The sequence below is a fragment of the Pseudomonas sp. genome (assembly GCF_051660785.1).
Classification (GTDB): domain Bacteria; phylum Pseudomonadota; class Gammaproteobacteria; order Pseudomonadales; family Pseudomonadaceae; genus Aquipseudomonas.
Map to the genome: position 1 here is coordinate 1 of NZ_JBOFQE010000057.1, position 42564 is coordinate 42564.

General features: G+C 59.4%; 39 protein-coding genes. 20 read left to right on the forward strand and 19 right to left on the reverse strand.

What is annotated here, in order from left to right:
* Positions 1-87: 87 nt before the first annotated feature.
* The 3 genes from ACRC4F_RS13840 to betC all read right to left on the reverse strand — a co-directional run bounded on the left by ACRC4F_RS13840 (position 88) and on the right by betC (position 4295).
* Positions 88-1656 carry a SulP family inorganic anion transporter gene (locus ACRC4F_RS13840; RefSeq protein ID WP_438659799.1) on the reverse strand — a complete coding sequence of 523 codons (1569 nt, stop codon included), beginning with the start codon at positions 1654-1656 and terminating at the stop codon, positions 88-90.
* Positions 1657-1843: 187 nt separating this feature from the next.
* Positions 1844-2764 (reverse strand): choline ABC transporter substrate-binding protein, encoded by a 921-nt coding sequence (gene choX / locus ACRC4F_RS13845; protein WP_438659800.1) that lies wholly within the window; start codon positions 2762-2764, stop codon positions 1844-1846.
* 16 nt (positions 2765-2780) lie between these two features.
* Positions 2781-4295 (reverse strand): choline-sulfatase, encoded by a 1515-nt coding sequence (betC, locus tag ACRC4F_RS13850; RefSeq protein WP_438659801.1) that lies wholly within the window; start codon positions 4293-4295, stop codon positions 2781-2783.
* A 114-nt stretch (positions 4296-4409) separates the two neighbouring features.
* Between betC and ACRC4F_RS13855 the strand changes: the two genes are divergently transcribed.
* The gene (locus ACRC4F_RS13855; RefSeq protein WP_438659802.1) at positions 4410-5360 is read left to right on the forward strand and encodes a choline sulfate utilization transcriptional regulator; all 951 of its coding nucleotides are present in this window, start codon (positions 4410-4412) and stop codon (positions 5358-5360) included.
* Here ACRC4F_RS13855 and ACRC4F_RS13860 read toward each other — a convergent pair.
* Entirely contained in the window at positions 5347-6024 is a 678-nt protein-coding gene (locus ACRC4F_RS13860; protein ID WP_438659803.1) for an NAD(P)-dependent oxidoreductase, read from the reverse strand. The genes ACRC4F_RS13855 and ACRC4F_RS13860 overlap by 14 nt on opposite strands.
* 78 nt (positions 6025-6102) lie before the next feature.
* Here ACRC4F_RS13860 and ACRC4F_RS13865 point away from each other — a divergent pair, with 78 nt between their 5' ends.
* Positions 6103-6429, forward strand: coding sequence for a DOPA 4,5-dioxygenase family protein (locus ACRC4F_RS13865; RefSeq protein ID WP_438659804.1), 327 nt, complete (start codon positions 6103-6105; stop codon positions 6427-6429).
* Here the strand turns inward: ACRC4F_RS13865 and ACRC4F_RS13870 are convergent, their stop codons facing one another.
* Positions 6430-6831, reverse strand: coding sequence for a GFA family protein (locus ACRC4F_RS13870; protein WP_438659805.1), 402 nt, complete (start codon positions 6829-6831; stop codon positions 6430-6432).
* A 417-nt stretch (positions 6832-7248) separates the two neighbouring features.
* On the opposite strand from ACRC4F_RS13870, the gene ACRC4F_RS13875 reads away from it, so the two are divergent.
* From ACRC4F_RS13875 to ACRC4F_RS13915, 9 genes are all read left to right on the forward strand, one after another.
* Positions 7249-8556 (forward strand): CitMHS family transporter, encoded by a 1308-nt coding sequence (locus tag ACRC4F_RS13875; protein ID WP_438659806.1) that lies wholly within the window; start codon positions 7249-7251, stop codon positions 8554-8556.
* A gap of 85 nt (positions 8557-8641) precedes the next feature.
* Positions 8642-9409, forward strand: coding sequence for a TerC family protein (locus ACRC4F_RS13880; protein WP_438659807.1), 768 nt, complete (start codon positions 8642-8644; stop codon positions 9407-9409).
* 310 nt (positions 9410-9719) lie between these two features.
* Positions 9720-11378 carry a Na/Pi cotransporter family protein gene (locus ACRC4F_RS13885; RefSeq protein ID WP_438659808.1) on the forward strand — a complete coding sequence of 553 codons (1659 nt, stop codon included), beginning with the start codon at positions 9720-9722 and terminating at the stop codon, positions 11376-11378.
* 166 nt (positions 11379-11544) lie between these two features.
* Positions 11545-12921, forward strand: coding sequence for a M16 family metallopeptidase (locus ACRC4F_RS13890; RefSeq protein ID WP_438659809.1), 1377 nt, complete (start codon positions 11545-11547; stop codon positions 12919-12921).
* 324 nt (positions 12922-13245) lie between these two features.
* Positions 13246-14274 (forward strand): DUF5924 family protein, encoded by a 1029-nt coding sequence (locus ACRC4F_RS13895; RefSeq protein WP_438659810.1) that lies wholly within the window; start codon positions 13246-13248, stop codon positions 14272-14274.
* A 54-nt stretch (positions 14275-14328) separates the two neighbouring features.
* A complete protein-coding gene (locus ACRC4F_RS13900; RefSeq protein WP_438659811.1) occupies positions 14329-15477 on the forward strand; it encodes an MlaE family lipid ABC transporter permease subunit in 1149 nt (382 codons plus the stop codon).
* On the forward strand, positions 15474-16277 hold the full coding sequence (locus ACRC4F_RS13905) for an ABC transporter ATP-binding protein (RefSeq protein ID WP_438659812.1): 804 nt from the start codon (positions 15474-15476) through the stop codon (positions 16275-16277). Before ACRC4F_RS13900 ends, ACRC4F_RS13905 begins: the two co-directional genes overlap by 4 nt.
* A gap of 1 nt (position 16278) precedes the next feature.
* Entirely contained in the window at positions 16279-17217 is a 939-nt protein-coding gene (locus ACRC4F_RS13910) for an MlaD family protein (protein ID WP_438659813.1), read from the forward strand.
* Positions 17214-17840, forward strand: a complete 627-nt coding sequence (locus ACRC4F_RS13915) for an ABC-type transport auxiliary lipoprotein family protein (protein WP_438659814.1) — start codon at positions 17214-17216, stop codon at positions 17838-17840. The genes ACRC4F_RS13910 and ACRC4F_RS13915 overlap by 4 nt, the downstream gene beginning before the upstream one ends.
* Positions 17841-17957: 117 nt before the next feature.
* On the opposite strand, the gene ACRC4F_RS13920 is transcribed toward ACRC4F_RS13915, so the two are convergent.
* The 5 genes from ACRC4F_RS13920 to ACRC4F_RS13940 all read right to left on the reverse strand — a co-directional run bounded on the left by ACRC4F_RS13920 (position 17958) and on the right by ACRC4F_RS13940 (position 22438).
* Positions 17958-19187 (reverse strand): nucleoside recognition domain-containing protein, encoded by a 1230-nt coding sequence (locus ACRC4F_RS13920; protein WP_438659815.1) that lies wholly within the window; start codon positions 19185-19187, stop codon positions 17958-17960.
* Positions 19188-19407: 220 nt separating this feature from the next.
* Positions 19408-20739, reverse strand: a complete 1332-nt coding sequence (gene gltP, locus ACRC4F_RS13925) for a glutamate/aspartate:proton symporter GltP (protein ID WP_438659816.1) — start codon at positions 20737-20739, stop codon at positions 19408-19410.
* Positions 20740-21436: 697 nt separating this feature from the next.
* Positions 21437-21901, reverse strand: a complete 465-nt coding sequence (locus ACRC4F_RS13930) for an inhibitor of vertebrate lysozyme family protein (RefSeq protein WP_438659817.1) — start codon at positions 21899-21901, stop codon at positions 21437-21439.
* 2 nt (positions 21902-21903) lie between these two features.
* Positions 21904-22068 carry a DUF1328 domain-containing protein gene (locus ACRC4F_RS13935; protein WP_003177151.1) on the reverse strand — a complete coding sequence of 55 codons (165 nt, stop codon included), beginning with the start codon at positions 22066-22068 and terminating at the stop codon, positions 21904-21906.
* An 82-nt stretch (positions 22069-22150) separates the two neighbouring features.
* Positions 22151-22438, reverse strand: a complete 288-nt coding sequence (locus ACRC4F_RS13940; protein WP_438659818.1) for a hypothetical protein — start codon at positions 22436-22438, stop codon at positions 22151-22153.
* Between the two features lie 440 nt (positions 22439-22878).
* Here ACRC4F_RS13940 and algB point away from each other — a divergent pair, with 440 nt between their 5' ends.
* Positions 22879-24225 carry a sigma-54-dependent response regulator transcription factor AlgB gene (gene algB, locus ACRC4F_RS13945; protein ID WP_438659819.1) on the forward strand — a complete coding sequence of 449 codons (1347 nt, stop codon included), beginning with the start codon at positions 22879-22881 and terminating at the stop codon, positions 24223-24225.
* Between the two features lie 7 nt (positions 24226-24232).
* On the forward strand, positions 24233-26023 hold the full coding sequence (locus tag ACRC4F_RS13950; RefSeq protein ID WP_438659820.1) for a KinB sensor domain-containing domain: 1791 nt from the start codon (positions 24233-24235) through the stop codon (positions 26021-26023).
* Positions 26024-26038: 15 nt separating this feature from the next.
* On the opposite strand, the gene ACRC4F_RS13955 is transcribed toward ACRC4F_RS13950, so the two are convergent.
* The 7 genes from ACRC4F_RS13955 to ACRC4F_RS13985 all read right to left on the reverse strand — a co-directional run bounded on the left by ACRC4F_RS13955 (position 26039) and on the right by ACRC4F_RS13985 (position 33304).
* Entirely contained in the window at positions 26039-27652 is a 1614-nt protein-coding gene (locus ACRC4F_RS13955) for an EAL domain-containing protein (protein ID WP_438659821.1), read from the reverse strand.
* A 75-nt stretch (positions 27653-27727) separates the two neighbouring features.
* A complete protein-coding gene (locus ACRC4F_RS13960; protein WP_438659822.1) occupies positions 27728-28507 on the reverse strand; it encodes an N-acetylmuramoyl-L-alanine amidase in 780 nt (259 codons plus the stop codon).
* A 103-nt stretch (positions 28508-28610) separates the two neighbouring features.
* The gene (locus tag ACRC4F_RS13965) at positions 28611-30623 is read right to left on the reverse strand and encodes a diguanylate cyclase (RefSeq protein WP_438659823.1); all 2013 of its coding nucleotides are present in this window, start codon (positions 30621-30623) and stop codon (positions 28611-28613) included.
* On the reverse strand, positions 30624-31499 hold the full coding sequence (locus ACRC4F_RS13970) for an endonuclease/exonuclease/phosphatase family protein (RefSeq protein WP_438659824.1): 876 nt from the start codon (positions 31497-31499) through the stop codon (positions 30624-30626).
* Between the two features lie 14 nt (positions 31500-31513).
* Positions 31514-32155: a thiol:disulfide interchange protein DsbA/DsbL gene (locus tag ACRC4F_RS13975; RefSeq protein ID WP_438659825.1), complete on the reverse strand. Its 642-nt coding sequence runs from the start codon at positions 32153-32155 to the stop codon at positions 31514-31516.
* A 200-nt stretch (positions 32156-32355) separates the two neighbouring features.
* Positions 32356-32967 (reverse strand): c-type cytochrome, encoded by a 612-nt coding sequence (locus ACRC4F_RS13980; RefSeq protein WP_438659826.1) that lies wholly within the window; start codon positions 32965-32967, stop codon positions 32356-32358.
* A 46-nt stretch (positions 32968-33013) separates the two neighbouring features.
* Positions 33014-33304: a c-type cytochrome gene (locus tag ACRC4F_RS13985; protein WP_034149449.1), complete on the reverse strand. Its 291-nt coding sequence runs from the start codon at positions 33302-33304 to the stop codon at positions 33014-33016.
* A 191-nt stretch (positions 33305-33495) separates the two neighbouring features.
* On the opposite strand from ACRC4F_RS13985, the gene yihA reads away from it, so the two are divergent.
* Positions 33496-34140, forward strand: a complete 645-nt coding sequence (gene yihA / locus ACRC4F_RS13990; RefSeq protein ID WP_438659827.1) for a ribosome biogenesis GTP-binding protein YihA/YsxC — start codon at positions 33496-33498, stop codon at positions 34138-34140.
* A 285-nt stretch (positions 34141-34425) separates the two neighbouring features.
* Here yihA and polA read toward each other — a convergent pair whose 3' ends face one another.
* Positions 34426-37197, reverse strand: coding sequence for a DNA polymerase I (gene polA / locus ACRC4F_RS13995; protein WP_438659828.1), 2772 nt, complete (start codon positions 37195-37197; stop codon positions 34426-34428).
* 74 nt (positions 37198-37271) lie between these two features.
* Here polA and ACRC4F_RS14000 point away from each other — a divergent pair, with 74 nt between their 5' ends.
* On the forward strand, positions 37272-37562 hold the full coding sequence (locus tag ACRC4F_RS14000; protein WP_438659829.1) for a DUF2782 domain-containing protein: 291 nt from the start codon (positions 37272-37274) through the stop codon (positions 37560-37562).
* Between the two features lie 58 nt (positions 37563-37620).
* Positions 37621-38571, forward strand: coding sequence for a homoserine kinase (locus ACRC4F_RS14005; protein ID WP_438659830.1), 951 nt, complete (start codon positions 37621-37623; stop codon positions 38569-38571).
* Between the two features lie 120 nt (positions 38572-38691).
* On the opposite strand, the gene ACRC4F_RS14010 is transcribed toward ACRC4F_RS14005, so the two are convergent.
* Positions 38692-39612, reverse strand: coding sequence for a zinc ABC transporter substrate-binding protein (locus tag ACRC4F_RS14010; protein ID WP_438659831.1), 921 nt, complete (start codon positions 39610-39612; stop codon positions 38692-38694).
* 66 nt (positions 39613-39678) lie between these two features.
* Here ACRC4F_RS14010 and zur point away from each other — a divergent pair, with 66 nt between their 5' ends.
* From zur to ACRC4F_RS14030, 4 genes are read left to right on the forward strand one after another with little or no spacing between them, the layout of a single operon-like run.
* Positions 39679-40161, forward strand: coding sequence for a zinc uptake transcriptional repressor Zur (gene zur, locus ACRC4F_RS14015; RefSeq protein WP_438659832.1), 483 nt, complete (start codon positions 39679-39681; stop codon positions 40159-40161).
* Entirely contained in the window at positions 40161-40946 is a 786-nt protein-coding gene (znuC, locus tag ACRC4F_RS14020) for a zinc ABC transporter ATP-binding protein ZnuC (protein WP_438659833.1), read from the forward strand. The genes zur and znuC overlap by 1 nt, the downstream gene beginning before the upstream one ends.
* Complete coding sequence (gene znuB / locus ACRC4F_RS14025; protein WP_438659834.1) at positions 40939-41727, forward strand: zinc ABC transporter permease subunit ZnuB; 789 nt, start codon at positions 40939-40941, stop codon at positions 41725-41727. The genes znuC and znuB overlap by 8 nt, the downstream gene beginning before the upstream one ends.
* A gap of 37 nt (positions 41728-41764) precedes the next feature.
* Positions 41765-42481 (forward strand): PA5502 family lipoprotein, encoded by a 717-nt coding sequence (locus ACRC4F_RS14030; RefSeq protein WP_438659835.1) that lies wholly within the window; start codon positions 41765-41767, stop codon positions 42479-42481.
* Positions 42482-42564 lie beyond the last annotated feature (83 nt).

The following is a 42564-nucleotide window of genomic DNA, read 5'->3' on the forward strand; positions in this document are numbered from 1 at the left end:
ACAATGATCGAGTGCGATAGCGGTGTATCAGTCGATAGTGATGGCGACTGACACTCCGCTATCGCGAGCAGGCTCGCTCCCACAGGTTTAGTCCTCGAAACGGATCGGACATTTCTCAGCGCCTTCAAGCTTGCGCAATTCCTCCACCACCTGCGGCCGTGCGCGGCGCAAGGTCAGGCTGCGATCCTGTTTGAGCAACCGCCGCGCCTCCTGATGCAGCATTTCCACCCCTGAATAGTCGATAAAGTTGATCTGCTGCGCCTCGATCACCACGCGGGCGCCGTGCATCCGTTGCAGGCGCACTTGCAGGTAATGGCTGGCGCCGAAAAAGATCGACCCGCCGACCCGCAGAATGTCTTCATCGCCTTCGCGCCAATGCTGCACCCGTGGTTGCGAAGTACGCTTGAGGTAGAAGAACAGCGAGGCCAGGACCCCGGCATAAATCGCGGTCTGCAACTCCAGCAACAACGTAGCAACGCAGGTCAGCGCCATGACCAGGAACTCGGCGCGGCTGACCCGCAACAACGCGCGGATGCCCCGATGGTCGACCAATCCCCACGCGATCAACAAAATGCTGCCGGCCATGGCCGGGATCGGAATGTGCGCAATCAACTTCGCGCCGAAAATCGCAAACAACGCCACCCACACGGCCGAAAAGACCCCGGCCAACGGTGAACAGGCGCCGGCTTCGTAGCTCAGGCCTGAGCGGGTGAAGGAACCGGCTGACAGCGAGCCGGAAAAAAACGCCCCGACCATGTTCGAAAAACCCTGGGCGCGGACTTCCTGATTGGCGTCGAGTAATTGCTGGGAGCGCGCTGACAGCGAACGGGCAATCGACAGACTCGTCACCAGTCCGAGCATTCCCACTGCCACGGCGCTGGGCAGCAGGCGCAGGATCAGATCCAGGTCCAGCGGCAGCGGGCTGAAGGGCGGCAGCCGCCCGACAAATGCGCTGACCAGCTTCACATGGCCGAACATCGACGGCCAGAACCAAACCAATAGCCCGCTCAGCGCCAAAGTGATCAAGAGCGTTGGCCAGCGTGGCAGCAGTGATTTCAGGATCACGCCCACCACAACGGTTGCCAGCCCCAGCACCAGCGAAGGTTTATCCACGAATCCGAGGTGTTTGAACACCATCAAAAAACTGTCCAGAGCTGTGGACTGATTGGGCAAGTCCAGCCCCAGCAGGTTCGGCAGTTGGCCGATGGCAATCACCACCGCCGCGCCGAGGGTGAAGCCGAGCACCACCGAGTGAGAAACAAAATTCACCAGGGCGCCAAAGCGCAGCAGACCGAGCAGCCACTGGAAAATGCCGGCGAGCAGCGTCAGCAGCAGGATCAGGGTGACGTAGTCCTCAGACGCGGGAACGGCCAGAGGACTGACACTGGCGTACAGAACGATGGAAATCGCTGCCGTAGGACCGCAGATCAGATGCCACGACGAACCCCAGAGACATGCGATCAACACTGGAATGATTGCGGCGTACAGGCCGTATTCCGGCGGAAGCCCGGCGATCAGGGCGTAGGCAATGGACTGTGGCAACGCAAGAATGGCGCCGCTGAGGCCGACGATCAGGTCGCGACCGACGCTGGCGCGGGTTTGCCGGGGCAACCAGGAAAGGAAAGGGAAGAGTGAATGGCGGCTGGGAAAGGCCATGGGTCCTCTCGGGGTGGGTTTTGCGCAAGGGTATCAGGACGACGCGATCATTGTGGCGAGGGGATTTATCCCCGTTCGGCTGCGCAGCAGTCGTTTATCGATTGCAGGTGTTTGGGGCCGCTTCGCAGCCCAACGGGGATAAATCCCCTCGCCACAAGTTGGTGAACTGTATTGAGGGGCTGAAAAATTAGAGCTTGGCTTTTACAGCCGACAACGCATCCTTCCCATCGACGGTCTTCACACCATCCAGCCATTTATCCAGCACCGCCGGATTGGCCTTGATCCATGCCTTGGCCGCATCGGCATTGCTGACTTTCTTGTTCACCACCTCGGCCATGATGCTGTTCTCCATCTCCTGAGTGAAACTCAGGTTAGTGAGCAGCTTGCCGACGTTCGGGCAGGCCTGTGCATAACCTTTGCGAGTCAGTGTATAAACGCTGCCGGTGTCGCCAAAGTACTTCTCGCCGCCTTTCAGATAATGCATTTTCAACTGCACGTTCATCGGGTGCGGCGTCCAGCCGAGGAAGGTCACGAACTTCTGTTTTTTCACCGCGCGGGACACTTCGGCCAGCATCGCCTGTTCGCTGGACTCGACCAGTTTCCACTGACCCATGTCGAAGTCGTTCTTCTTGATGATCTCTTGCAGCGAGATGTTCGCGGGTGCGCCGGAGCCGATGCCGTAGATCTTCTTGTCGAACTTGTCGGCGTATTTGTTCAGGTCGGCAAAGTTATGCACACCTGCGTCCCATACGTAATCCGGGACCGCCAGGGTGAATTCGGTGCCGTCGAGGTTCTTCGCCAGTTGCGTGACATCGCCCGTGGCGACGAACTTGTCGTAGAAGCCCTGCTGCGCCGGCATCCAGTTACCCAGGAACACATCGACCTGGCCGTCCTTCAACCCGCCAAAAGTGATCGGCACCGCGAGGGTGTCGACCTTGGCCTTGTAGCCCATGCCATCCAGCAGAAACCCGGTAATGGCGTTGGTTGCGGCGATGTCGCTCCAGCCCGGATCGGCCATTTTCACCGTGTCGCAGCTCTGATCGGCAAAGGCCGACGCACTGCCCAGAGCCAGTAGCCCGACCGTCAGTACTGTGGATAACTTTTGCATGGACTTCCCCTTAACATTATTGGTTTTGGCAGGGTTGTGGAAAACGTGCTTTACGTTCCAGATCGTCGAGGTCGATGTGGTTACGCATGTACTGCTGACTGGCGTCCACCAGCGGCTGGTGATCCCAGCTCTTCAGCTTGCCGATGGTCAGCGCCTCGGCGACAAAACGCCGACGACGCTGACTCGCGAGCACCTGTTGGTGTATCGCCGGAATGTCCCATTTGGCCCGTGCTTCAGCCAGAAATTCCTTGAACAGAGGCCGATGTTGCGGCGATTGGCTGAGTTCTTCCTGTTCGCGCGGGTCGTTGTGTACGTCGAAGAGTAGGCAAGGGTCATCTTCGCTGTAGATAAATTTGTAGGCGCCGCGGCGGATCATCATCAAAGGACTGATGGTGCCTTCGGCCATGTATTCGCCGAAAACTTCGTCGTGACCGCCCTGCCCTTGCAGGTGCGAGACAAGCGACCGACCGTCCAGCGGCAGGCCCGGTTCCAGGGATCCACCCGCCAGCTCCACGAAAGTAGGCAGCAGGTCAGCGGTGGAAACAGCAGCACTGACCCGTCCAGCACCAAATTGTCCCGGTGCACTGATCAACAGTGGCACGCGAGCGGCCATCTCGAACCAGTGCATCTTGTACCAGAGCCCGCGCTCGCCGAGCATATCGCCGTGGTCGCCGGAGAAGACGACGATGGTGTTGTCGATCAGCCCGGTTTCTTCGAGTGTTTGCAGGAGTTTGCCGACGTTGCTGTCGATATAACTGCACGCACCGAAGTACGCCCGGCGTGCGTCGCGAATCTTATCCACAGGCAGCGGCTTGTCCCACAGGTCATACACCTTGAGCAAACGCTGGGAGTGCGGATCGAGTTCGGTCTGCGCTGGAGTTTCGGGCAAAGGGATGTCGGCGTCGTCGTACATATCCCAAAAAGCCTTGGGAATGGTGTACGGATCGTGTGGGTGAGTCATCGACACGGTCAGGCAGAACGGCTGATCGCCATCCTCGCGGATGTGATCGAACAGATATTGCTGGGCCTTGAACACCACCTCTTCGTCGAAATCCAGCTGATTGGTGCGCACGCACGGCCCGGCTTGCAGCACCGAGGACATGTTGTGGAACCAGGTCGGCCGCACGTCCGGCTCATCCCAGTTCACCGACCAGCCGTAATCGGCCGGGTAGATGTCGCTGGTCAGGCGTTCTTCATAGCCGTGGAGCTGATCCGGACCGCAAAAATGCATCTTGCCCGACAGCGCGGTGCGGTAGCCGAGTCGACGCAAGTAGTGGGCATAAGTCGGTACATCGGCGGGGAAATCGGCCGCGTTGTCGTAGGCGCCGATCTTGCTCGGCAACTGACCGCTGACCAGGGTGAAACGCGACGGCGCGCACAGTGGGCTGTTGCAATAAGCGGCGTCGAATACCACGCCTTCGGCGGCGAGGCGGCTCAAATTGGGCAGTTTGATAGGCGAAGGACCGTAAAACGGCAACATTGGCGCGGCCATCTGATCGGCCATGATGAAAAGAATATTCTTGCGCTTCATGTGATCGCGGCATTCCATAGTGAATATTTATGCGAGAGTGCTGCAATCGAGCATGGAGTCCATGCACTTTGTGGTAAAGCCCATGCCCAGCAATGACTAGGATAAGCACAGCTTATGTATGAAGCCCTTGGTGATTTGTCTCTGGACCTGCTCCGCGCCTTTGAAGCGGCGGCCCGTCAGCGCAGCTTCACCGCCGCTGCGGTTGAGCTCGGGACCACGCAGCCGGCGATCAGCCAGCAGATCAAGCGACTGGAAGAACAACTCGGTACGCGGCTGTTCGACCGTATCTATCGCGGCATCGAGCTCACGGAAGCCGGAACGATCCTTTTCGAGCAGGTTCAGCTAGGTTTGCAGAATATCGACGCAGGATTGAGTGCGATCACAGCGCAGCAGCAACACGAGGTGCTGCAGGTCGCGACCGATTTTGCCTTCGCCGCGTACTGGCTGATGCCGCGTTTGCACCGTTTTCACGCGGCCAATCCTCAAGTCGATGTAAGCCTCGTCACCAGTGAGCGCAGCCACAACATGCTGCGCACCGATATCGACGTGGCGGTGCTATTCGGCGATGGTCGATTTAAACAGGGCGAAAGCCATTGGCTATTCAGCGAAGAAGTGTTTCCGGTATGCAGCCCGCTGCTATTGAAAGACCGCCCCCTGCCCCTGCCGGCCAAGGCATTGCTGGAATTCCCGCTGCTGCATCTGCGCGGTGAAAACAGCAGTAACTGGTTCGACTGGAGCGGTGTTTTTCGTCAGCTGGGGATCACGTCGGCACCGGCTCCCGGGCAATTGCGCTTCGACAATTACACGCTGCTGATTCAAGCGGCGATTGGCGGTCAGGGCGTGGCGATCGGGTGGCGGCACCTTGTGGATAACTTGCTGGCGCAAGGTTTACTGTGCCGACCGATTGCCGACACGGTGATCTCCAGGCTCGGCTATTACGTGGTTCTGCCCCAGCGCAAACGGCGCGGGGCATTGATTCAGCAGTTTGTCGATTGGTTGATGGCTGAGCAGGCCAGCAGCGCCCAATCCCTCAATGGTTTACCGCTGCCCTCTATCGCGGTGTAGGGTCGGTCGAAACGAAATTCACGTGCTCGCGAACGTGAAGGTTCAGCTGCAACTCATCGGCAATCCCCACCGCCACGCGGTTCAGCCGCTCAAGCGGTTCGGCCAGACCCGGCTCAAGGCTGCTGCTGATGTGGCTGAAATGTTCGATAGTCAGACCCGGCACGCCGCGAGGTGCATTTACCAGGGTCCAGTGCAAGGTACTGCTTTGCAGCGCCTCGAGCATTTCCTCGGCGGCATGCCGCTGGGGGGGATTCAGCGTTTCAGCTTCCGTTTCGTCGAGTTCGGCAAAGTCTCCGACAAGAAACAGTCGCTCAATATGAGCGGCCTGCATGCCCTCGATCAGTGCATCCACTGCCAGCACCTGCTCGACCGGGCCTGGCACGATGGTTTTTTCCACATGCTCGCTGTTGAATGGAAGTCCCGGCGCGTCCAGCAGGCAAATCACCGCCGAACTGCCGGCCACGCTTTGCTTGACCCGCTCAGGCTCGAACAGATCGCCGGTCTTGGTGCGCAAACCCGGGCGCGGTGGGAGTGCCGTCAGGTCATCCAGAATCGCGATCACTTCATGTTGACGCCGCAGCATTTCAGCCATCAGCGCACTGCCCAGGCTACTCATGGCACCATAAAGCACCACTTTCACCACCGGGGTTTCGGCATTTTTCATGGCTGGGATTCCTTGTTCCATATGGCGTGTGACCTGTAGGAATCGGTGAGGGTTCGACTGGGTTTTCGAGGGATTCAGATGCAACAGATCAAGGGTTACCACGCCCATGTCTATTTTGATGCCAGCAGCATTGATCAGGCGCGAGCGCTGTGTGAGCAGGCGGCGCAATTGTTCCCGCTGAAAATGGGCCGCGTGCATGAACGTGCGGTGGGACCGCACCCGGACTGGAGTTGCCAACTGGCATTCGGGCCGGAGTTGATCGGCGAAGTGCTGCCGTGGCTGGCGCTCAATCGCAAAGGCCTGGTGGTGTTTCTGCACCCGGACACCGGCGACGATTTGCTCGACCACACCGAGCACGCGATCTGGATGGGCGCGATCCGACCGCTGAATCTGTCTGTTTTTTGATCAGAGGCTTTCTTCGCCTTCGCCCGGCAGGTGTTCGTCCAGGTGCAGCCAGGGTAAACGGCTGTCGGTCCAGATGTGGCGCTCGGGCGGGGCCTGTTCCGGGTGATCAAGGGTGGCGATGGTCACGTCTATGGTCTCGGGGCTGAGGTGCGTCATCAGCGCGAGTTGCGCCCCACAGTTCGAGCAGAAATAGCGCACGCAGGTTGTTGAAGATTCGTACTGCGCCGGTTTCCCTGTCAGCCATTTGAAGGCCGACGAGGGCACGGTGATCCAGGTCGTCACGATCCCGCCGCTGACCCGTCGGCAGATTGAACAGTGGCAGTGGGCGATGTCGTGCAAGGGGCCGTTGAATTGATAGCGCAGATGTCCGCAGTGGCAGCCGCCTGTATGAATTTTGTCCATTATTCACCTCCGGATGTGTATTTGCTGACGCCATCGCGAGCAGGCTCGCTCCCACAGGGAGGTTATGTACGACGCAGATCCAGTGTGGGAGCGAGCCTGCTCGCGATGGCCTCAACTCGGTCTACCTCTCTGCCCCAGTCCGACGACCGGTTGCACATCCGGTCAATGCTTTCACCAGCGAAAGCTGGCTGAAAGCTTCCCCTATTAGGATCGCCCCCACTACCGGCAACAGACCGGTCGGCCAATGCCAGTGTTTTATCGCTCGCACAGCCCATTTAACAACAACAATGGTGACCCTGATGTCCTTTGCTACCCGCCGCTTCGCTGCACCTCCGCCCGTACGCCTCGTGCTTCCCGTTCTGCGCTGACCTACCCGGTTCGCCCATTCCCTAGCCGCGCTACGCCTGGAGTATTCCCATGCTGACTTTCCTTGGCTTCGCCATGGTCATCACGTTCATGTTCCTGATCATGACCAAGCGCCTGTCCGCGCTGATCGCCCTGATCATCATTCCTATCGTCTTCGCCCTGTTCGGTGGGTTTGCGCCGAAGATCGGCCCGATGATGCTCGAAGGCATCACCAAGCTTGCGCCGACCGGCGTGATGCTGATGTTCGCCATTCTGTATTTCGCCCTGATGATCGACTCCGGCCTGTTCGACCCGGCGGTGCGCAAGATCCTCAAACTGGTCAAGGGCGACCCGCTGAAAGTGTCGGTCGGCACCGCCGTACTGGCGCTCGTCGTTTCCCTCGATGGTGACGGCGCAACCACCTACATGATCTGCGTGGCTGCCATGCTGCCGCTCTATAGCCGCATCGGCATGAGCCCGCGGATCATGGCCGGCCTGATCATCCTCGCCGGTGGCGTGATGAACATGACCCCGTGGGGCGGTCCGACGGCCCGTGCGGCCAGTGCGCTGCACGTGGATCCGTCCGACATTTTCGTACCGATGATTCCGGCGATGGCTTTCGGTGTCCTGGCCATCCTGGCCATCGCGTACTTCTACGGCAAACGTGAACGTGCGCGTCTGGGTGAGTTGCACTTGGTGGGCGACGAAGTCGACCACAGTGAAATCAGCGTTTCGCAGTTCCCGGATGCCCGTCGTCCGAAGCTGATCTGGTTCAACGGTGCCCTGACGTTCGCACTGATGTGCACCCTGATTGCTGGTCTGTTGCCGCTGCCGGTGTTGTTCATGGTGGCGTTCAGTATTGCCATGATCGTCAACTATCCTTGCCTGCAACAGCAGAAGGATCGCGTGGCGGCTCACGCCGGTAGCGTGCTGGCGGTGGTCGGTTTGATCTTCGCGGCGGGCATCTTCACCGGTATCCTGTCGGGCACCGGCATGGTCGATGCCATGTCGAAAAGCTTGCTGGCGGTGATCCCGGATTTCCTCGGTCCGTACCTGGCCGTGATCACGGCACTGGTGAGCATGCCGTTCACGTTCTTCATGTCGAACGATGCATTTTATTACGGCGTGTTACCAGTACTTGCCGAAGCAGCCAGTCATTACGGTATAACCGCGGTTGAAATGGCACGTGCCTCGATCGTCGGTCAGCCCGTCCACTTGTTGAGCCCGCTGGTACCATCGACTTACTTGTTGGTGGCCCTGGCCGGTATCGATTTTGGTGACCATCAGCGCTTTACCCTGAAATGGGCAGTGTTGGTGTGCATGTGCATACTGGTTGCAGCACTGCTGATGGGGATTTTTCCGCTGTTCAGCACTCTATAAGCCCAAGACTCACCACAACGGGTCCAGGCTTCGCTGTTTGAAGCCCGGGCCCGTTCTGGTTTAACACTCGCTCAAAGGAATACACATGGAATGGCTGACCAACCCTGAAATCTGGGTTGCCTTCTTTACCCTGACCGCCCTGGAAATCGTCCTGGGTATCGATAACATCATCATGATTTCGATCCTGGTCAGCCGCATGCCCAAGCACATGCAGCAGCGCACCCGGATCTTCGGCCTGGCGCTGGCCATGGTCACGCGGATCCTGTTGCTGCTGTCGATCACGTGGGTCATGCGCCTTACCGCTGACTTGTTCGAAGTCTTCGGCCAGGGCATTTCCGGGCGAGACCTGATCCTGTTCTTCGGTGGTCTGTTCCTGCTGTGGAAGAGCTCGCAAGAGATGTACCACGCGCTGGAAGGTGAAGACGAAAGCAACGAGGAGCCAGGTGGCAAGGGCGGTAACTTCCTTTACACCATCATCCAGATCGCGATCATCGACATCGTGTTCTCGCTGGACTCGGTGATCACCGCCGTCGGCATGGTCTCCCACGTACCGGTCATGGTCGCGGCAATCGTTGTTGCGGTGCTGGTGATGATGCTGGCTTCCGGCACCATCAGCGCGTTCATCGACAAGCACCCTTCGCTGAAGATGCTGGCGCTGTCATTCCTGCTGATCGTCGGTATGGTGCTGATTGCCGAATCCTTCGACGTTCACGTGCCAAAAGGCTACGTCTACTTCGCCATGGCGTTCTCGCTGGCGGTGGAAGCGATCAACATCAAGATGCGCACCGCGATTGCGAAAAAACGCAAACAGCAAGATCCGGTGAAACTGCGCAAAGACATTCCGGGGCAATAACCCGAAGCTGTGCACTGGCTGGTATCAGTCAGTGCACAAAACCTGTGGGAGCGAGCTTGCTCGCGATAGCGGCCTGTCAGTCAACATCAATGTTGAATGTGACGGTCTCATCGCGAGCAGGCTCGCTCCCACATTTTTTTTGTGCACTGCCAGGCCCTGTTTTCATGACAGTTTTGTTTCAATCACTTCTTTAGCTATGCGATGCTGGCGCCCAGACCGTTAGCCAACTACAGCTTAAGTACAGAACGTAGAACGTCGCGCGGCACCGTCAATTTGCCCCTTTGGGGCGCTACCACCACAGGGGGCCTGCATGCTCACCCTGCTCAATTTGTTATCTGCCGTGGCCTTGTTGATCTGGGGCACGCACATCGTCCGAACCGGCATCTTGCGGGTTTACGGTTCCAATCTGCGCCATGTGATCGGCCAGAACATGTCCAGGCGCTGGCTCGCATTCATCTCGGGGATTGTCGTCACCGCGATGGTCCAGAGCAGCAACGCCACTGCCATGCTTGTCACTTCCTTTGTCGGTCAGGGACTGATGGCGCTGACTCCCGCGCTTGCGACCATGCTCGGCGCCGATGTCGGTACTGCACTGATGGCGCGGGTGCTGACGTTTGATTTGTCGTGGCTGTCGCCGCTGCTGATCTTTCTCGGGGTGATTTTTTTCCTGTCCCGCAAGCAGACACGATTGGGCCAGATGGGCCGCGTCAGCATTGGCCTCGGGCTGATCATTCTGGCGCTGCAACTGATCGTCGAATCCGCAGCGCCGATTACCCAGGCGCAGGGCGTGAAGGTTATTTTCGCCTCGTTGACCGGCGACATCCTGCTGGATGCCTTGGTCGGCGCATTGTTCGCGATGATTTCCTACTCCAGCCTGGCCGCCGTCCTGCTGACCGCGACCTTGGCGGGCGCCGGCGTGATCAGTCTGCCGGTGGCCATCGGTCTGGTGATCGGTGCCAATATCGGCAGCGGCATCCTCGCTTTTCTCAGCACCAGCATGCAAAACGCCGCCGGGCGCCAGGTGGCGCTTGGCAGCCTGTTGTACAAACTGATCGGCCTGTTGCTGATCATTCCGGTGCTGGACCCGTTGGTGCACTGGATCGACAGCCTCGACTTCAGCCCCCAGGAAATGGTCATCGGCTTCCACCTGCTCTACAACACCGCGCGTTGCCTGATCCTGCTGCCGAGCGTCGGCCCGATGGCCAGGCTTTGCGCCTGGCTGCTGCCGGAGCGGCCGGAGCTCAACGGCACGGCGAAACCCCGGCATCTGGACGCGACAGCGCTGGTCACGCCCAGCCTGGCGCTGGCCAATGCCGCGCGCGAAACCCTGCGCATGGGCGATCTGATCGACAACATGCTCGAAGCGATGCTCGACGTATTGCGCGGCCAACAGTCCGCCATCACCCAGGAAATGCGCAAACTGACCGATGATGTCGAAGCGCTCTACAGCGCCATCAAGCTCTACCTGGCGCAAATGCCCCGGGAAGACCTGAGCGATCAGGACAGTCGGCGCTGGGCGGAAATCATCGAGCTGGCGATCAACCTCAAGCTCGCCAGCGATCTGATCGAACGCATGTTGCGCAAGGTGCAGCAGCAGAAAACCTCGCAGCGCCGTTCCTTCTCCGAGGTTGGCCTGGAGGAATTAGCCGGATTGCACAGCCAGTTGATCTCCAACCTGCGTCTGGGTTTGTCGGTATTTCTCAGTGCCGACAAGGAAAGTGCCCGTCAGTTGCTGCGTGAGAAACGTCGCTTTCGCGCACAGGAGCGCCGCCTGGCCCATGCTCATGTCAGCCGCTTGCAACGTAAGATCGTGCAGAGTATCGAGACCAGTTCACTGCACCTGGAGCTGATCGCCGACATGAAACGCCTGAATTCGCTGTTCTGCAGCAGTGCTTATGTGGTGCTGGAAACGTCGGACACCGGTGCACTGGTGGTCGACGATATGGCTGACATCACGCATTCGCCTTGAACGTCTGGCGGTGGGGCCAGTCAGTTACATTGGTTCAGCCTCAAGAGCTCTTCGCGAGCAGGCTCGCTCCTACACTGGAAACGCATTCCCCTGTGGGAGCGAGCCTGCTCGCGATAGCGGCCTGAAGGACGAAACGGATCTCCGATTGGTTGCCTGGAAGCTTGCTATGCGTTGTCTGCTGTTCGCCTGTCTTTTGCTTGGCTCATTCCCTTCGTTTGCCCTGGATCGCTTCCAGGTCGAGGGCTATACGCTGCCCAACGGTCTGCAATTGCTGCTCAAGCCGGGCACCGAGCGCGGGCATGTCGCGATTCGCCTGGTGGTCGGCGTGGGTCTGGATGATTTCAACTGCGCCGAGAAGGAGCTGCCGCATCTGCTCGAACACTTGCTGTTCAGCGGCATCGACGCCACCGGCGAAGGTGGCCTCGAAGAGCGGATGCAGGCCTTGGGCGGTGAGTGGAACGCGTTCACCAGCAACGCCGATACCACGTTCGTCATCGAAGCCCCGGCGAAAAACCAGCGCAAGGTGCTCGACCTGTTGCTGGCGTTGCTGACCCAGACCCGAATCGACGACAACGCCATCAACGCCGCCAAACAAGTGGTCGAGCGCGAAGACGGCGGCCATTACTCGCACTTGCAGCGCTGGCTGGATCGTCAGGACCTGGGCCACACCGCGAGCAATCAGCTGGCGGTGGAGCTGGGCCTGAAATGCCCCGAGCGGGCCGAGGTCGATCACCTGACTCGCGAGCAACTGGAGACGGTGCGCAAGGCCTGGTACGCGCCCAACAACATGACGCTGATCGTGGTCGGCGAACTCGACAAGTTGTTGCCGGCGTATCTGGAGCGTTCGTATGGCGCGCTTGAAGCCGTCGACCCGACCGATCACCTGCCCTTGCCGGAAATCCAGGCCAGCGCTGCTCACGAGCGAACCCTGAGCGACGGTTTTGTCGGCGGTGGGGCCAAGTTGCACTGGCTGGTGCCCGAACCGGTACTGCAGGATCAACACGACGAAACTTTCGACTTGCTCAAGGACTATCTGGACTGGGCGCTCTATCGCCAACTGCGCCTGTCCCACGGTTTGTCCTACGGCCCCTCGGCCGAGCGCGAAGTGTTTGGCGGGGTGGGCTTCATGAGCCTGAACGCCGACCTTGAGCGCGACGATGTGACGGAGGCCGAACAGGTACTGGAGGATTTGAAGGCCGGTTTGCTCAAGGACGGGCTCGACGCAGACACCTTCAACCGCCTGAAGCAGGCCGCCATCGCCCGCCAGGCCTGGGCCGTGCAAGGCAACAGCGCGCTGGCCGATTACTACTGGAGCGCACTTGGGGACTACCAGGACGGGCGTTTCGCCGACCCGGCGAAGGAATTGCAAGGCGTGACCCTTGCGGAAGCGAACAAGGCCATGCGCGAGTTGCTCATGCAGCCGGGGTATGTGCGGATCGAGAAGCCGCTGATGAGCTATGACCAGTTGATGTGGGCGATGGCCGGGGTGTTTGGATTGATGGTCCTCGGGGTGTTGGCTTTGCGAGTCCATCGGCGAAAGTAATCGATCCCGGTGTCCGGGCTTTTGTGGCGAGGGAGCTTGCTCCCGCTCGGCTGCGCAGCAGTCGTAAACCGATATCCGAGATGTGACTGAGAATGCGCGGTGGCAGGTTTTAGGTGGGCTTTGCCCCCCAGCGGGAGCAAGCTCCCTCGCCACAGGTGAGTGCGACTCTTTTTTTTCAGGCATACCACCAATAACCCCCCTCACCACAGGGACATCACCACCCCCAGGTTTTGTATTCGACCCAAGTGACCGGCACCCTCGCCACGCCCCCGCCCGGGCGGTACTCTGTCGAGGATTTTTCCCACGACTATTGTGAATCGCCGAATGCCTACTCTGACCCTGTACGTCCAGCGCATCCTGGACTTGATGAAGCGCTATCCCGGGGTCATCGCGCTTGGCGGTTTCATCTCCGGGGTCGGCAGTTTCATGCTGGTGGATCGTCAGCAAGGCCTGGCGACGTGGATCACCATCATCATGGTGCTCAGCTGGATCTGGCTGATGCTGGAAAACAGCCTCACCAAGCTGTTCGCCAGGCTCTTCAAGCGCGAAATTCCCCAGCCGTTGCTGCGCTACGCCACGCAGATGATTCACCAGGAAAGCCTGTTCTTCGTCCTGCCGTTCTTTTTCATCACCACGACCTGGAACAGCGGTCAGTTGTTCTTCACCGGGTTGTTGAGCATGGCGGCGTTGATTTCCATCGTCGACCCGCTCTACTACAAATGGCTGGCGCCCCGGCGCTGGGCGTTCCTGGCGTTGCACACGCTGACCTTGTTCGCGGCGCTGCTGACCGCCCTGCCCGTCATCCTGCACCTGACCACCTCCCAGAGTTTCAAACTGGCACTGGGCATCGCCGTGTTGCTGTCATTCCCGAGCCTGGCGTCGATCTTCCCGATCCGTACGGTGCGCAACGCGCTGGCGATCCTGAGCATCACGGTGGGTATCGGTGGCGTTGGCTGGGTCCTGCGTTCATGGGTTCCACCGGCGACGCTGTGGATGACTGACGTGGCGATCAGCACGCAAATGCAGGACCGCACGCCAGGCAAGAGCCTTGAAGAAGTCAGCGCCGGGCAGATCCGTGGAGACGGCTTGTACGCCTACACCGCGATCAACGCCCCGCGCGGTCTGGACGAACGGATTTACCACGTGTGGACGTTCAACGGCAAAGAGGTCGACCGTATCCCGCTGGACATCCACGGCGGGCGCAAGGAAGGCTACAGGGCCTGGACCCACAAGCAGAACTTCCCCGGCAACCCCGCGGGTAAGTGGCAGGTTCGGGTGCTGACCGAAGACGGGCAATTGATCGGTGTGCTGCGCTTCAAGATCACGGACAGCACACCGATCAAAGAAAAGTAATCCGGTTCGTGCTATTACGTAGACCTGCGTATCAGCCGAACAAGCACGGAGCTTATGACCAGCAGCACAATGGCCGGCAATGCCCAGCTAGACGCCTCTCACTCCCCCGCTCAGTTGCGGGTGACGGGTGACTGGACGCTCGCCCATTACGCCGATCTCAAGCACCTGAGTGAAAAGCTTCGCGGCCAGTACGACGACAGCACGCACATCGACCTCAATGGCCTCGGCGCGCTCGACACGGCCGGCGCGTCGCTGCTGGTCGAATTGCTCGGGTCCGAGCGTCTGGGCCGATCCGCCGAACATCCCGAGTGCACATTGTCCACTGCCGACCGCGCCTTGTTGCAGACGGTCTATTGCTCGCTCAGCGACTTCTGCGTGCCGATCAAGGAACCGGAAATCAGCGTCGGCATTCAACTGCTGACCCGCATCGGTCGCGCGGTTGATACGGTCTGGCAGGACACCCTGCAACTGCTGGGCTTTGTCGGCCTGATCCTCGAAACCATCGCGCGCGGGCTGTTTCGCCCCAAGCGCTGGCGCATCACGCCAATGGTTGCGCACATCGAACAGACTGGCCTCGACGCTGCACCCATCGTGGCCCTGCTGACCTTTCTGGTCGGTGCCGTGGTGGCGTTTCTCGGCGCGACCGTCTTGGCGAGCTTCGGCGCAAGTATCTTTACCGTGGACCTGGTGGCGTTCTCCTTCTTGCGTGAGTTCGGCGTGTTATTGACCGCGATCCTGATGGCCGGACGTACTGCCAGTGCCTTCACCGCGCAAATCGGTTCGATGAAGGCCAACGAAGAAATCGACGCCATCCGCACGCTGGGCCTGGATCCGATGGAGTTGCTGGTGGTGCCACGGGTGCTGGCATTGCTGGTGGCGCTGCCGATGCTGACTTTTCTGGCGATGCTCTCGGGCATTATCGGCGGTGGCGTGGTGTGTGCGGTGTCGCTGGATATTTCGCCGGCGATGTTCCTGTCGCTGCTGCAAACCGATATCGGCGTTCAGCACTTTCTGGTGGGGATCGTCAAAGCGCCGATCTTCGCCTTCCTGATCGCTGCGATCGGTTGCCTCGAAGGCTTCAAGGTCAGTGGCAGCGCCGAGTCCGTTGGCGCGCACACCACGTCGAGCGTGGTGCAGTCGATTTTCGTGGTGATCGTGCTCGACGCCGTGGCCGCGCTGTTTTTCATGGAGATGGGCTGGTGAGTCGTGTACCCCGAGCGCCCTCCGAGGCGGTGATCGAAGTCCGTGGGCTGTGCAATCGGTTTGGCAGCCAGAGCGTGCACGAGAACCTCGACCTCGATTTGTACAAAGGTGAAATCCTCGCCGTGGTGGGTGGTTCCGGCAGCGGCAAATCAGTGCTGCTGCGCAGCATCGTCGGCTTGCGCCAGCCTAGCGAAGGGATGGTGAAGGTCTTCGGCAAGAACTTGCCGACGCTGTCCGAACACGAGCGTTCGATGGTCGAACGACGCTTCGGCGTGCTGTTCCAGAAAGGCGCCCTGTTCTCTTCGCTGACCGTGACCGAGAACGTCGCCCTGCCCTTGATCGAGCACGCCGGCCTGAGTCGTGAAGACGCCGAGCACCTGGCGGCGGTCAAACTGGCGCTGGCCGGGCTGCCGTTGTCGGCGGCGGACAAATACCCGGCTTCGCTGTCCGGCGGCATGATCAAGCGTGCGGCGCTGGCCCGAGCCCTGGCGCTGGACCCGGACATCCTGTTTCTCGACGAACCCACCGCCGGCCTCGACCCGATTGGTGCCGCTGCCTTCGATCAATTGATCCTGACCCTGCGCGATGCCTTGGGCCTCAGCGTTTTCCTGGTGACCCACGACCTCGACACGCTCTACACCATCACCGACCGTGTGGCGGTGCTGGCGCAGAAAAAAGTGCTGGTGGCGGATGCCATCGACAAGGTCTCGGAAACCAACGATGCGTGGATTCACGAATACTTCCATGGCCCTCGCGGCCGCGCGGCGCTGACCGCCGCTCAACAGTTGAATGAGGTCTGACATGGAAACCCGAGCCCATCATGTATTGATCGGCCTGTTCACCGTGATAGTGGTGGCAGGCGCCCTGCTCTTCGGTCTGTGGCTGGCCAAGTCCAGCGTCGACACTGAGTTCAAGGATTACGAAGTGGTCTTCAACGAGGCGGTCAGCGGCTTGTCCAAGGGCAGCGCCGTGCAATACAGCGGGATCAAGGTCGGCGACGTGGTGACGTTGCGCCTGGACCCGAAAGACCCGCGCCGGGTGCTGGCGCGAATTCGCCTGGGCGGCGATACGCCGATCAAGGAAGACACCCGGGCCATCTTGGCGCTGACCGGGATTACCGGCACGTCGATCATTCAGCTCAGCGGCGGTACACCGCAAAGTCCGACCCTCAAGGGCAAGGACGGCAATCTGCCGGTGATTATCGCGTCGCCCTCGCCCATCGCTCGCTTGCTGAACGACAGCGGCGACCTGATGGCGGGCGTGAACACGCTGATGCATAACGCCAACCTGATGTTTTCCACGGAGAACGTCGAGCGCATCAGCCAGACGCTGGAACATCTGGAACAAACCACCGGCACCATCGCCGACCAGCGCGGCGATATTCGTCAGGCGATGCAGCAACTGGCGTCGGTCGGCAAGCAGGCCGGCGCGATGCTGGAGCAGACGTCCGCGCTGATGCGCAACGCCAACGGCCTGCTCAACGATCAGGGCAAGCAGATGTTCGGCAGCGCCGAGCAGGCGATGAAATCGCTGGAGCAAAGCAGCGCGACCATCAACAAGTTGCTCACGACCAATCAGGACTCTTTGAACAGCGGCATGCAGGGCCTCAATGGCCTGGCGCCGGCGGTGCGTGAACTGCGCGACACCCTCACGTCGTTGCGCGCCATCTCCCAACGCCTGGAAGCCAACCCCAGCGGTTACTTGCTGGGCAATGACAAGAACAAGGAGTTCACGCCATGAAGCTTGCGACCTTTGCCCTCCTCGCCTGCTTCACGTTGGTCAGTGCCTGCTCGATCCTGCCCAAATCAGAGCCGTCCGATGTCTATCGCTTGCCGTCGGCTCAGAGCAACGTATCGGCCAGTCACGGCACGCCGCAGCGCTGGTCCCTGCGCTTGACCAAGCCGCAGGCCAGCGAAGCGTTGAACAGCCCGAAAATCGCCGTGATCCCGCAAGGTGATCTGATCAGCAGCTACACCGCTTCACGCTGGAGCGATCCGGCGCCGGTATTGCTGCGTAATCGATTGCTTGATGGTTTCCAGCGCGACGGTCGAGTGCCGTTGCTGAGCACGGATGACAGCAACTTCCAGGCGGATCTGGAATTGGGCGGGAGTCTGCAGGCGTTCCAGACTGAATACCAGGGCACCGCTGCGAGCGTGGTCGTGCGGCTGGATGCGTTGCTGGTTCGCGGATATGACCAGCGCATCCTCGCCAGCCGCCGGTTTGAGGTGCGTCAGCCGTTGAGCGATGTGAAGGTGCCGGCGGTAGTGGCCGGGTTTGGCCAGGCGAGCGATCAGTTGACGGCGCAGGTGGTGAGTTGGGCGGTTGAGCAAGGCCAGAAAGCCGCCCCGCCTCCCCGCCCTTAAACCCACTGGAGATCCACTGTGGAGCGAGCCTGCTCGCGATAGCGGTAGATCAGTCACCACACATGTTGACTGATCTACCGCTATTGCGAGCAGGCTCGCTCCTACAGGGGTTTGTGATTAACCGAAGAACCAGTAGCAGACGCCAATGGCGCCTAACACGCCAGCCAGCTCAGCCAGCAACGCACACCCCACCGCATGCCGCGCCCGCTGGATGCCTACCGCACCGAAGTACACCGCCAGCACATAGAACGTCGTTTCCGTACTGCCCTGAATCGTCGCCGCCACCAGCGCCGGGAAGCTGTCCACCCCGGACGTCTTCATGGTTTCAATCAGCATCGCCCGCGCGGCGCTGCCGGAGAACGGTTTGACCATCGCCGTCGGCAGCGCGTCGACGAAGCGCGTGTCCCAACCGGCCCACTCCACCAGATGCCGAATGCCGTCCAGACCAAAGTCCAGCGCCCCGGACGCCCGCAGTACGCCCACCGCACAAAGCATCGCCACCAGGTACGGCAGCAGATTCTTGGCCACGTCGAAGCCTTCTTTGGCGCCTTCGACAAACGCTTCGTAGACCTTCACTTTGCGCAAGGCGCCGATCACCAGAAACAGCATGATCAGCCCGAACAGCGTTACGTTGCCGAGGATCGAGGACAGGCCGGCCAGAGCGGTCGCCGAAAGCGTCGCCAGCAGCGCCATGAAGCCGCCGAGGGCCAGGGCACCGGGAATCAGATACGCGAGCACCACCGGGTCCCACAGGCGCAGACGCTGCATGAACGCCACCGACAGCAGGCCAACCAGTGTCGAGCAGCTTGTTGCCAGCAGGATTGGCAGGAACACCAGCGTCGGATCGGGCGCACCTTGCTGGGCGCGGTACATGAAGATCGTCACCGGCAGCAGGGTCAGCGATGAGGCGTTGAGCACCAGAAACAGGATCTGCGCGTTGCTGGCAATGGTGTCGCTGGGGTTGAGCTCTTGCAGGGCCTTCATGGCTTTCAGGCCGATCGGCGTGGCGGCGTTATCCAGGCCCAGGCCGTTGGCGGCGAAGTTCAGCGTGATCAGGCCAATGGCGGGGTGACCTGCCGGCACTCCCGGCATCAGGCGCAAGAACAATGGGCCCAGCGCCTTGGCTAGCCATTCGACGATCCCGGCCTTCTCGGCAATGCGCAGAAAGCCCAGCCACAGGGTCAGGGTGCCGAACAGCAGGACCATGACCTCGACTGATAACTTGGCCATGGCGAAAATGCTTTCCACCATCGCCGCGAAGATCCCGGCGTTGCCGCCGATCAGCCATTGCGCCAGTGCCGAAACGGCAGCCACGATGAAAAAGCCAAGCCACAGGCCATTAAGCATCAGTTAAATCCCCCGAAGAATGTGGCGAATGATAGCGGGGTAGCCAGAAACGACAAACCCCGGATTTCTCCGGGGTTTGTTTGTGAGGCTTGCTCCGCCACAGTGGGAGCCAGCCTGTTGGCGATGAGGCCGGTACGTTCAACATCTCTGTTGTTTGATACACCGCTATCGCCAGCAGGCTGGCTCCCACATAAAAGCCAGACTCCACAGGGTTCAGCTATCAGTTGCTGGAGACTTCACCCACCGGCAGTTTTTCCTTGCTGCGCCAGTGCGGCAGCGAGTTCCAGTAGCGCTGGCCCTTGGCGTCGTCGTACATGCCTTCCCAGCGGGAGATGACCAGCACGGCCAGGGCATTACCGATCACGTTCAGTGCGGTACGCGCCATGTCCATGATGCGGTCGACACCGGCGATGAACGCCAGGCCTTCCAGCGGAATACCCACGCTGCCCAAGGTGGCCAGCAGCACTACGAAGGACACGCCCGGTACGCCGGCGATGCCTTTGGAGGTAACCATCAGCGTCAGCACCAGCAGCAATTGCTGGCTGATCGACAGGTCGATGCCGTAGAGCTGGGCAATGAAGATGGCCGCAATGCTCTGGTACAGGGTCGAACCGTCAAGGTTGAACGAGTAACCGGTCGGCACCACAAAGCTGCAGATGGCTTTCGGTGCGCCGTAGGCTTCCATCTTCTCGATCACGCGCGGCAGCACGGTTTCCGAAGAGGCGGTGGAGTAAGCCAGTACCAGCTCATCTTTGAAGATGCGCATCAGCTTGATCACCGAGAAGCCGAACAGTTTGGCGATCAGGCCCAGTACCACGAAGGCGAAGAAGGCGATGGCGACGTAAACCAGGATCACCAGTTTGGCCAGCGGCACCAGGGACGCGAAACCGAAGTTGGCCACGGTCACCGCAATCAGTGCGAAGACGCCGATCGGGGCGTAGTTCATGATCATGTGGGTGACTTTGAACATGCTTTCCGACACGCCCTGGAACATCTTCACCAGCGGCTCGCGCAGGTCCGATTGCAGGCTCGACAAGCCGAGGCCGAACAACACGGAGAAGAAGATGATCGGCAGCATTTCGCCGCGGGCCATGGCCGCGAAGATGTTCGACGGGATCAGGTTGAGGATGGTTTCGATGAACGCGTGTTCATGCTGAACCTCGGCCGCCGTCGCCTGGTACTTGGAAATATCCACGGTACCCAGGGTGCTCATGTCGATGCCGGTGCCCGGATGGAACACGTTGGCCAGCACCAGACCGACCACGATGGCGATGGTGGTGACGATCTCGAAGTAAATGATGGTCTTGAGACCGATACGCCCGAGTTTCTTCGCATCGCCTACACCCGCGATGCCGACGATCAGCGAGGAGATGACGATCGGAATCACGATCATCTTGATCAGACGGATAAAGATATCGCCTGCCGGTTGCAGGACGTTGCTGATCCACCAGGCTTTTTCGGCACTGAAATGGTTGAGCAGCGCACCGATTGCAATCCCCAATACCAGACCGATGAGGATCTGCCAGGCGAGGCTAAGCTTTGCCTTCTTCATATCTTTACCCTTACTTGCGTTTGACTCAGACGAATGCAAGAACTGGAACGCTTGTGGCGAAAAAGTCTGTGCATCTGCCCCCGTATAAGGTGCCCCGGAGCGAGTATTTATGGCTCTCTGGCAGGCGAAAAAAGGCGCAACTATTCCGATGCAAGGAAGCAACGTCTAATGCCGTAAACGCCTACCCTATGCCGAATCGGCATGAGCTTTTCCAATTGAAACTCGCGTCCCAACCGGTTCGAATACGACATTTCGGCAGGCATAAGTGCCGTGAACCGGCCATCTCAGAGGCGGTTGGTTGTTTTTTAAACAGTTGAATTCATGGCAAAATTTGGGAAAAAGCCTACTTTTAACGGCGAAAAGTCTTACGCCGAAAGTCGGAGGTTTCTCGATATACGGTCGTGAAGAAACACCGAGAAACGGTTTTGCGGGGAATATGTAGCAGAGGGAAATGATCGCAGTGCTCTAAATCAACGTTTTGTACGTTGAAGCTCTTCGCAAGTCCGTCGAACCACGCGGGGCTCGCGAACTTGCGTCGCAGCTTTTATCCTGACCCGGCCCTTGCGCAGACACTCCATGTGCCCGTAGGTCACTCCGCCCCTGAAACAGGCAGAACGTCCCGACCCCTTGGTCATGCGCCTGCCTTCCTCGGGTGGCGCACTGGAGAGGAGCATGCTGCTCCTTTCATGTTACAAACTCAGTACCAGTTCGGATCTTTCTTGAGTTGTTCCATCAACATGTCCTGCATGCCCTGGTCCGGCTTCCCCAGGAAGCGGTAGTCGGCATGTCGCGTTGGCGACTTGTCGGCCGGCAGTCCTGCGGGCACTTCGACCAGCATGGCGTACGCGTCCTTTTTGTCGAAGCTGAAGGCAACAATCAGGCGCTTGTTCAGGCACGTCGGTTGCGTTTCGCAAAGCGGCCCGACCAGGTACTTGTCGCCATCCTCTTCAACAGCATTCATTTGCTCGGCATCGCCAGACAGGTTCATCACCCATTCCGGCAGTCGTTCTTCCTTTTTAACGACTTTAGTCCAGGTTTCACGGTACTGCGGGTCCGAATTCAACAATTCGCTGGCCCGCGTCTGGCCATCATTGGCCGCCATTGCCATGGCACTACCGCCCAGAAGCAGGGCGGCTGCCATTGTCTTTAACGTAACGCTCATATTCAGCCTCGACCGCGACGGCCAAAGAAGAACGAAGCAATGAACATCACCAGGAACACGACAAAGAGAATCTTGGCGATACCCGTGGCGGTGCCCGCGATACCACCGAAGCCCAGTACTGCAGCGATGATGGCAATGATCAAGAATGTGATTGCCCAGCTCAACATGGTGATTCTCCTTACGCTTCTATATTAGAGGTAGTACTTGTGGTGCTTGTCCCGGTGCATCGAGCGCACCAAGTTCGTTTGCTCAGAAAACCCAACGTTCCTGACGAGGCATCTCATCCAAAGGCTGAGCCTGGTCGACGTCCATCATTCGCATCGGGGCGAGGTCAGCCTGGTTGCTGCTGACAGCGCTGAAATGGGTCTGGGTCGCACGTTGAATCGAAACGTGAGGCACCTCGGGTTGTTGGCTCTGTTCCCAAAGCAGGAACTGCTGGCCTGCGATCAGCGTGATCAACAGCGCCAGAACGCCAAACAGACCTTGCTGAATATGCAAAGGCGAGATGCGCAATGGGGTAACACGTTGGCGATTCATCCTGAAACTCCTCCCACTCTGGTGGTGATCTTGGTAGTGGGCGTCAATTCAAAATGGCCCTGATTACTTAGGCTATTGCAGCCTGCATGCCAGCTTTTTCATAGAAAAAAATTGTTTAAAATCAATTAGTTAGAGTGAAGGCAAAAATAAGGGTGGACGCATCCTGCACGATGGGTCACGCAAGGTCGTGCGTATTGCACGATCGTTAACGGGGGGCTTGGATAATTTTTGAATTGAGAGGAGGGCGCAGATGTCAGAAAAGGACGCAGGTAAGCGCCTCGAAAGCGGTCTGTTGGTAAAAAATCAAAGAAATCAGCCCATTAGCTAATGGATGAGTAGATAGCTACCCTCCAATGGCTGGAATGGATCAGAATCAACCATGCAACTTGCCCGATTTTTCCGGGACTAACCAAGATCATTCATTAAAGGAGCGCGGGAATATGGAATCAGCCACTGAGCATCAAGGCCGCATTCTGTTGGTGGATGACGAATCTGCCATTCTGCGAACCTTCCGTTATTGCCTCGAAGACGAAGGCTATAGCGTGGCCACCGCGAACAGCGCGGCGCAGGCCGATGCTTTGCTGCAGCGCCAGGTGTTCGATCTGTGTTTTCTCGATCTGCGCCTTGGGGAAGACAACGGCCTCGATGTTCTGGCCCAGATGCGCATCCAGGCCCCTTGGATGCGGGTGGTGATCGTCACCGCGCACTCGGCTGTCGACACCGCCGTGGATGCGATTCAGGCCGGTGCCGCTGACTACCTCGTCAAACCTTGCAGCCCCGACCAATTGCGTCTGGCCACCGCCAAGCAGTTGGAAGTGCGGCAGCTCTCGGCCCGCCTGGAAGCGCTTGAAGGTGAAGTGCGCAAACCCAAGGATGGTCTGGATTCCCATAGCCCGGCCATGAAAGTGGTACTCGAAACCGCACGCCAGGTCGCCAGCACCGACGCCAACATTTTGATTCTGGGCGAGTCGGGTACCGGTAAAGGCGAACTGTCCCAGGCCATTCACGGCTGGAGCAAGCGACTGAAGAAATCCTGCGTCACCATCAACTGTCCGTCCCTGACCGCAGAATTGATGGAAAGCGAACTCTTCGGCCACAGCAGGGGCGCGTTCACCGGTGCCAGCGAAAGCACCTTGGGACGTGTCAATCAGGCCGATGGCGGCACCTTGTTTCTCGACGAGATCGGCGATTTTCCCCTGACGTTGCAGCCCAAGTTGCTGCGTTTCATTCAGGACAAGGAATACGAACGAGTAGGTGACCCGGTGACCCGCCGCGCCGATGTGCGCATCCTCGCGGCAACCAACCTGAACCTTGAAGACATGGTGCGCGACGGTCGCTTTCGCGAAGACTTGCTCTACCGCCTGAACGTCATCACCTTGCACCTGCCGCCGCTGCGCGAACGCAGGGAAGACATACTGAACCTGGCCGACCGTTTCCTGGCTCGCTTCGTCAAGGAATACGCGCGCCCTGCTCGTGGATTCAGTGATGATGCGCGCGAAGCCCTGCTGGGTTACCGCTGGCCAGGCAATATCCGCGAGCTGCGTAACGTGGTGGAGCGGGCAAGCATTATCTGTCCGCAGGAGCGGGTCGAGATCAGCCACCTGGGCATGGCTGAGACCCCGACCAACAACGCGCCGCGTATTGGAGCGGCGCTAAGCCTGGATGAGTTGGAGAAAGCCCACATCGGCGCCGTCCTTGCCACCGCCGATACGCTGGACCAGGCGGCGAAGACCCTCGGTATCGATGCCTCGACCCTGTATCGCAAACGCAAGCAGTACAACCTGTGAGCCCGCGATGAAACTGGCGATGAAACTGCGTACTCGGTTATTCCTGAGTATTTCGGCGCTGATCACCGTGGCGCTGCTCGGGCTGTTGCTCGGGCTCGTCAGCGTGATGCAGATGGCCGCTACTCAGGAAGCACTGGTCCGCAACAACTTTGTCACGCTGGATCTGGGGCTGAAGTTGCGCCAGACCCTGGGTGACCAGTTGATGGTCATGGTCAATGAAACGCCCAATCCCGCAGCGTTCGAGGCGACCCGGCAGCATTACATCCAGCTGCTTGACGAAGGCATCGCCCATGAGCAATCCGGCAACGGCAATCAGTACGGATTCAAGCGGGCCAAGGCGGACTACCTCGATTTTCTTCAAGCCTACAGTGAGGCACGCGAACCGACGCAGGTATTAAGCGGCAACGAAGCCCTCACGGAAAAATTCAACGCGTTGCGCAACGGGCTGATCACCGAACATAAGCGTGCGCTGGATAACATCAATGACACGGAGCGCCAGGCCCGTGAGCGCGCGTTACTGATCGCCGGCCTGCTGGGGTTGGTGGGGTTGGCGGTGCTGATCATCGGGTTCGTGACCGCCCATGCGATCGCCAGGCGTTTTGGTGCTCCGATCGAGGCGTTGGTCCAGGCCGCCGACAACATTGGCCAAGGTAATTTTGAGGTGACGTTGCCGGTTTCCTCTGCGGCGGAAATGAACCAGCTGACCAAGCGTTTTGGCATCATGGCCGAGGCACTGCGCGAGCACCAGGCGATGAATATCGACGAACTGCTCGCTGGTCAGCAACGTTTGCAGGCGGTACTCGACAGCATCGACGATGGGTTGTTGATGATCGACCGCGAAGGCCATCTGGAACACCTCAACCCCGTGGCCCAGCGTCAGTTGGGTTGGGATACCGACCGCCTCGGTCAGGGATTGGGCACGGCACTTGATCGTCCCGAACTGGATGAACAGCTGCAACTGGTGCTGCGCGGCGGGACCCTGGAGCGGGCGCCGGAAGACCTGAGTTTCGAAGTCGACGGTGAGTCGAGGTTGCTGACCTACAGCCTGACACCCGTCAGCCACACACAGGGCCACATTCTCGGCGCCGTGATGGTGCTGCATGACGTCACTGAACAGCGTGCATTCGAACGGGTGCGCAGTGAGTTTGTGTTGCGAGCCTCCCACGAGTTGCGCACCCCGGTCACCGGAATGCATATGGCCTTCGGCCTGTTCCGCGAGCGCGCGAAATTCCCCGAGGACTCCCGCGAAGCCGACTTGCTGGACACCGTGAATGAAGAAATGCAGCGCTTGATGCAGTTGATCAACGATTTGCTGAATTTCTCGCGCTACCAGAACGGCTTGCAGAAGCTCACGCTGGCAGCGTGTTCCATTGAAGATTTACTGGCGCAGGCTCAGGTACGCTTCGCCGGTGCAGCGGCGCAAAAGGGCATCGAACTGCGGGTGGAAGTGCAGGGGCCATTACCCCGATTGCAGGCCGACCAGGCGCAATTGGACCGAGTGCTCGATAACCTGATTGACAACGCTTTGCGCCATACCGCCCAGGATGGACTGATACGTTTGCAGGCGCGACGTCATGGGGAGCGCGTGATTATCAGCGTTGAAGACAATGGCGAAGGCATTGCCTACGGTCAGCAGGGGCGGATCTTCGAGCCCTTTGTCCAGGTTGGCCGCAAGAAGGGCGGTGCCGGGCTTGGTCTGGCGTTGTGCAAGGAAATCGTGCAGTTGCATGGCGGGCGGATGGGCGTCTATTCGCGGCCGGGGCAGGGTACGCAGTTCTACATGGCGCTGGCGGTTTAACCCGCAGCAGCCTCCTCAGGCTTCATCATCCAGGCGTCGATTGCTCAGTCGGCGACCACGGGTAATCAGTTCGATGAATTGCACGGCGCTCAGGGCGTGGGCGAACAGCCAGCCTTGACCATACTTCACCCCTTCGCTGCTCAGAAACGTCGCTTGGGCTTCATGCTCGATGCCTTCGGCAATCACCTTGAGTTGCAGGGCATGGGCCATGTGAATGATGTGCGGGGCCACACCGCTGCTGGCGGCGTCATGGCCCAGTGCATCAATAAACGCCTTGTCGATTTTCAGGCAGTCCACCGGCAGGGTTTGCAGGTAGGCGAGGCTGCAATAGCCAGTGCCGAAATCATCGATCAGCACTTGATGCCCGACATCGCGCAAGGCTTGCAGGTTCTCCCTGGCCACCACCACATCGATCAATCCCCGCTCTGTCACCTCAAAGGCAATCTGCTTGGCGGCGACCCGGTGCAAGGTCAGCAGGCGTGCCATCACCTGACCGATACGCGGCACCATGACGTCGCAAGCCGCAAGGTTGACGGAGATGTACAACTGCGGATTGGCGCGTAGCAGTTGCCCCAATTGTTCGAGGAGTCGCTGCAAGACGAAGTCGGTCATCTGGCGGATCTGGCCGGTGTTCTCCGCCATCGGAATGAACAGGTCGGGGCTGGTCAGCGTGCCGTCCGGCCTTCGCCAGCGCAACAAGGCTTCGGCCCCGACGCAGTTGCGGCTGTCGAGATCGAAGATCGGTTGATACAACACCTGTAATTCGCCTCGTCGAATGGCGCCGTGCAGTTCGGCGTCCAGTGACTGACGCTGGCGCACCAGCAGGAACACCATAAAGCCGACGAAAACACCCAAGGCCAGACTCGCCGGCAACAGCCACCACCACACTGGCGGCACCTGCATGCCCGTGCGCGGGGTGATCAGCACCAATTGGTATTCGGGGTTGTTGGTGGGCATACGGTAAATCAAACGGGTTTGTGTCACTTGCAGTGCATCGCGGCTTTTCAGCGGCCAGGATTCCGTGGGAGGCCAGGATTGGGCGACACCCAGGACAGGAATCGCACGAGTGCCATGATCGAGCACGACCAGCAGGGCGCTGCCCGGTGACAGATCGACCATGTCGGTCAGATGGCCGCGAGACGTTGCGACCCGGAAATTGCCGCGTCCCAGCATCAGCGCCGCACGGTTTTCATCGGGTTCGGTGGTGGTGTTCAACCAGTAACTGTAGGTGGGGCCTTTGATGTCAGGGGGGCGAATCAGCGACAACCCTTCCTGGCGAGGGCGATTTGAGCAAATCCGCGTGGCATCCATGTACGCGGCTTCGTAAACGAATCGATAGTTGAAGCTGACCTGCTGCAAGGTCGCGATCATTTCATCATCGCAGCCTCGCAGGGGTTGGGCCTCCAGATCGTCGAGGCTTTCGCGCAGCTGTCCGAATAACTGCTCCAGACGAGCGAGGAAGCGCTCGCCCTGGGCGTTCATTTCCTGGCTTTCGTTCTGCTCGAGCTGATGCATCGCCACGAACAGGCTGCCTGCCATGAGCAGCGTCGCGCTCAGGGCAGCAGCCAGCATCGCCAAAAACCAAGGGCGATAGAACCAGCTACGGAGCGTCTCTCGAGCTACAGCCATTGTGGATATCCGAAGAATTACCAATGAGTTATAGCTGCTGATTGAGAAAAAACCCTTACCGTCGGGCGGGCGTCATTATTTTGTCTGATTCAAGACTTGTAGTAGAGCCGCCGTTTGAGCGTCCGGGGTGCCGTCGAATCGAGTGGGGCGGAAATGCATTTGAAAGGCCGCCAGTACGTGACGCGTAGCCACATCAAGCTCGCCGGTCTGCGGCGTGGCATAACCCACGCGGGCCAGCTGTGCCTGATACCAGCTGATGCTCGGCAGTTCTGTTGCGTACCGGGTTTTCTGTTGGGCGACAGTCTGCTCGTTGGGCCAGACACCGATGCCTTCGGCAGCCAGGCGCTTCCAGGGGAACAACGGGCCGGGGTCAAGCTTGCGCAGTGGCGCGATGTCGCTATGGCCGATGATGGAGCGCGGGTTGATGTTGTAGCGTTTGCTGATGTCCTTGAGCAGGAAGATCAATGACTGAACCTGATCTTCGCTGTAGGGATACCAGAGGCGGCCGGTCGGCGTGTCTTTGAACCCTGGATTGACGATCTCGATGCCGATGGAGCTTGAATTCAGCCAGGTCCGGCCTTGCCATTCGCTTTCGCCTGCGTGCCACGCCCGAAGGTTTTCATCCATCAGCTTATAGATGGTGGCGCCTTTGTCGTCACCGATCAGGTAGTGACTGCTGACCTCGCCGTGAGTCAGCAATTGCAGCGAACGTTCGAGCGAAGCAGAGGTGTAATGGACCACCACGAACTGAATGCGACTGTCGTGGTTGGCTGAAGGGTGGCGAGTGTCGATTCTGGGGCCGCTGGCACAACCGGCTAACAGGAGCAGCGACACGATGAGAGCAAGGCATTTCATGGCAAGAAGGAGTACGCGCAAGACAGTAATGCAACAGTGTAACGTACTGCCTTGCCCGCTGAAGGCAAAAGGTCGGTTTTAAATAAAATGGAACAATTGGCTGTCAGCCCGCTTCTACCCGATTGCGGCCGGCATTTTTTGCACGGTAAAGCGCCTGATCGGCTCTTTTAAGTACCTGATCGCTATGTTCGCCGAACTTGAATGCACTAAAGCCCATGGAAATGGTGATGGTCACCCGCTCGCCCTTGAAGTGAAAAGGGCACGCCTCAATCGCACCGCGAAGCGTGTCCAGCAGTCTTGCACCGTTGGCCAGTGAAGTGTCGGGCATCAGCAAGACAAATTCCTCACCCCCGAATCGCGCAATAAAATCCGTCCCGCGCAGGCGTTTGCGCAACACGTTGGCGATAATTTTCAGCACCTTGTCACCAGCCAGGTGGCCGTAGTTATCGTTGATGCGTTTGAAATGGTCGAGATCGAGCATCGCCAACAACAGCGTGTTGCCGTGTTGCTGCCATTGGCGGACTTCATGATCCAGTCGTTCACTCCAGGCCGCCCGATTGGGCAGGCTGGTGAGTGGATCGATCAAAGCTTTCTGTCGCTGCTCTTCCAGATGTTCACGGTAACCCAGTGCTTCCTGTTCCATGTGCGCCACGCGCTCGGCCAGGCTTTGCAAGCGTGCGGCGACTTCCTGCTCGCGTTCGTCGCGCTGCTTCTGATGTTGGTCCATGGTGCCGAGCAGGCCTTCGAGATGGTTCTCCAGGACGTGCTTCAGGTCGTCCAGGTCTGCTGCTTCCTGCATGCTGCTCTGCAGGCCATCGACTTGCTCGCGGATCTGAGTGTCCATTTCGCGCGCCGCAGAGCGATTGTCAGCATGGCCGTCGCTGGCGGCCTGCAAGTTGCTCTGGAACGATTCGAGACGTTCGTTGAGTTGCTGCAGGTAAGCTTCGAATTCGTGCTGGCCGCTGTCGGTGATCGCCAGCATCAACGTCGCCAGATCGTCGAGGATCGGGATCAACTCGTACCAGTTCAACCCGTTTTGCAGGCGATCGCGCATCGCTTCGGCTTGCGGTCGATGGCGTTCGGGCAGCGTCAGGTCGTCGAGCAGGCCCAGCAGCGTGTCTTCGATATGCTTGGCGACCGAGCTATAGGATGGCTCGGGCGAGTCGGGCAGGGCGTAGAGAAAATCCTCTGGCTCGGGCTGCTCCGTTTCAACGGCTACCGGCGTGAGTTCATCCGGATTGATTGCCTGTTGCACCGGCTCGGCTGGCGTAATGTCCGCAATTGCCGGTTCCGCCAGTTGTTCGATGTCTGGCTGAGGTTCACCAGTTTGCGCAGATGGAGACTCTGGCTGAAGTACGGGCGGGATAAACGCCACGACTACAGGAGTGGGTTCCGTGGCGTGTATGTCCAGTGAGTCAGGGGTTACAGCGGCGGGTCGGGCGTCGATTACCGTTGGCTGCGCGACTGGCGGCAGTTCGACCGTGGTTGCGAAATCAACCGCTACCGGTGGGGCTTCGGCAATCGATTCGACAGTCTGTTGGGGCGCTGCTTGTACCGTAGGAGCGGCGACTTGCGGCGCGGCTTCATCTGCTTCCCGGTTACCAAACAATCGCTGCAGAAAACCGGGGCGATCAGGTTCTGCCGGCGTCTCCAGTTGACGCAAGGCTTTGCCTTGCAGGCCACTCAGTTCGCTGAGCAGCAACGGAATCTCACGTGCCTGACTGACTCGGCCGTCCAGTTGTTTGGCAAAGTTCTTGAGCGGTCGGCTGACTTCGCGGGGCAGCGGCAGTGTTTGCAGCTGAGTGACCAATGCTGTCAGTGCGGCACTGGTCTGATTGACCCGGGTTTCCCGACGTTGCTCGGAATCGAGTACGGCTTTTTCCAGGCGCGGAAGCAGGGCAGCCAGGCCGGCGTCCATATCATCGGTGCGCACCACTTCGCGCATTTCCTTCATGCACTGGTCCACCGCGCGATCAGTGCCTTCTGCGGCCAGCGTGCTGCGCACCAGCCCTCGACGCAGCAAGTCGAGCCGGGCATCCCATCGGCGTTCGAGCTTTTCCTGTTGTTCGATGCTTTTGAGGTATTTCTCTTTCCAGCGCTGTGTTTCGTCGCTCATTCAAGGGATCCGCGAAGGGGCTGGACTCAACGCGGGCAATGCATCGGCCGTGAGCGAACCCGGCAGACGAATCTCTACCGCGACGGGCAGGTGATCTGAAATCGGTTGTGCCAACACCTCGACCTTTTCAAGGGTCAGCGTGGGGCTAAGCAGAATATGGTCCAGGCAGCGTTGCGGGCGCCAGCTGGGGAAGGTCGCTTCCAGTTGCGGCGCGAGCAGGCCGAGGTCACGCAACGGGGAGGTTTGCAGCAAGTCACTGGCGTGGGTATTCATATCGCCCATCAACACCTGGTGCTTGTAACCGCCGATCAGCTCGCGGATATAAGCCAGTTGCATGGTGCGAGCCCGAGCGCCCAGCGCCAGGTGCATCATCACAACCACCAGGGCCTCCGGACCCTCGCCGAAGCGCACCAGAATCGCCCCGCGACCCTTGGGCCCCGGCAGCGGATGATCTTCAATCGCCCACGGACGCAGGCGGCTGAGCACGCCATTGCTGTGCTGGCCGAGGCGACCGAGGTTGCGATTGAGTTGTTGATACCAATAGGGGAAGGCGCCGAGCTGCGCCAAGTGTTCAACCTGATTGACGTAGCCTGATCGCAGGCTGCCGCCATCGGCTTCCTGCAGGGCGACCAGATCGAAGTCGCCCAACAGATTGCCGATCTTTTGCAGATTGTCGGCACGCCCGGTGTGCGGCAGCAGATGTTGCCAGCCCCGGGTCAGGTAGTGCCGATAGCGCTCGGTACTGATGCCGACCTGGATATTGAAACTGAGCAAGCGCAGACGGCTGTCTGCGGGCAAGCCCGTCGATTCCAGATGATGCTCGTTGACCCGCGGATCATGCAGGCCGACGACGCGTTCAGTACCCCAGCGGCGCATGGCAGTCGCCGCGCTTAGTTGGCAGCAGCCTTGTTAGCCGCTCGCTCTTTGTCGACCAGTTTGTCGGCCAGTTGCAGTGCTTGTTCTGCGCCGCCGGCAGAGCCCACGTCAAAGCGATACTTGCCGTTGACGATCATGGTTGGAACGCCGGAGATTTCATATTTCTTGGCCAGCTCGCGAGCCTTGGTGATCTGCCCTTTGATGGCGAAGGAATCGAAGGTCGCCAGGAACTTGTCCTTGTCTACGCCTTGAGTCGCCAGGAAATCGGCCATTTCATTCTTGTCGACCAGCTTCTTGTGTTCTTTCTGAATCGCGTTGAACACCGCAGCGTGAACCTTGTTCTCGACACCCATGGCTTCAAGGGTCAGGAACATCTGGCCGTGTGCGTCCCATGGGCCGCCGAACATGGCAGGGATGCGTACGAAGTTCACGTCGGAAGGCAATTTCTCAACCCAAGGATTGATCACCGGCTCAAAAGCGTAGCAATGCGGGCAGCCATACCAGAACAGCTCCACCACTTCGATCTTGCCAGGCACGGCGACCGGAACCGGGTTGCTCAGTTCGACATAAGGGGCGGCGGGTGCTTCGGCGGCTTGGGCAGTCATGCCGAACAGGCTGGCAGCGACAAGTGCGGCGCTGATGATCAGATTACGCATGCTTTACTCCTGGACAATTTTGGTCGCCTCGCGCGACCTGTTTTAAGACAGGTCCTGGCGGGCTTGAGTTCTGTAGTGTAACGGCAGCGGCCACAAAAAAGGGCGGCCTGAGCCACCCTTTTTATACTTGCTGCGACGGATTAATAGAGCGTTAACGTTGCAGGAGATGTACGTCCCGCGCGACGCCCCATTCGCCGGTCTTAGTGCAGGCCCTGAATGTAGCTGGACACCGCGGCGATATCTTCGTCGCTCAGCTTTTTGGCAATGCTCTGCATCGGTTTGGTGTCGCCATCGTTCGCACGACCACCTTCTTCCTTGCGGAAGTCGGTCAATTGCTTGGCAATATACTGAGCGTGCTGACCACCCAGGTGCGGGAAGCCGGCGGCCGCGTTGCCTGTGCCATTGGGCGAGTGGCAACCGGTGCAGGATGGCAGGCCCTTGGCCAGGTCGCCACCACGGAACAATGCTTCACCGCGAGCCACGATTTTAGGATCGGCGGCGCCAACGCTGCCTTTCTGGGTGGCGAAATAGGCGGAGATATCGGCGAGGTCCTGATCGCTCAGGTTGGTCAGCAGGCCGGTCATTTCCAGTACCGTGCGCTTGCCGGACTTGATGTCGTGCAGCTGCTTGTTCAGATAACGCTCGCCCTGGCCTGCCAGTTTCGGAAAGTTAGGCGCCATGCTGTTGCCATCCGGGCCATGACAGGCGCCACATACTGCGGCTTTCGCCTGACCAGCAGTTGCATCACCTGCAGCATGGGCTATGCCGGAGATCCCCACGGTCAACAGCAGACTCACGATCAATTTGTTCATCAGCTAATCCAACTACGGCTAAGGGTTAAAGAGTTATGGACCGGGATCACTCGCTCATCCAGTGGATGATGGCTTGGTAATCCTCGGCACTGCAGTCCATGCACAAACCACGCGGCGGCATCGCCTTGAAACCCTGGGTCACGTGTTGCACCAGCGTCTCCATACCTTTCGCCAACCTCGGCGTCCAAGCTTCCTGATCGCCCTTTCTGGGCGCCATGGGTAGTTGGCCGGAATGACAGGCACCACAAACACGGTTGTACACAGCTTCCGGATCCTGTGTAGCCTGAGCGCTGTAAAGCGGCATCAAGACACCGGCAGCTAGCAGCCATTTCGTCATAAAACGACCTTTTCAGGGTTGAGAGCGTTCTGCGTTCTAATGCGCACTCCAGGTCAATCGCTCTCGTGAACTTCATCCTACGCTGGGACAAAGCGCACACAAAATCTGCGGCATTATATACTGGCGTCACTGAAACGGAAACGACACCGCTTGCCGCGTCCATTCCCGGCGCCGCCCACATCGGAAATCCCATGCAACTCAAGAACCCCATCCTCGGCCTGTGCCAACAGTCCACCTTCATGCTCAGCGCTGCCAAAGTCGACCAATGTCCCGACGACGAAGGCTTTGAAGTGGCCTTCGCCGGGCGTTCCAACGCCGGCAAGTCCAGTGCGCTGAACACTTTGACGCACGCCAGCCTGGCGCGGACCTCGAAAACCCCAGGTCGCACGCAGCTGTTGAACTTCTTCAAGCTAGACGATGATCGTCGTCTGGTCGACCTCCCGGGCTACGGTTACGCGAAAGTACCTATTCCGTTGAAGCTGCACTGGCAGCGTCACCTGGAAGCTTATCTGGGTGGTCGCGAGAGTTTGAAAGGTCTGATTTTGATGATGGACATCCGTCATCCAATGACTGACTTTGACTTGTTGATGCTCGACTGGGCCGTGGCCAGTGGCATGCCGATGCACATTTTGCTGACCAAAGCCGACAAACTGACCTACGGCGCGGCAAAAAACGTCCTGCTCAAGGTTCAGGCAGACATCCGCAAAGGGTGGGGCGATGCGATAAGTATTCAGCTTTTTTCGGCACCAAAGCGCCTGGGCCTGGAAGACGCCTACACTGTACTGGCAGGCTGGATGGAACTGGCGGACAAAGGCTCCGAGGTTGCCGAGCAGTAAATCGCGGGCAAAAAAAACCCCGGACTTCTTATGGGGAGGGGGAAGTTCCGGGGTTCAAGTTCCGGACCGCTAGGGCGGGGTCCAGATTATCTGCCAACACTTAACACAACATAGGAGCATCGAAGGGCTTCACCAGCCATTCAGTAACTCTGAGTGGCGGTTCACAGGTTTAGTTCCGGAGTTTCAGAAACCATTCGAAATAAGGATGATTTCTTTCCGAAATAAAGGCCCTTCAGCCTTCTGCTGCGCCACTATGCCGCAGCAGGAATCGCCTTATCGAACGGCTCAGTGAGCCTCATCCCAGTTGTTTCCTACGCCCACTTCGACCAACAGCGGTACATCCAGCTTCACGGCTTCGCACATGTGTGCGCGAATTTCATCGCGGACCTGATCGACCAGATCTTCACGCACCTCGAGCACCAATTCATCGTGCACTTGCAGGATGACTTTGGCGTCGAGACCCGAGGAGGTCAGCCAGTTATCCACAGCCACCATGGCTTTCTTGATGATGTCGGCGGCCGTGCCTTGCATCGGTGCGTTGATCGCCGTGCGTTCGGCACCTTTGCGCAGGGCCGGGTTTTTCGCGTTGATTTCCGGCAGGTACAGGCGACGCCCGAAGATCGTCTCGACGAAACCTTGCTCGGCCGCCTGGGTGCGGGTGCGTTCCATGTACTCAAGAACACCCGGGTAGCGGGCGAAATAGCGATCGATGTACGCCTGGGATTGCTTGCGATCAACGCCGATCTGCTTGGCCAGGCCAAACGCGCTCATGCCGTAGATCAAACCGAAGTTGATCGCCTTGGCGCTGCGGCGCTGATCGGTGGTGACGTCGGCCAGTTCCACGCCGAACACTTCGGCGGCGGTGGCCTTGTGTACGTCCAGATCGTTGCGGAACGCATGCAGCAAACCTTCGTCCTTGGCCAGGTGAGCCATGATCCGCAGTTCGATTTGCGAATAGTCCGCCGCCAGCAACTTGTAGCCTTTTGGCGCGACGAACGCCTGACGAATCCGACGCCCTTCGGCAGTGCGGATCGGAATGTTCTGCAAGTTCGGATCACTGGACGACAAACGTCCGGTCGCCGCGACAGCCTGATGATACGAGGTGTGAATCCGCCCGGTGCGCGGGTTGATCTGTTCCGGCAGGCGATCGGTGTAAGTGCTTTTCAGCTTGCTCATCGAGCGGTACTGCATCAACACTTTGGGCAGCGGATAATCCTGCTCGGCCAGTTCCGCGAGCACGGCTTCGGCGGTGGACGCCTGACCCTTGGCGGTTTTGCTGAGGATCGGCAGACCGAGTTTTTCGTACAGGATCACGCCCAATTGTTTCGGCGAGCCAAGGTTGAATTCCTCACCGGCGATGGCGAAAGCCTCACGCTCCAGCGCGACCATTTTGTCGCCCAGCTCAACGCTTTGGATGCCCAGCAGATTGGCATCGACCAGCGCGCCCTGGCGTTCGATGCGGGCGAGTACCGGCACCAACGGCATTTCGATTTCGCTCAGGACTTTGCTCAGGCTCGGGATGGCATTGAGCTTTTCCTGCAAGGTTTGATGCAGGCGCAGTGTCACGTCGGCGTCTTCGGCGGCGTAAGGCCCGGCCAGTTCCAGCGATATCTGGTCAAAGGTCAGCTGCTTGGCGCCTTTGCCGGCAATGTCCTGGAAGCTTGTCGTGGTGTGGTTCAGGTACTTCAGCGCAAGGCTGTCCATGTCGTGGCGGGTCGCGGTGGAATCCAGCACGTAGGATTCGAGCATGGTGTCGAACGCGATGCCTTGTACGGTGATACCGCAGCTCTGATCGCCACCGATGGCGCAGTTGGCCAGGATGTTCATGTCGAACTTGGCGTGCTGGCCGACCTTGAGTTTGCTCGGGTCTTCCAGGATCGGTTTCAGCGCGCGCAGCACGGAGTCGCGATCGAGCTGGTCCGGCACACCCATGTAGGAATGGGTCAGCGGGATGTACGCCGCTTCGTTGGCCTGTACAGCGAACGACAAGCCGACCAGTTGCGCCTGTTGCGCGTCGATGCCGGTGGTTTCGGTATCGAAAGCGATCAGCTTGGCGTCGTTGAGCTTCTTCAGCCACAGGTCGAAATCGGCCTGGGTGAGGATCGTGGTGTAACTGAGTTCCGTCTCGACAGCGGCTTCTTCAGCCACCGGAGCGGTAACTTCCTGGCCGGAACGCTTGGCATCGCGCTGGTTATCTTCGAACCAGCTCTTGAATTCCAGCAAGGTGTAGAGCTCGGCGAGTTTGTCGTGATCCGGTTGGCCCATTTGCAGGTCGTCGAGGCCGATGTCCAAAGGCACGTCGATCTTGATCGTCGCCAGCTGGTAGGAGAGGAATGCCATCTCCTTGTGCTCTTCGAGCTTGGCCGGCAGGGTTTTCGCACCGCGAATCGGCAGGGTTGGAACGATGTCGAGCTGTGCATAGAGTTCGGTCAGGCCGCCGTTCACGCCGACCAGCAGGCCGGAAGCGGTCTTCGGGCCAATGCCCGGAACGCCCGGAATGTTGTCGGAAGAATCGCCCATCAGTGCCAGGTAATCGATGATCTGCTCGGGAGCGACGCCGAATTTCTCCTTCACGCCCTCCACGTCCAGCGCGCTACCGGTCATGGTATTGACCAAGGTAATGTGGCCGTCGACCAGTTGCGCCATGTCCTTGTCACCGGTGGAGATCACCACCGGGCGGTCAGCCGCGGCGCTGCTGCGGGCCAGAGTGCCGATCACGTCATCGGCCTCGACGCCGTCGACGCACAACAGCGGGAAGCCCAAAGCGATCACGCTCTGGTGCAGCGGCTCGATTTGCACGCGCATGTCGTCGGGCATGCTCGGACGATTGGCCTTGTATTCGGCGTACATGTCATCGCGAAACGTCCCACCCTTGGCGTCGAACACCACGGCGAACGGACTGTCCGGGTACTGCTTGCGCAGACTCTTGAGCATGTTCAGCACGCCTTTGACCGCTCCGGTCGGCAGACCCTTGGACGTGGTCAGCGGCGGCAGGGCGTGAAAGGCGCGGTACAGGTAAGAAGAACCGTCCACCAGGACGAGGGGGGCTTGGCTCATGAGCAGGATCAACCTTTTCGGCGGGTCCGGCGCTAGAATAGCGGGACCGTTGACGACAAAGGGACAAGGTTATCATGCGCACACTAAATCGCCTGTTGCTGGCTGGCTTGTTTGCAACTGTTCCACTGTCCGTCATGGCGGCGGATGATGCGCCGACACCGGAGCCGGAAGTCACGATTCGCACGGAGGGGGACAAGGTCATCCAGGAATACCGCCAAAACGGTTTCCTGTATGCAATCAAGGTTACGCCGAAGGGCGCACCGCCGTATTTTCTGGTGCGTGCGGACGGTACAGATGCAAACTTCATCCGCTCGGATCAGCCGGATATGCTGATTCCGTCGTGGAAAATTTTTGAGTGGAAGTAGTTTCTTAATTTCAATCGGCGCTGGCTCAAGCAGCGGCGCCCGTACTGGCAGTTTAAACATGTCTGTGTTCACCCCGCTGGCTCGGCCCGAGCTGGAAACCTTTCTCGCCCCATACGGGCTCGGCCGCCTGCTTGATTTCCAGGGGATTGCCGCCGGTAGTGAAAACACCAATTTCTTCATCAGCCTGGAGCAGGGCGAGTTTGTCCTGACCCTGGTCGAACGCGGTCCGGTTCAGGAGATGCCATTCTTCATTGAACTGCTCGACGTGCTGCACGAGGCCGACCTACCGGTGCCGTACGCATTGCGCACCACCGATGGCGTGGCCTTGCGCGAACTGGCCGGCAAACCGGCGCTGTTGCAACCACGCCTGGCCGGCAAGCACATCAAGGTCGCCAACGCGCAGCATTGCGCTCAAGTCGGCGAGTTGCTGGGCCATCTGCACCTGGCGACCCAGGCCAACATGATCAAGCGCAAAACCGATCGTGGCCTGGACTGGATGCTGGAGGAGGGCACGCAGTTGTTGTCCCACCTGAATGCCGAGCAAAGTGATCTGTTGCAACGGGCGCTGGACGAAATCACGCAGCAGAAAGAGAAAATTCTGGCGTTGCCACGGGCCAACATCCACGCCGACCTGTTCCGCGATAACGCAATGTTCGAAGGCACGCACCTGACCGGGTTGATCGACTTCTACAACGCCTGCTCGGGGCCGATGCTCTACGACGTGGCGATTGCCTTGAATGACTGGTGTTCGGATGACGACGGGCTGATCGACGGGCCGCGAGCGCGAGCATTGCTCGGGGCTTATGCAGCGCTGCGGCCGTTCACGGCAGCCGAGGCCGAGTTGTGGCCAACCATGCTGCGCGTGGCTTGCGTGCGGTTTTGGTTGTCACGGTTGATCGCCGCGGAGTCGTTCGCCGGGCAGGACGTGTTGATTCACGATCCAATGGAGTTCCAGCAGCGATTGGCGCAGCGGCAGAAAGTCAGCACACCGTTGCCGTTCGCCCTCTAAATTGTGGCGAGGGAGCTTGCTCCAGCTGGCCTGCGCAGCAGGCCCCTTCTTTGGCAGAGAGTGGGGCAGCTTCGCTGCCCAGCGGGAACAAGCTCCCTCGCCACAGGGTTATCGCTGTATTTACAACGATTCCAGACACCCCGCCAGATCATTCCCCAACTTCTCCAAAACCTGCTCATACCCCTGAGCAGTCGCCGGCGTGTATCCGCCCAGCGCATCCAGCTCCGCCAATTTCACCGGCAGACCGGCCACCAGCGTTTCCGCCAGGCGCGGACGCAAGGGAGGTTCACTGAACACACACGTCTTGCCGACTTCCTGTAAGCGCGTGCGCATCGCCGCGACATGTTGAGCACCCGGCTGGACTTCAGCGGCGACGCTGAATACGCCGGCGTGCTTGAGGCCATAAGCGTCTTCGAAATAGTCGAAAGCTTCGTGGAAGACGAAATAAGGTTTGCCCGCGATGCCAGCCAGACGTGCCTTCAATCGTAGATCCAATGCATCCAGACGTTCATCGAACGCCTTCAGGTTGTTCTGATAACGTGCCGCATTGTCTGGATCGACTGCACTCAGATCCGCGGCCATTTTGCTGGCGATCACCCGAGCGTTGACCGGCGACAGCCACAAATGTGCGTCCAGGCTGCCCGGACGATGATCGTGGTCATGCTCGTCGGCTTCTTCAGCGTGTGAGTGGCTATCTTCGGCGAAACGGCGAAGTTTAAGTCCCGGCAAATTCTGCACGGCGACGCTCGGCAGCGTACGACCGTTCAGCACGCGAGGCAGAAAACCTTCCATGTCCGGACCGATCCAGTAAACCAAATCCACCGATTGCACCTTCCGTACGTCGGAGGGACGCAAGGCATAGTTATGCGGCGAGGCGCCGGGCGGCAGCAGCACTTCCGGAATCGCCACGCCATCCTGCACCGCCGCTGCAATCAGCTGTAGCGGCTTGATACTGGTTAGGACTTTGACGTCGGCCTGGACCGAGCCGATCAGCAGGAAACTTGCGACAAATGCGACAAAGATAGAAAAAAGTCGGGACACGATGACCACTCGAAGAGGCGAGAACGGGTAACATAATAACGTCTCTCACAAAACTCGTCGCCGCTCATGCCTAAAACACCGATTGCCAGCCGTCCCCACGACCACTCTCATTGCGTTCATAGCGCTCTGTCGGAGGCCGATGCCTTGTGCGCACGTCAAGGCCTGCGCCTGACCGCCTTGCGTCGGCGGGTGCTGGAACTGGTGTGGCAAAGCCACAAACCGTTGGGCGCCTACGACATCCTTGCGGTACTCAGCGAGCAGGACGGCCGCCGCGCCGCGCCGCCAACCGTGTACCGCGCGCTGGATTTCCTGCTGGAAAACGGCCTCGTCCACCGCATCTCCTCGCTCAACGCCTTCGTTGGCTGCAATCACCCGGAGCATGCCCACCAGGGGCAGTTCCTGATCTGTCGCGAATGCCACGCTGCCATCGAGCTTGAACAGAAATCCATCAGCGACGCGATCATCAGCAGCGCCAAGGATGTCGGTTTCGTTGTTGAAAGCCAGACGGTCGAAGTGGTCGGCGTCTGTTCGGGTTGCCAGGGGGCTTGATGAGCAACGCGCTGATCCGCCTCGAGCAGGTTGCCGTCACCTTTGCCGGGCAAAACGTGCTGGATAACATCGAACTGAGCGTCGAGCCCGGGCAGATCGTTACCCTGATCGGCCCGAACGGTGCGGGCAAAACGACGCTGGTGCGCGCCGTGCTCGGTCTGTTGAAGCCGGACAGCGGCAGCGTCTGGCGCAAGCCGAAACTGCGGGTCGGTTACATGCCGCAAAAACTTCACGTCGATCCGACGCTGCCGCTTTCAGTGCTGCGTTTCTTGCGTCTGGTGCCGGGCGTGGACCGCGCCAGGGCCTTGGCGGCACTCAAGGAAGTCGGCGCCGAACAGGTGATCGACAGCCCGGTGCAAAGTGTTTCCGGTGGCGAAATGCAGCGGGTGCTGCTGGCTCGCGCCTTGTTGCGGGAACCGGAATTGCTGGTGCTCGATGAGCCGGTGCAAGGCGTCGATGTGGCCGGTCAGGCCGAGCTCTACAGCCTGATCACGCGCTTGCGTGACCGTCACGGCTGCGGCGTATTGATGGTCTCCCATGATTTGCACCTGGTCATGAGCACCACCGACCAGGTGGTTTGCCTGAATCGCCATGTCTGCTGCTCCGGGCACCCGGAACAGGTCAGCGGCGATCCGGCGTTCGTCGAGCTGTTCGGAAAGAACGCACAAAGCCTGGCGATTTATCACCACCACCACGACCACGCTCACGACCTGCATGGATCGGTGGTCAGTGCGGCCTCGACGTCCCAACCCCATGTCCATGGAGATAGCTGCAAGCATGGCTGATTTTCTGCTCTACGCCCTGCTTGCAGGTCTGGCTTTGGCACTGGTCGCGGGACCGCTGGGTTCGTTTGTGGTCTGGCGGCGCATGGCCTACTTCGGCGACACCTTGTCCCACGCGGCCTTGCTCGGCGTGGCGTTGGGCTTTCTGCTGGATGTCAGTCCGACCGTGGCCGTCACCGTCGGCTGCTTGCTGTTGGCGGTGCTGCTGGTGACGTTGCAGCAGCGTCAGCCGCTGGCGTCCGACACGCTTTTGGGAATTCTCGCACCGAGCACGCTCTCTCTGGGCCTTGTCGTACTAAGCTTCATGCACGAAGTGCGGATCGACTTGATGGCTTATCTGTTTGGCGACCTGCTGGCGATCAGCCCGACCGACCTGGCCTGGATACTCGGCGGCAGCGCGGCCGTTCTGACCTTGCTGGTCACGTTGTGGCGGCCATTGCTGGCAATCACGGTGCATGAAGAACTGGCCAGAGTGGAAGGTTTACCGGTACCGGCGCTGCGCCTGACCCTGATGTTGCTGATCGCTGTGGTGATCGCTGTGGCGATGAAAATCGTCGGTGTATTGCTGATTACTTCATTGTTGATCATCCCGGCGGCTGCGGCACAGCGTCACGCCCGGTCGCCGGAGCAGATGGCACTGGGCGCGAGCCTGCTGGGCATGCTCGCGGTCTGTGGCGGGCTGGCGTTGTCGTGGTTCAAGGACACCCCGGCGGGTCCATCGATTGTTGTGACGGCCGCCGCACTGTTTCTGCTGAGTTTTGTCCTGCCCCGTCGAGGGGTGTAGACTTGCTCGTTTTTTGCGCAAATAGAGAGTCGCAGGAATGAAGCTGTTAGCCTCCCGTTATCTGCTCCTTGCCGCATTTTCGCTGCTAGTGGGCGCATGTCAAAGCACGCCATCGGCCACTAATGAGGCGACCGGTGCACGAGCCGCGGCCATCGCGCAGCTGGAACAAAACCTGGCCAGCAGCGAGCTGGCCACCGCCGAGGATCAACTGGCAACCTTGCAGGCCCAGTCGCCCGACGACCCGTCCCTTGTGCAATACCAGCGGCAATTGGCCGAAGCCTATCTGCGCCGCAGCCAGATCGTCTTGCAAAAGGGCGATGTGAACGCGGCCGCCACGGCGCTGGCGCGGGCTCGGGCGTTAATGCCAAAGGCCCCGGCGCTGACGGGTGGGCTCAACAACGCGATCGTTGATGCTCGTAAAGCCGAGCTGGACCGGGCAGAAGCGGCGCTGTTGGCGGCTGAGGCCAAACCGCAGGCGAAGGTGATTGATCCGACCGCCGAAAGCACTACGGTTGCATTGAACCTCACCGATATGACCAAACTTCGCCGTCAACTGGATGCGATCGCCGCTGATGTGGTGAATTATCAATGTGACGTGAGCATTCAGGCGCCACGCACGCAAGATTACCCTTGGTTGGCGACGTTGCTGACCAAGCGAGTGAAGAAACTGGATTCGGATTTTGATTTGAATCTGCAGAAGCAGATCGTGCGAAACATTCCGGCGCAGATCGTCTTGAGTCCGCGTAAACCTTAAAAGCATCGCGAGCAGGCTCGCTCCCACAGTGGTTTGGAGGTGAACACAAATCTGTGCTCAACCCCAAACCCTGTGGGAGCGAG

Excerpts from the sequence above, each read along its gene's own strand:
- ACRC4F_RS13840 (WP_438659799.1), bottom strand. The coding sequence starts at position 1,656 with ATGGCCTTTCCCAGCCGCCATTCACTCTTCCCTTTCCTTTCCTGGTTG.
- choX (WP_438659800.1), bottom strand. The coding sequence starts at position 2,764 with ATGCAAAAGTTATCCACAGTACTGACGGTCGGGCTACTGGCTCTGGGC.
- betC (WP_438659801.1), bottom strand. The coding sequence starts at position 4,295 with ATGAAGCGCAAGAATATTCTTTTCATCATGGCCGATCAGATGGCCGCG.
- ACRC4F_RS13855 (WP_438659802.1), top strand. The coding sequence starts at position 4,410 with ATGTATGAAGCCCTTGGTGATTTGTCTCTGGACCTGCTCCGCGCCTTT.
- ACRC4F_RS13860 (WP_438659803.1), bottom strand. The coding sequence starts at position 6,024 with ATGAAAAATGCCGAAACCCCGGTGGTGAAAGTGGTGCTTTATGGTGCC.
- ACRC4F_RS13865 (WP_438659804.1), top strand. The coding sequence starts at position 6,103 with ATGCAACAGATCAAGGGTTACCACGCCCATGTCTATTTTGATGCCAGC.
- ACRC4F_RS13870 (WP_438659805.1), bottom strand. The coding sequence starts at position 6,831 with ATGGACAAAATTCATACAGGCGGCTGCCACTGCGGACATCTGCGCTAT.
- ACRC4F_RS13875 (WP_438659806.1), top strand. The coding sequence starts at position 7,249 with ATGCTGACTTTCCTTGGCTTCGCCATGGTCATCACGTTCATGTTCCTG.
- ACRC4F_RS13880 (WP_438659807.1), top strand. The coding sequence starts at position 8,642 with ATGGAATGGCTGACCAACCCTGAAATCTGGGTTGCCTTCTTTACCCTG.
- ACRC4F_RS13885 (WP_438659808.1), top strand. The coding sequence starts at position 9,720 with ATGCTCACCCTGCTCAATTTGTTATCTGCCGTGGCCTTGTTGATCTGG.
- ACRC4F_RS13890 (WP_438659809.1), top strand. The coding sequence starts at position 11,545 with ATGCGTTGTCTGCTGTTCGCCTGTCTTTTGCTTGGCTCATTCCCTTCG.
- ACRC4F_RS13895 (WP_438659810.1), top strand. The coding sequence starts at position 13,246 with ATGCCTACTCTGACCCTGTACGTCCAGCGCATCCTGGACTTGATGAAG.
- ACRC4F_RS13900 (WP_438659811.1), top strand. The coding sequence starts at position 14,329 with ATGACCAGCAGCACAATGGCCGGCAATGCCCAGCTAGACGCCTCTCAC.
- ACRC4F_RS13910 (WP_438659813.1), top strand. The coding sequence starts at position 16,279 with ATGGAAACCCGAGCCCATCATGTATTGATCGGCCTGTTCACCGTGATA.
- ACRC4F_RS13915 (WP_438659814.1), top strand. The coding sequence starts at position 17,214 with ATGAAGCTTGCGACCTTTGCCCTCCTCGCCTGCTTCACGTTGGTCAGT.
- ACRC4F_RS13920 (WP_438659815.1), bottom strand. The coding sequence starts at position 19,187 with ATGCTTAATGGCCTGTGGCTTGGCTTTTTCATCGTGGCTGCCGTTTCG.
- gltP (WP_438659816.1), bottom strand. The coding sequence starts at position 20,739 with ATGAAGAAGGCAAAGCTTAGCCTCGCCTGGCAGATCCTCATCGGTCTG.
- ACRC4F_RS13930 (WP_438659817.1), bottom strand. The coding sequence starts at position 21,901 with ATGAGCGTTACGTTAAAGACAATGGCAGCCGCCCTGCTTCTGGGCGGT.
- ACRC4F_RS13935 (WP_003177151.1), bottom strand. The coding sequence starts at position 22,068 with ATGTTGAGCTGGGCAATCACATTCTTGATCATTGCCATCATCGCTGCA.
- ACRC4F_RS13940 (WP_438659818.1), bottom strand. The coding sequence starts at position 22,438 with ATGAATCGCCAACGTGTTACCCCATTGCGCATCTCGCCTTTGCATATT.
- algB (WP_438659819.1), top strand. The coding sequence starts at position 22,879 with ATGGAATCAGCCACTGAGCATCAAGGCCGCATTCTGTTGGTGGATGAC.
- ACRC4F_RS13950 (WP_438659820.1), top strand. The coding sequence starts at position 24,233 with ATGAAACTGGCGATGAAACTGCGTACTCGGTTATTCCTGAGTATTTCG.
- ACRC4F_RS13955 (WP_438659821.1), bottom strand. The coding sequence starts at position 27,652 with ATGGCTGTAGCTCGAGAGACGCTCCGTAGCTGGTTCTATCGCCCTTGG.
- ACRC4F_RS13960 (WP_438659822.1), bottom strand. The coding sequence starts at position 28,507 with ATGAAATGCCTTGCTCTCATCGTGTCGCTGCTCCTGTTAGCCGGTTGT.
- ACRC4F_RS13965 (WP_438659823.1), bottom strand. The coding sequence starts at position 30,623 with ATGAGCGACGAAACACAGCGCTGGAAAGAGAAATACCTCAAAAGCATC.
- ACRC4F_RS13970 (WP_438659824.1), bottom strand. The coding sequence starts at position 31,499 with ATGCGCCGCTGGGGTACTGAACGCGTCGTCGGCCTGCATGATCCGCGG.
- ACRC4F_RS13975 (WP_438659825.1), bottom strand. The coding sequence starts at position 32,155 with ATGCGTAATCTGATCATCAGCGCCGCACTTGTCGCTGCCAGCCTGTTC.
- ACRC4F_RS13980 (WP_438659826.1), bottom strand. The coding sequence starts at position 32,967 with ATGAACAAATTGATCGTGAGTCTGCTGTTGACCGTGGGGATCTCCGGC.
- ACRC4F_RS13985 (WP_034149449.1), bottom strand. The coding sequence starts at position 33,304 with ATGACGAAATGGCTGCTAGCTGCCGGTGTCTTGATGCCGCTTTACAGC.
- yihA (WP_438659827.1), top strand. The coding sequence starts at position 33,496 with ATGCAACTCAAGAACCCCATCCTCGGCCTGTGCCAACAGTCCACCTTC.
- polA (WP_438659828.1), bottom strand. The coding sequence starts at position 37,197 with ATGAGCCAAGCCCCCCTCGTCCTGGTGGACGGTTCTTCTTACCTGTAC.
- ACRC4F_RS14000 (WP_438659829.1), top strand. The coding sequence starts at position 37,272 with ATGCGCACACTAAATCGCCTGTTGCTGGCTGGCTTGTTTGCAACTGTT.
- ACRC4F_RS14005 (WP_438659830.1), top strand. The coding sequence starts at position 37,621 with ATGTCTGTGTTCACCCCGCTGGCTCGGCCCGAGCTGGAAACCTTTCTC.
- zur (WP_438659832.1), top strand. The coding sequence starts at position 39,679 with ATGCCTAAAACACCGATTGCCAGCCGTCCCCACGACCACTCTCATTGC.
- znuC (WP_438659833.1), top strand. The coding sequence starts at position 40,161 with ATGAGCAACGCGCTGATCCGCCTCGAGCAGGTTGCCGTCACCTTTGCC.
- znuB (WP_438659834.1), top strand. The coding sequence starts at position 40,939 with ATGGCTGATTTTCTGCTCTACGCCCTGCTTGCAGGTCTGGCTTTGGCA.
- ACRC4F_RS14030 (WP_438659835.1), top strand. The coding sequence starts at position 41,765 with ATGAAGCTGTTAGCCTCCCGTTATCTGCTCCTTGCCGCATTTTCGCTG.